The organism is Rhodoplanes sp. SY1, from assembly GCF_046000175.1.
In the GTDB taxonomy this organism is placed as follows: domain Bacteria; phylum Pseudomonadota; class Alphaproteobacteria; order Rhizobiales; family Xanthobacteraceae; genus Rhodoplanes.
In genome coordinates, this window is the sequence record NZ_JBEOMB010000044.1 from 1 (window position 1) to 56,143 (window position 56,143).

At 69.9% G+C, this 56,143-nt stretch carries 53 protein-coding genes and 1 pseudogene (1 of these 54 cut by a window edge); 39 read left to right on the forward strand and 15 right to left on the reverse strand.

What is annotated here, in order from left to right; all coding sequences use genetic code 11:
• The first annotated feature begins 128 nt into the window (after positions 1–128).
• The 15 genes from nifE (at position 129) to ABTU92_RS12450 (ending at position 12,787) form a co-directional block, all read left to right on the forward strand.
• Positions 129–1,715, forward strand: a complete 1,587-nt coding sequence (gene nifE / locus ABTU92_RS12380; RefSeq protein WP_408091007.1) for a nitrogenase iron-molybdenum cofactor biosynthesis protein NifE — start codon at positions 129–131, stop codon at positions 1,713–1,715.
• Between the two features lie 3 nt (positions 1,716–1,718).
• Positions 1,719–3,110 carry a nitrogenase iron-molybdenum cofactor biosynthesis protein NifN gene (nifN, locus tag ABTU92_RS12385; RefSeq protein ID WP_408091009.1) on the forward strand — a complete coding sequence of 464 codons (1,392 nt, stop codon included), beginning with the start codon at positions 1,719–1,721 and terminating at the stop codon, positions 3,108–3,110.
• The gene (gene nifX / locus ABTU92_RS12390) at positions 3,079–3,570 is read left to right on the forward strand and encodes a nitrogen fixation protein NifX (protein WP_408091011.1); all 492 of its coding nucleotides are present in this window, start codon (positions 3,079–3,081) and stop codon (positions 3,568–3,570) included. Before nifN ends, nifX begins: the two co-directional genes overlap by 32 nt.
• A gap of 16 nt (positions 3,571–3,586) precedes the next feature.
• Positions 3,587–4,069, forward strand: coding sequence for a NifX-associated nitrogen fixation protein (locus ABTU92_RS12395; protein ID WP_170145828.1), 483 nt, complete (start codon positions 3,587–3,589; stop codon positions 4,067–4,069).
• Positions 4,070–4,114: 45 nt separating this feature from the next.
• Positions 4,115–4,420 (forward strand): ferredoxin III, nif-specific, encoded by a 306-nt coding sequence (gene fdxB / locus ABTU92_RS12400; protein ID WP_408091013.1) that lies wholly within the window; start codon positions 4,115–4,117, stop codon positions 4,418–4,420.
• A 4-nt stretch (positions 4,421–4,424) separates the two neighbouring features.
• Positions 4,425–5,120: a nitrogen fixation protein NifQ gene (locus ABTU92_RS12405; RefSeq protein ID WP_408091015.1), complete on the forward strand. Its 696-nt coding sequence runs from the start codon at positions 4,425–4,427 to the stop codon at positions 5,118–5,120.
• A 490-nt stretch (positions 5,121–5,610) separates the two neighbouring features.
• Positions 5,611–5,931 carry a HesB/IscA family protein gene (locus ABTU92_RS12410; protein ID WP_378477182.1) on the forward strand — a complete coding sequence of 107 codons (321 nt, stop codon included), beginning with the start codon at positions 5,611–5,613 and terminating at the stop codon, positions 5,929–5,931.
• A gap of 13 nt (positions 5,932–5,944) precedes the next feature.
• A complete protein-coding gene (locus ABTU92_RS12415) occupies positions 5,945–6,238 on the forward strand; it encodes a NifU family protein (RefSeq protein ID WP_408091017.1) in 294 nt (97 codons plus the stop codon).
• Positions 6,239–6,260: 22 nt separating this feature from the next.
• Complete coding sequence (locus ABTU92_RS12420; RefSeq protein WP_408091019.1) at positions 6,261–7,445, forward strand: aminotransferase class V-fold PLP-dependent enzyme; 1,185 nt, start codon at positions 6,261–6,263, stop codon at positions 7,443–7,445.
• Positions 7,446–7,456: 11 nt separating this feature from the next.
• The gene (gene nifV / locus ABTU92_RS12425; protein ID WP_408091021.1) at positions 7,457–8,647 is read left to right on the forward strand and encodes a homocitrate synthase; all 1,191 of its coding nucleotides are present in this window, start codon (positions 7,457–7,459) and stop codon (positions 8,645–8,647) included.
• 2 nt (positions 8,648–8,649) lie between these two features.
• Positions 8,650–8,994: a nitrogenase stabilizing/protective protein NifW gene (gene nifW, locus ABTU92_RS12430; protein WP_408091102.1), complete on the forward strand. Its 345-nt coding sequence runs from the start codon at positions 8,650–8,652 to the stop codon at positions 8,992–8,994.
• Positions 8,995–9,097: 103 nt separating this feature from the next.
• Positions 9,098–9,979 (forward strand): electron transfer flavoprotein subunit beta/FixA family protein, encoded by an 882-nt coding sequence (locus tag ABTU92_RS12435; protein ID WP_408091104.1) that lies wholly within the window; start codon positions 9,098–9,100, stop codon positions 9,977–9,979.
• 34 nt (positions 9,980–10,013) lie between these two features.
• Positions 10,014–11,117, forward strand: coding sequence for an electron transfer flavoprotein subunit alpha/FixB family protein (locus ABTU92_RS12440; protein ID WP_408091023.1), 1,104 nt, complete (start codon positions 10,014–10,016; stop codon positions 11,115–11,117).
• Positions 11,118–11,130: 13 nt separating this feature from the next.
• Complete coding sequence (locus tag ABTU92_RS12445; RefSeq protein ID WP_408091025.1) at positions 11,131–12,435, forward strand: FAD-dependent oxidoreductase; 1,305 nt, start codon at positions 11,131–11,133, stop codon at positions 12,433–12,435.
• A 55-nt stretch (positions 12,436–12,490) separates the two neighbouring features.
• Entirely contained in the window at positions 12,491–12,787 is a 297-nt protein-coding gene (locus ABTU92_RS12450; RefSeq protein WP_408091027.1) for a ferredoxin family protein, read from the forward strand.
• A 163-nt stretch (positions 12,788–12,950) separates the two neighbouring features.
• Here the strand turns inward: ABTU92_RS12450 and draG are convergent, their stop codons facing one another.
• Together draG and ABTU92_RS12460 are read right to left on the reverse strand one after the other, a co-directional pair.
• Entirely contained in the window at positions 12,951–13,925 is a 975-nt protein-coding gene (draG, locus tag ABTU92_RS12455; RefSeq protein WP_408091029.1) for an ADP-ribosyl-[dinitrogen reductase] hydrolase, read from the reverse strand.
• A gap of 8 nt (positions 13,926–13,933) precedes the next feature.
• Complete coding sequence (locus ABTU92_RS12460; RefSeq protein ID WP_408091031.1) at positions 13,934–14,755, reverse strand: NAD(+)--dinitrogen-reductase ADP-D-ribosyltransferase; 822 nt, start codon at positions 14,753–14,755, stop codon at positions 13,934–13,936.
• A gap of 646 nt (positions 14,756–15,401) precedes the next feature.
• On the opposite strand from ABTU92_RS12460, the gene ABTU92_RS12465 reads away from it, so the two are divergent.
• Complete coding sequence (locus ABTU92_RS12465) at positions 15,402–15,611, forward strand: cold-shock protein (protein WP_111357322.1); 210 nt, start codon at positions 15,402–15,404, stop codon at positions 15,609–15,611.
• Positions 15,612–15,906: 295 nt separating this feature from the next.
• Here ABTU92_RS12465 and ABTU92_RS12470 read toward each other — a convergent pair whose 3' ends face one another.
• The 5 genes from ABTU92_RS12470 to ABTU92_RS12490 all read right to left on the reverse strand — a co-directional run bounded on the left by ABTU92_RS12470 (position 15,907) and on the right by ABTU92_RS12490 (position 21,539).
• A complete protein-coding gene (locus tag ABTU92_RS12470) occupies positions 15,907–16,290 on the reverse strand; it encodes a hypothetical protein (protein WP_408091033.1) in 384 nt (127 codons plus the stop codon).
• Between the two features lie 94 nt (positions 16,291–16,384).
• Positions 16,385–16,666, reverse strand: a complete 282-nt coding sequence (infA, locus tag ABTU92_RS12475; protein ID WP_111360226.1) for a translation initiation factor IF-1 — start codon at positions 16,664–16,666, stop codon at positions 16,385–16,387.
• 19 nt (positions 16,667–16,685) lie between these two features.
• Complete coding sequence (locus ABTU92_RS12480) at positions 16,686–18,404, reverse strand: DEAD/DEAH box helicase (RefSeq protein ID WP_408091035.1); 1,719 nt, start codon at positions 18,402–18,404, stop codon at positions 16,686–16,688.
• Positions 18,405–18,879: 475 nt separating this feature from the next.
• On the reverse strand, positions 18,880–20,247 hold the full coding sequence (locus ABTU92_RS12485; protein ID WP_408091037.1) for a TrpB-like pyridoxal phosphate-dependent enzyme: 1,368 nt from the start codon (positions 20,245–20,247) through the stop codon (positions 18,880–18,882).
• A 224-nt stretch (positions 20,248–20,471) separates the two neighbouring features.
• Positions 20,472–21,539, reverse strand: a complete 1,068-nt coding sequence (locus ABTU92_RS12490; protein WP_408091039.1) for a nitrilase-related carbon-nitrogen hydrolase — start codon at positions 21,537–21,539, stop codon at positions 20,472–20,474.
• A 260-nt stretch (positions 21,540–21,799) separates the two neighbouring features.
• On the opposite strand from ABTU92_RS12490, the gene ABTU92_RS12495 reads away from it, so the two are divergent.
• From ABTU92_RS12495 to ABTU92_RS12590, 20 genes and pseudogenes are all read left to right on the forward strand, one after another.
• The gene (locus ABTU92_RS12495; protein WP_408091041.1) at positions 21,800–22,987 is read left to right on the forward strand and encodes an ABC transporter substrate-binding protein; all 1,188 of its coding nucleotides are present in this window, start codon (positions 21,800–21,802) and stop codon (positions 22,985–22,987) included.
• Between the two features lie 168 nt (positions 22,988–23,155).
• Positions 23,156–24,079, forward strand: a complete 924-nt coding sequence (locus ABTU92_RS12500) for a branched-chain amino acid ABC transporter permease (RefSeq protein ID WP_408091043.1) — start codon at positions 23,156–23,158, stop codon at positions 24,077–24,079.
• Position 24,080: 1 nt separating this feature from the next.
• Positions 24,081–25,088, forward strand: a complete 1,008-nt coding sequence (locus ABTU92_RS12505) for a branched-chain amino acid ABC transporter permease (protein ID WP_408091045.1) — start codon at positions 24,081–24,083, stop codon at positions 25,086–25,088.
• Positions 25,081–25,842, forward strand: a complete 762-nt coding sequence (locus ABTU92_RS12510) for an ABC transporter ATP-binding protein (protein WP_408091047.1) — start codon at positions 25,081–25,083, stop codon at positions 25,840–25,842. The genes ABTU92_RS12505 and ABTU92_RS12510 overlap by 8 nt, the downstream gene beginning before the upstream one ends.
• 127 nt (positions 25,843–25,969) lie before the next feature.
• A complete protein-coding gene (locus ABTU92_RS12515) occupies positions 25,970–26,665 on the forward strand; it encodes an ABC transporter ATP-binding protein (RefSeq protein ID WP_408091106.1) in 696 nt (231 codons plus the stop codon).
• Between the two features lie 132 nt (positions 26,666–26,797).
• Entirely contained in the window at positions 26,798–27,451 is a 654-nt protein-coding gene (locus tag ABTU92_RS12520) for a TetR/AcrR family transcriptional regulator (RefSeq protein ID WP_408091108.1), read from the forward strand.
• Positions 27,452–27,726: 275 nt separating this feature from the next.
• The gene (locus ABTU92_RS12525; protein ID WP_408091110.1) at positions 27,727–28,854 is read left to right on the forward strand and encodes a Gfo/Idh/MocA family protein; all 1,128 of its coding nucleotides are present in this window, start codon (positions 27,727–27,729) and stop codon (positions 28,852–28,854) included.
• Positions 28,855–29,286: 432 nt separating this feature from the next.
• Positions 29,287–30,795, forward strand: coding sequence for an enolase C-terminal domain-like protein (locus ABTU92_RS12530; protein ID WP_408091049.1), 1,509 nt, complete (start codon positions 29,287–29,289; stop codon positions 30,793–30,795).
• 162 nt (positions 30,796–30,957) lie between these two features.
• Entirely contained in the window at positions 30,958–31,962 is a 1,005-nt protein-coding gene (locus ABTU92_RS12535) for a Bug family tripartite tricarboxylate transporter substrate binding protein (protein ID WP_408091051.1), read from the forward strand.
• Between the two features lie 75 nt (positions 31,963–32,037).
• Entirely contained in the window at positions 32,038–32,553 is a 516-nt protein-coding gene (locus ABTU92_RS12540) for a tripartite tricarboxylate transporter TctB family protein (protein ID WP_408091053.1), read from the forward strand.
• Between the two features lie 12 nt (positions 32,554–32,565).
• On the forward strand, positions 32,566–34,074 hold the full coding sequence (locus ABTU92_RS12545) for a tripartite tricarboxylate transporter permease (protein WP_408091055.1): 1,509 nt from the start codon (positions 32,566–32,568) through the stop codon (positions 34,072–34,074).
• On the forward strand, positions 34,074–34,901 hold the full coding sequence (locus ABTU92_RS12550) for a sugar phosphate isomerase/epimerase family protein (RefSeq protein ID WP_408091056.1): 828 nt from the start codon (positions 34,074–34,076) through the stop codon (positions 34,899–34,901). The genes ABTU92_RS12545 and ABTU92_RS12550 overlap by 1 nt, the downstream gene beginning before the upstream one ends.
• A 72-nt stretch (positions 34,902–34,973) precedes the next feature.
• On the forward strand, positions 34,974–35,798 hold the full coding sequence (locus ABTU92_RS12555) for a sugar phosphate isomerase/epimerase family protein (protein ID WP_408091058.1): 825 nt from the start codon (positions 34,974–34,976) through the stop codon (positions 35,796–35,798).
• Positions 35,799–36,133: 335 nt separating this feature from the next.
• Complete coding sequence (locus ABTU92_RS12560) at positions 36,134–36,772, forward strand: (2Fe-2S)-binding protein (RefSeq protein WP_408091060.1); 639 nt, start codon at positions 36,134–36,136, stop codon at positions 36,770–36,772.
• 2 nt (positions 36,773–36,774) lie between these two features.
• Positions 36,775–37,792: pseudogene (locus ABTU92_RS12565) on the forward strand (FAD binding domain-containing protein).
• A 12-nt stretch (positions 37,793–37,804) separates the two neighbouring features.
• Positions 37,805–40,072, forward strand: coding sequence for a xanthine dehydrogenase family protein molybdopterin-binding subunit (locus tag ABTU92_RS12570; protein ID WP_408091062.1), 2,268 nt, complete (start codon positions 37,805–37,807; stop codon positions 40,070–40,072).
• 193 nt (positions 40,073–40,265) lie between these two features.
• Complete coding sequence (locus ABTU92_RS12575; protein WP_408091064.1) at positions 40,266–40,832, forward strand: type 1 glutamine amidotransferase domain-containing protein; 567 nt, start codon at positions 40,266–40,268, stop codon at positions 40,830–40,832.
• Positions 40,833–41,134: 302 nt separating this feature from the next.
• The gene (locus ABTU92_RS12580) at positions 41,135–42,298 is read left to right on the forward strand and encodes an FUSC family protein (RefSeq protein ID WP_408091066.1); all 1,164 of its coding nucleotides are present in this window, start codon (positions 41,135–41,137) and stop codon (positions 42,296–42,298) included.
• Positions 42,299–42,450: 152 nt separating this feature from the next.
• Positions 42,451–43,149, forward strand: a complete 699-nt coding sequence (locus ABTU92_RS12585) for a hypothetical protein (protein ID WP_408091068.1) — start codon at positions 42,451–42,453, stop codon at positions 43,147–43,149.
• Position 43,150: 1 nt separating this feature from the next.
• Entirely contained in the window at positions 43,151–43,540 is a 390-nt protein-coding gene (locus ABTU92_RS12590) for a hypothetical protein (RefSeq protein ID WP_408091070.1), read from the forward strand.
• Positions 43,541–43,691: 151 nt separating this feature from the next.
• Here ABTU92_RS12590 and ABTU92_RS12595 read toward each other — a convergent pair whose 3' ends face one another.
• The 8 genes from ABTU92_RS12595 to ABTU92_RS12630 all read right to left on the reverse strand — a co-directional run bounded on the left by ABTU92_RS12595 (position 43,692) and on the right by ABTU92_RS12630 (position 53,177).
• Positions 43,692–44,246, reverse strand: a complete 555-nt coding sequence (locus ABTU92_RS12595; RefSeq protein ID WP_408091072.1) for a 2-oxoacid:acceptor oxidoreductase family protein — start codon at positions 44,244–44,246, stop codon at positions 43,692–43,694.
• Positions 44,243–45,088, reverse strand: a complete 846-nt coding sequence (locus tag ABTU92_RS12600; RefSeq protein ID WP_408091074.1) for a thiamine pyrophosphate-dependent enzyme — start codon at positions 45,086–45,088, stop codon at positions 44,243–44,245. The genes ABTU92_RS12595 and ABTU92_RS12600 overlap by 4 nt, the downstream gene beginning before the upstream one ends.
• Positions 45,081–46,250, reverse strand: a complete 1,170-nt coding sequence (locus ABTU92_RS12605) for a 2-oxoacid:acceptor oxidoreductase subunit alpha (protein ID WP_408091076.1) — start codon at positions 46,248–46,250, stop codon at positions 45,081–45,083. The genes ABTU92_RS12600 and ABTU92_RS12605 overlap by 8 nt, the downstream gene beginning before the upstream one ends.
• Positions 46,247–47,149 (reverse strand): 2-oxoacid:acceptor oxidoreductase family protein, encoded by a 903-nt coding sequence (locus tag ABTU92_RS12610; RefSeq protein ID WP_408091078.1) that lies wholly within the window; start codon positions 47,147–47,149, stop codon positions 46,247–46,249. Before ABTU92_RS12610 ends, ABTU92_RS12605 begins: the two co-directional genes overlap by 4 nt.
• Complete coding sequence (gene iorA / locus ABTU92_RS12615) at positions 47,149–48,984, reverse strand: indolepyruvate ferredoxin oxidoreductase subunit alpha (RefSeq protein WP_408091080.1); 1,836 nt, start codon at positions 48,982–48,984, stop codon at positions 47,149–47,151. Before iorA ends, ABTU92_RS12610 begins: the two co-directional genes overlap by 1 nt.
• 324 nt (positions 48,985–49,308) lie before the next feature.
• The gene (locus tag ABTU92_RS12620) at positions 49,309–50,646 is read right to left on the reverse strand and encodes a phenylacetate--CoA ligase family protein (RefSeq protein WP_408091082.1); all 1,338 of its coding nucleotides are present in this window, start codon (positions 50,644–50,646) and stop codon (positions 49,309–49,311) included.
• A gap of 370 nt (positions 50,647–51,016) precedes the next feature.
• The gene (locus ABTU92_RS12625) at positions 51,017–52,234 is read right to left on the reverse strand and encodes a hydantoinase/carbamoylase family amidase (protein ID WP_408091084.1); all 1,218 of its coding nucleotides are present in this window, start codon (positions 52,232–52,234) and stop codon (positions 51,017–51,019) included.
• Between the two features lie 82 nt (positions 52,235–52,316).
• A complete protein-coding gene (locus ABTU92_RS12630; protein ID WP_408091086.1) occupies positions 52,317–53,177 on the reverse strand; it encodes a DUF2189 domain-containing protein in 861 nt (286 codons plus the stop codon).
• Between the two features lie 542 nt (positions 53,178–53,719).
• Here ABTU92_RS12630 and ABTU92_RS12635 point away from each other — a divergent pair.
• The 3 genes from ABTU92_RS12635 to ABTU92_RS12645 all read left to right on the forward strand — a co-directional run.
• The gene (locus ABTU92_RS12635) at positions 53,720–54,451 is read left to right on the forward strand and encodes a 50S ribosomal protein L11 methyltransferase (RefSeq protein WP_408091088.1); all 732 of its coding nucleotides are present in this window, start codon (positions 53,720–53,722) and stop codon (positions 54,449–54,451) included.
• 110 nt (positions 54,452–54,561) lie between these two features.
• Positions 54,562–55,185 (forward strand): dTDP-4-dehydrorhamnose 3,5-epimerase, encoded by a 624-nt coding sequence (gene rfbC, locus ABTU92_RS12640; protein WP_408091090.1) that lies wholly within the window; start codon positions 54,562–54,564, stop codon positions 55,183–55,185.
• A gap of 444 nt (positions 55,186–55,629) precedes the next feature.
• Positions 55,630–56,143, forward strand: the 5' portion of a protein-coding gene (locus ABTU92_RS12645) for a L,D-transpeptidase (RefSeq protein WP_408091092.1). Its footprint extends 752 nt past the window's final position; 514 of the gene's 1,266 nt are visible here — the first part of the coding sequence; its start codon is at positions 55,630–55,632; its stop codon lies off the right edge, out of view.

Below are 56,143 nucleotides of genomic sequence, written 5' to 3' on the forward strand. Positions count from 1 at the left end.
CGTGGATACGGAGGCGCCCCCTCACCCGCCCGAGCTTCGCTCGGTCGACCTCTCCCCGCGTGCGGGGAGAGGTGAAACTCCTCCGCGGCGCTCCTAACCGCGGCGGCTCACTCCGGGAGGTGAGACGGATGCTGAAGGACAAGGTCAAGGCGCTGTTCGAGGAGCCGGCCTGCGGAAAGAACCAGGCCAAGTCCGAGAAGGACCGCAAGGCGGGCTGCTCCAAGCCGCTCACGCCCGGGGCCGCCGCCGGCGGCTGCGCCTTCGACGGGGCGAAGATCGCGCTCCAGCCGGTCACCGACGCGGCGCATCTGATCCACGGCCCGCTCGCCTGCGAAGGCAACTCCTGGGACAATCGCGGCTCCGGCTCGTCCGGTTCGGACCTGTGGCGCCGCTCCTTCACCACCGACCTGACCGAGCTCGATATCGTCACCGGCACGGGCGAGAAGAAGCTCTACAAGGCGATCCGCGAGATCAAGCAGCGCTTCGAGCCCGCCGCCGTGTTCGTCTACGCGACCTGCGTCACGGCGCTGATCGGCGACGACATCGACGCGGTGTGCAAGGCGGCGGCCGCCAAGTACGGCGTGCCGGTCATCCCGGTGCAGAGCGCCGGCTTCGTCGGCTCCAAGAACCTCGGCAACAAGATCGCCGGCCAGGCGCTGCTAGACCACGTGATCGGCACGGTCGAACCGGACGACGTCGGCCCGACCGACGTCGTGATCCTGGGCGAGTTCAATCTCGCCGGCGAGTTCTGGCAGGTGAAGCCGCTACTCGACCGGCTCGGCATCAAGGTGCGCGCCTGCGTGCCGGGCGACGCCCGCTATGCCGAGATCGCAGCGGCCCACACGGCGCGCGCCACCATGGTGGTGTGCTCGACCGCGCTGGTCGGCCTCGCCCGCCAGATGCAGGAGCGCTGGGGCATCCCGTATTTCGAGGGCTCGTTCTACGGCGTGCTCGACACCTCCGAGTCGCTGCGCCAGATGGCGAAGCTCCTGGTCGCGCGCGGCGCGCCGGCCGATCTGATCGAGCGCACCGAGGCGCTGGTGACCGAGGAGGAGGCGCGCGCCTTCGCGCGGCTCGAGCCCTACAAGGCGCGACTCGCCGGCAAGCGCGTGCTGCTCAACACCGGCGGCGTCAAGTCGTGGTCGGTGGTCGCCGCGCTGATGGAAGTCGGCATGGATATCGTCGGCACCTCGGTGAAGAAGTCCACGACCGAGGACCGCGAGCGCATAAAAATCCTGATGCGGGAAGACCCGCACATGTTCGAGTCGATGGCTCCGCGCGACCTCTACAAGATGCTGGCCGACGACGAAGCCGACATCATGCTGTCGGGCGGCCGCACCCAGTTCATCGCGCTGAAGGCCAAGACGCCCTGGCTCGACATCAACCAGGAGCGCGTCCATCCCTACGGCGGCTACGACGGCATGGTCGAGCTGGTGAAGCAGATCGACATCGCCCTCCGGAATCCGATTTGGGAGCAGGTGCGCACCCCCGCGCCGTGGGACGCCGACGGCAACCTGATCGAGGCCGTGGTGAGATTCCCCGCGACGGGCACCTCTTCACCTCTCCCCGGCATGGTCGAGCCCGACGACTCCTTCGCGGCCCGGCACCGGAAGAAGTTCGCCGAGAGCCGGGTCGACGGCACCGATACGGCCTATCTCGCCCATCATCGGAAGAAGTTCGTCGGCCGCGAAGCCGACGACATCGGGGACGACTGAGCCATGGCCACGGTGACGACCCATCAGAAGGCCGCCAGCGTCAACCCGCTGAAGTCGTCGCAGCCGCTCGGCGCGGCGCTTGCGTTCCTCGGCGTCGCCGAGGCGATGCCGCTGTTCCACGGCAGCCAGGGCTGCACGTCGTTCGCACTCGTCTTGTTCGTGCGCCACTTCAAGGAGACGATCCCGCTCCAGACCACCGCCATGGACGAGGTGGCGACGATCCTGGGCGGCGCGGATCACCTCGAGGAGGCGCTGCTCAACCTGAAGAACCGCACCAAGCCGAAGCTGATCGGCGTGTGCACGACGGCGCTGGTCGAGACCCGCGGCGAGGACTTTTGGGGCGACATCAAGCAGATCAAGCAGAAGCGGGCCGAGGAGCTCGCCGGTACCGACGTGCTGCTGGTCCACACGCCGGACTTCGATGGCTCGATCGAGGAGGGCTACGGCAAGGCCGTGGCGGCGCTGATCGACGGCCTCGTCCAGCCGGTCGCGGCCGAGACGGCGCGCTCCGCCACCAAGGTCGCGATCCTTCCGGGCTGGCACCACACCGTGGCCGACATCGACCACATCCGTGACACGGTGGAGAGCTTCGGGCTCGAGCCCGTGATCGTGCCGGACATCTCCGGCTCGCTCGACGGCACCGTGCCGGGGCGCTGGATCCCGACCACCTATGGCGGCACGACCGTCGAGGCGATCCGCGGCGTCGGCGACGCCGCTCACTGCATCGCGATCGGCCGCCACGTGCGCCGCGCGGCGGAGCGGCTGTCGGCGATCGGCGGCGTGCCGTTCACGGTGCTGGACACGCTCGGCGCGCTGGAGGCGAGCGACCGCTTCGTCGCGCTCCTGTCGAAAATCTCCGGCCGGCCCGTGCCGGCGAAGCTGCGCCGCGCCCGCAGCCGTCTGCAGGACGCGATGCTCGACGGCCACTTCCACTTCGGCGGCAAGCGCGTCGCCGTCGCGGCCGAGCCCGATCATCTCTATCAGCTCGCCACCTTCTTCGGCGGGATGGGGGCCGAGATCGTCACCGCCGTCACCACCACGGGGCATTCGTCGATCCTCGAGCACGTGCCGGCCGAGACCGTCACGGTCGGCGATCTCGACGACTTCGAGCAGCTCGCCGGGGCTGCGGGCTGCGACCTTCTCGTCACCCACAGCCACGGCCGCCAGGCCGAGGAGCGGCTCGGCGTGCCGCTGATGCGGGTCGGCTTCCCGATCTTCGATCGGCTCGGCAGCCAGCATCGCCGCACCGTTCTCTACGACGGCGTTCGCGACCAGATCATCGAGGCCGCGAACATCTTCCAGGCGCACCAGCGCATCAACACCCCCGAGAGTCTCGACCCGTTCCGGGATCGTGGAGAGACCCATGTCGGCCATTCGCAAGTTGCGCATCATTGATCAGGACGAAACCGCACCGGCCGGATCGGCCGGCGCCGTGCGGGTGGCGATCGCCACCCAGGACCGGAAGGGGCTGAACGCCCATTTCGGCTCGGCCCGCTGCTTCACGGTCTACGACGTGACGGCGCAGGGCTGGACTCACGTCGAGACCATCACGTGCGACGACGTGTCGGACGAGCAGGGCAAGCACCAGACCGACGGCGAGGATCGCATCACCCCGAAGGTCGATGCGCTGAAGGGCTGTCACCTGCTGTTCTGCGTCGCCATCGGCGGGCCGTCCGCGGCAAAGGTGGTGGCGGCCAAGATCCATCCCATCAAAATGCCGGCGCAGCCGATCGACGCGGTGCTGGAGCGCACCCGCGTGATGCTGGAGGGCGCACCGCCCCCATGGCTGCGCAAGGTGCTGGCGAATGCCGGCCTCGCCGGCGACAAGCCGTCCTTCGTCGACGACGACGAGTGAGCCCGGAGCCCGCACGATGACCGACACCACCACGGCCCGCGACCCGGCCGTCGCCGACCTCGAGGCGCTGGCGACGCCGTTCCTGCAGAGCCTGGTCCGGCTGATCCGGGCGCAGGACTCCTACGGCGCCTGGGACGGCAAGTCCGACGCGCAGATTCTCGCCGCCTACATCGTCACCAAGGAGCAGCGTCGCGCCATGCCGATCATGGGCGACCCCGATCCCGACGTGCTGTGGCGCATCGAGCAGTTCTACGGCGCCATCGGGCTGGCCATCGAGCAGGGCACCGGACTCGTCGCCAGCCCGATGATGAAAATGCATCACGAGGGCTTCGGCCGGATGATCCTCACCACCGGCCGGCTCGTGGTGCTCACCAAGCATCTGCGTGACGTGCATCGCTTCGGCTTCGACAGCCTGGCGGCGCTCGCCGCCGAGGGCACCAAGCAGGTCGCCGCCTGCACGGCCATCATCGAGAAATTTCCCGAGGTCGCGCGCGCCTGAGGCGCCGCGTCGTCAGCGCGGCGCCGCCGCGAAGGAGACAGCGACATGTTCACGACCCGCGACGGCAGCCCCTGGGAGCCCGCCTACATCACCGCCATCGACGGCAACAAGTGCATCGGCTGCGGCCGCTGCTTCAAGGTGTGCTCGCGCGACGTGATGAACCTGATGGGGGTCAACGACGACGACGAGCTGGTCGCCTGCTCGGGCGACGACGATGACGACGAGGAGTTCGTCCGCAAGGTGATGGTGCTGCACCAGGCCGGCAATTGCATCGGCTGCGGTGCCTGTGCCCGGGTCTGCCCCAAGAACTGCCAGACCCACGTTCCGGCCGGCGCGCTCGCGGCGGCCTGACGCCATGGCACCCGCGGCCTCGCCCGTCCACGCTGGCCCGGTCCCGCCCGGCTTCTGCCGCGACGCGGCCTGCGGGGCCCGCAGCGCCGCCGCCATCTATCGCGGGCTCACCGGCTGGTGGCCGGCCGAGGTCAGCATCCACGACGACGACGACTTCGACGCGCACGTGTTCGCGTCGCTGATCGCCGTCGCGGCGTCGGAGGGCGGCGCCGTGCATCTGCGGCTCGGCCTCTCGGCGGCCGAGCTGAAGCGCCTGGTCGGGCGCCGCTTTCCCGGCGCCACCATCCTGCTGCGTCCCGACGACGGCGAGACGGTGCCGCACGACGACGAGGTCGCGATGGTGCACGACCTCCTGCGCGCCTATGCGAGCCGCGACGACGAGGACGCCCGCTGGCTCGCCGCCATGGTGGCCCGCCGCGCCGTCGAGCCCAATCATCTGTGGGAGGATCTGGGCCTGCGCGACCGCGGCGAGCTGACCCGGCTGCTGCAGCGGCATTTTGGCGCGCTCGCCGCGAAGAACACCCGCAACATGCGCTGGAAGCGGTTCTTCTATCGCACCATGTGCGAGACCGACGGCTTCGTGATGTGTGCGACGCCGGTGTGCTCGCACTGCGCCGATTTCGAGGCCTGCTTCGGCGAGGAGACCGGCGAGAGCCGCCTCGCCCGCGCCCGCCGCGACGCGCCGCCGCCGCTGTCGTGAGGCGCGTGCTCTCGTAGCCCGCTCTCTCGTAGCCCGCATGAAGCGCAGCGGAATGCGGAGGCCGGGCCACGAGGCCACCCCGGACTGCGCTTCGCTCCATCCGGGCGACGGCTCTTCCCCTCATGGTGAGGAGCGCGATGCAGTCGCGCGTCTCGAACCATGTGGCCAGCGAACAGCTTGGCCACCCGTCATCCGGTCTCCGTCATGCCCGCGCTCGTCGCGGGCATCCACGTCCTTTCTGACATGCGCCGCGCAGGACGTGGATGGCCGGGACGCGCCCGGCCATGACGAGGACGGCGCTTGCGACAAACCCGACATGCGTCGTCCGCAGGGCGTGTCGGCTTTGCGACGGCGGGCCGACGCGGGCGCCGCCGCGGGTCCAGCGCGATCGCAGAAACCGTTGAGTTGTCGGCATATCTCGAGCGTCCGCGGCGCTGGCACGGCAGTTGCTGATCGGTCCTCCAGCCGGAGCTGGAAGGAGCCCCCCGAGATGATCACCTTGTCGACCGAAGCCGCCGCCGCCGTGAAGACCGCGATGTCGCGCGCCGGCAAGCCCGACGCGGGCTTGCGGGTGATGATCGAGACGGGCGGTTGCGCCGGCAACAAGTACATGATCGGCCTCGACGCCGCGCCGCGCCCCGACGATGCCGTGATCGAGTCGGGCGGCGTGAAGCTGTTCGTCGATCCGCAGTCGCAGCCGCTCGTCGCGGGCCTCACCATCGGCTTCACCGAGACGCTCGCCGGCAAGGGCTTCACGTTCGAGAACCCGAACGCGGCGTCGAGCTGCTCCTGCGGCAAGTCGTTCGGCTGAGGAGCGCGGTCCCATGCACGGAACGCTTCCCGCCTCCGAGATCCCGGCTGCGCCGCCCGTCCTCGATCCGGCCGCGGCCGCGGCGCTGCGTGAAAAGCTCATCGCCGACGCGGTCGCCGAGCTGCGTCCCAACATCCAGAAGCACGGCGGCGACTGCGAGCTCGTGAAGATCGAGGGCACCACCGTCCATGTGAAGCTGACCGGCAACTGCGTCGGCTGCGTCCTCGCCTCGGTGACGATCCAGGGCGTGCAGGGCCGGCTGATGGCGAAGCTCGGCTTCCCGATCCGCGTCGTCCCGGCCGCTTAGACCAGAGAGAGCAGGGCGCCCGATGACCCCCGTCTACCTCGACAACAACGCCACCACGCGGGTCGATCCCTGCGTGCTCGAGGCGATGCTGCCGATGTTTTCCGAGGTCTTCGGCAATCCGTCCTCGGCGCATTCCTTCGGCGCATCCGCCAAGACGGCCGTGACGACGGCTCGCGAGCAGGTGCGGGCGCTGGTCGGCGCCGTGCATGCGGACGAGATCGTGTTCACGTCGGGCGGCACCGAGAGCGACTCGCTCGCGATCCTGGGCGCGCTCGCCGCGACCGCCGGGGCAGGGGGCGCGACGACCGGTCGCAGCGAGGTCGTGATCAGCGCGGTCGAGCACCCGGCCGTCAAGACGCTCTGCGCGTCGCTGACGAAGACCCGCGGCCTCGTCGTGCACGAGATTCCGGTCGACGGCCGTGGCCGCATCGACCGCGACGCCTACGCGGCGGCGCTGTCGATGCGCACTGCGCTTGCTTCGATCATGTGGGCCAACAACGAGACCGGCACGATCTTTCCGGTCGCCGATCTGGCCGCGCAGGCCAAGGCCGCCGGCGCGCTCTTTCACACCGACGCCGTCCAGGCGGTCGGTCGGCTGCCGCTGGGGGTCGCCGAAAGGATGATTGATCTTCTTTCGCTCTCCGGACACAAGCTCGGCGCGCCGAAGGGTGTCGGTGCGCTCTATGTCCGTCGTGGCGTGAGGCTCGGCGCCCAGACGATCGGCGGAGCACAGGAACGGGGTCGGCGCGCCGGCACCGAGAACGTGCCCGGCATCGTCGCGCTCGGCGCCGCCTGTGCGCTGGCGGCCGAGCGGCTCCCGTCCGACACCCCCCGGATCGCGGCGTTGCGAGACTCTCTGGAGGCCGGGCTTTTCGCCCGGATCGCCGAGGCAAGAGTGCTCGGCGATCCAGACTCTCGCGTCGCCAACACGACCAGCATCGCTTTCGCCGAGGTCGAGAGCGAGGCGGTCGTGCGCCTGCTCGATCGCCGCGGCATCGCCGTGTCGTCGGGCTCCGCCTGTGCGGCCGGCTCGGTCGAGCCCTCGCACGTGGTGCGGGTCATGGGCGTGCCGGAACGGTTCGCCCGCGGCGTCGTGCGCTTCTCGCTGTCGCGCGACACCACGGCGGACGACATCGCACGCACCGTCGATTGCGTGAGCGACGTGATTGCCGAACTGCGGGCCGACGCCCTCGATCCCGCGGCCTGAGGAGTGAACCGATGACCCGATCCGTCGCCGCCCCGACGACGCCCGACAGTCGTGCGCCCCGTGTCGTCCTCAACGACACGACGCTGCGCGACGGCGAGCAGGCGCCGGGCGTCGCCTTCACGGCCGACGAGAAGGTGGCGATCGCCTGTGCGCTCGCCGCGGCCGGCGTCCCCGAGGTCGAGGCCGGCACGCCGGCGATGGGCCCGCAGGAGATCGCGGCGATCCGTGCCGTCGTCGAGGCGAAGCTGCCGCTCACCGCCATCGCCTGGTGCCGCATGCGCCGCGAGGACGTCGACGCGGCGCTCGCCGCCGGCGTCTCGATGGTCAACGTGTCGCTGCCCGTGTCGGACGTGCAGATCGCCGCCAAGATCAAGGGCGGCCGCGAGGCCGGCCTCGCCATGCTGGCCGACGTGGTCGGCTACGCCCGCGCGCATGGTCTCGAGGTCGCGGTCGGCGGCGAGGATTCGTCCCGCGCCGACGTGACGTTCCTGGCGCAGGTGGTGGCGGCCGCGAAGGCCGCCGGCGCCCGGCGCTTCCGCATCGCCGACACGCTCAGCGTCCTCGATCCCTTCACCACCCGCGCGCTGGTCTCGGCCGTGCGTGCCGCGACCGACCTCGAGATCGAGTTCCACGGCCACGACGACCTCGGGCTCGCCACCGCCAACACGCTCGCCGCCGTGCAGGCCGGCGCGACGCATGCCTCCGTCACCGTGATGGGGCTGGGCGAGCGCGCCGGCAACGCGCCGCTGGAGGAGGTCGCGGTGGCGCTCAAGCAGCTTTATGGGCGGGATACGGGGGCCGTGTTCGAGAAGCTCGCCGACGTCGCCGCCGTGGTGGCGGCCGCCGCGGCGCGGCCGATCCCGGTCGACAAGGCGATCGTCGGCGACCACATCTTCACCCACGAGTCCGGCATCCATGTCGACGGGCTCCTGAAGGATCACCGCACCTACCAGGCGCTCGATCCCGGCCTGCTCGGCCGCGCCCATCGCATCACCATCGGCAAGCATTCGGGGCTGGCGGCGATCGCCATGTCGCTCGCCGAACTGCGCCTGCCGGCCGAGGAGCACGAGCTGCCGGCCATCCTGGCGCGGGTGCGAGAGCGGGCCGTCGCTGTCAAGGGGCCGGTGGGCGAGGACGCGCTGCGCGCCATCTGGCGCGAGGTCAAGACCCCGATCCGGCGTGTCGAGGAGGCGCTGCAATGAGCATGTGTGGAAACCACGGCGTCGTCGTGCCGGACGCGATGGCGAAGCTGCGGAAGGCCGAGTCGGCGGAAGAGTTCTTCCAGATCCTCGGCGTCGCCTACGACCCTCAGGTCGTCAACGTCGCGCGCCTGCACATCCTCAAGCGGATGGGCGAGTACCTTTCGGGCGACGAGCTCGACGGCATCCCCGACATGATCGCGCTCGCCCGCTGCAAGAGCGTGCTGGAGCGCGCCTACGAGGAGTTCGCCGCCTCCTCGCCGCTGGAGAAGCGCGTGTTCAAGGTGCTGAAGGAGGCGGTCGAGCCGAAGGCGCCGAAGAACTTTGTTCCTCTCGACGATCTGAAGTGAGCCGCGCCGCGGCGCGACGCGCCGAGCCGTGGCGAGACCAAGCGAGCCGGGCCGGGCTGGACATGATCACACCGGCCCCGACCCACACGTGAGCGAGACCGCCATGCACATCGTCGTCTGCATCAAGCAGGTCCCGGACTCGGCGCAGATCCGCGTCCATCCGGTCACCAACACCATCATGCGGCAGGGCGTGCCGACCATCATCAACCCCTACGACCTGTTCGCGGTCGAGGAGGCGCTTCGCCTGCGCGACCAGCACGGCGGCACCGTGACGATCCTCACCATGGGCCCGCCCATGGCCGAGGAGAGCCTGCGCAAGGCGCTGACCTTCGGGGCCGACCGCGCCGTGCTGCTCACCGACCGGTTCTTCGCCGGCTCCGACACGCTGGCGACCTCGTTCGCGCTCGCCACCGCGATCAAGAAGATCGGCGAGACCTACGAGCCCGTCGACATTGTCTTCACCGGCAAGCAGACGATCGACGGCGACACCGCCCAGGTCGGCCCCGGCATCGCCAAGCGGCTCGGGCTCAACCAGCTCACCTACGTGTCGAAGGTCTCGGCCCTCGACCTCGCCGGCCGCAGCATCGACGTCGAGCGCCGCGCCGAGGGGGGCGTCCAGGCGCTCAAGACCGCGCTGCCCTGCCTGATCACCATGCTGGAAGGCACCAACGAGATCCGCCGCGGCTCGCTGCCCGACGCGCTGCGCGCCGCCCGCGCCGAGATCGTCACCTGGAGCGCCAAGGACGCCGGCATCGAGGACGTGACGCGCTGCGGCCTGCGCGGCTCGCCGACCGTGGTGAAGCGCGTGTTCGCGCCGACGCCGCGCTCCGAGAAGGCCAAGATCATCGAGGTGTCGCAGGCCCAGCTCAAGGCGACCCCGAAGGAGCAGCACAAGACGCTGCTGCCCGAGACGCTGATCGACGCGCTGTTCGCGCATCGCCCGACGCTCGAGGAAGAGCTGACCACGCTCGCCCGCGGCTACTGACCAGCGGCACCCTCAACCCGATCCGGAGACCACGATGGCCGAGCAGAAACCCGCCCCCGCCGCCGGTGGCCGCGCTTCGATGAAGAAGGAGCTGCCGGAGCGGTTCCGGAATCACAAGCACGTCTGGGTGTTCATCGAGCAGGAGCGCGGGCACGTCCACCCGGTCTCCTGGGAGCTGATGGGCGCCGGCCGCATCCTCGCCGACAAGCTCAAGGTCGAGCTCGCCGGCGTGATAATCGGGCCGCCCGGCGAGGCGACGCTCGCGGCCGCCCAGGAGGCCGCCTGCTACGGCGCCGATCTCGTCTACACGGTGACCAACCCGGTCTTCGCCGACTACCGCAACGATCCCTACACCAAGGCGCTCACCGAGGCGGTCGAGACCTTCAAGCCGGAGATCCTGTTGCTCGGTGCGACGACGCTCGGCCGCGACCTCGCCGGCTCGGTGGCGACCACGCTGGCAACGGGCCTCACCGCCGACTGCACGGCCCTCGACGTCGACCCCGACGGCTCGCTCGCCGCGACCCGCCCGACCTTCGGCGGCTCGCTCCTGTGCACCATCTACACGCTCAACTTCCGGCCCCAGATGGCGACCATCCGGCCGCGCGTGATGCCGATGCCGGAGCGCGTCGAGCGCCCGCTCGGCCGCCTCGTCGAGCATCCGCTCGCGATGGCCGAGGAGGACATCGTCACCAAGGTGCTGAAGTTCATCCCGGACCGCGACCAGGCGAAGTCGAACCTCGCCTATGCGGACGTGGTGGTGGCCGGTGGCCTCGGCCTCGGCTCGCCGGAGAACTTCCAGCTCGTCACCCAGCTCGCCTCCGTGCTCGGCGCCGAGTACGGCTGCTCGCGCCCGCTGGTGCAGAAGGGCTGGCAGCCGGCCGAGCGGCAGATCGGCCAGACCGGCAAGACCATCCGGCCGAAGCTCTACATCGCGGCCGGCATCTCGGGCGCGATCCAGCATCGGGTCGGCGTCGAGGGGGCCGACCTGATCGTCGCCATCAACACCGACAAGAACGCGCCGATCTTCGACTTCGCCCATATCGGCGTCGTCACCGACGCGCTGCATCTCTTGCCGCAGCTCACCGAGGCGTTCCGTCACCGCCTGTCGGCCCATATCCGCGATCGCATCGCGAGCTGAGGGAAACCGCGCCATGACCGAGAAGTTCGACGCGATCGTCGTGGGGGCCGGCATGGCCGGCAACGCCGCGGCCTACACGATGGCCAAGCGCGGCCTGAAGGTGCTGCAGCTCGAGCGCGGCGAGTATGCCGGCTCGAAGAACGTGCAGGGCGCCATCCTCTACGCGGCCCAGGTGGAGAAGCTGATCCCCGAATTCCGCGAGGACGCGCCGCTCGAGCGCCATCTGATCGAGCAGCGCTTCTGGATGATGAGCGAGACGTCACACACCGGGCTGCATCACCGCAACGACGAGTTCAACGAGGAGCGGCCGAACCGCTACACCATCATCCGCTCGCAGTTCGACCGCTGGTTCTCGCGCCACGTCCGCGACGCCGGCGCCGTCGTGCTCACCGAGACGACCGCGCTCGAGCTGCTGAAGGACGCGAAGGGCAAGGTGGTCGGCGTGCGCACCGACCGGCGCGACGGCGAGGTCTTCGCCGACGTCGTGGTGCTGGCCGAGGGCGTCAACGGCCTGCTCGGCACCCGCGCCGGCCTGCGCGAGCGGCCGAAGCGTGAGAACGTCGCGCTCGCCGTCAAGGAGATGCACTTCCTGCCGCGCGAGACCATCGAGGCGCGTTTCAACCTGAAGGGCGACGAGGGCGTCGTCATCGAGGCGGCCGGCACCATCTCCAAGGGCATGGCCGGGATGGGCTTCATCTACACCAACCGCGAGAGCATCTCGATCGGCATCGGCTGCCTGGTGTCGGACTTCGCCAAGAACAACTACGCGCCCTACGAGCTGCTGGAGAACTTCAAGAAGCATCCCTCCGTGGCGCCGCTGATCGAGGGTTCCGAGGTGAAGGAGTATGCCGGCCATCTGATCCCGGAGGGCGGCTACCGGGCCGTGCCGGAGCTCGCCGGCGACGGCTGGGTGGTGTGCGGCGACGCGGCCCAGCTCAACAACGCGGTGCATCGTGAGGGCTCGAACCTCGCGCTCGCCTCCGGCCAGATGGCGGGCGAGGCGATCGCCGACCTGAAGCAGCAGGGGGCCGAGCCGACCAAGCGCAACCTGGCGCTCTACCGGACCCGCCTGACCGAGTCGTTCGTGATGAAGGACCTGAAGAAGTACAAGGACCTTCCCGGGCTCCTCCACCACAACACCCAGAACTTCTTCCTGACCTACCCGCAGCTCGTCGCCAAGGCGATGGAGAACTTCGTGCGGGTCGACGGCACGCCCAAGATCGAGGCCGAGAAGCGGACCTTCAAGTCCGTGCTCGCGGCGCGCTCGCTCACCGGACTGGTGGGCGACGTCGTCAAGATCGCGCGGGCGTGGCGATGAGTTCGATCACCGACGCGACCACCTTCGTACCCCCACTCGCACCCGGAGGCGCCCGATGACGACCGAGCCCGAAGTCAAGGTGGAAGACAAGCTCTACCAGAACCGCTACCGGGTCGATTCCGGCAACCCGCACATCACCATCAAGCCGCACGAGACGCCGTCGCCCGAGCTGCTGGCGCTGGTGAAGGTCTGCCCGGCGCACTGCTACACGCAGAACGACAAGGGCCAGGTCGAGGTGGCGCACGACGGCTGCATGGAATGCGGCACCTGCCGGGTGCTGGCCGAAGACAATGGCGACATCACCTGGACCTATCCGCGCGGCGGCTACGGCGTGCTGTTCAAGTTCGGCTGAGGCGCGGACGCGGTTCTCACAAGCTGGAGCCTGGTAGGGTGGGCAAAGCCGCGGCACGCGGCGGGCCCACGCCGTCTCGCGCCGACGCTTCGAGCTGATCACATCGACTGCATGGGCACGGCGCTGCCGCGCCTTTGCCCATCCTACGGCCCGAGTCCTGTGGCTAAGGCCGCGGCTTGTTCGCCGGCGCGAACGGCAGCGGCGTCGGCAGCTCCGGCGCGGCGGGCTCGCGCGGCGGATGAGCCGCCCTGGCCCGCAGCGTCGCGGCGATGCCGAGGAGCCGCGGCGCCTGGTTGCGGATCTCGACCGCGACCTCGCGGTCGAGCCGCTTGAGCCAGCTCGCGGGAATCGCGTCGACCCCGTAGGTGGCGCCGGCCAGCATGCCGACGATGGCGCCTGTCGTGTCGGCGTCGCCGCCCTGGTTCACGGTCTTCACCACCGCCTCCTGGAACGTCGTCGTGGTGAAGTAGAAGTGCAGCACGGTGCGTAGCGTGTCGACCACATAGGCGCTCGATTGTCCCGGCGAGACCTCGTAGCGGAAGCCGCGATGCTGGGCGACGAGCGCGTCGGCGATGTCGCGAACCTCGTCGCGCCGGGCGCCGGCGAGGAGCCGGTGCAGCATCGTCAGCAGCGTCAGCGAGGCGGCGTCCGACAACGGGTGGTGATGCGTGGTGCGGCCCTGCGCGACGCACCACTCGGCGCCGATCTCCGGACATCCGAGCGTGGCGAGCGCGACCGGCAAGAGCCGCATCGCCGCGCCGTTGCCGGCGTCGCCGTCGAAGAACGGCCCCTGCACCGAGCCCTCGGTGAGGAAGCGGCGGATGCCGCGCCGGCAGGTGTTGCCGACGTCGATCGGCCCGGAGCGCAGCCAGCGGGCGAACTCCTCGCACAGATCCTGGAGGTCGAGCGTCTCCTTGCGGATCAGCGAGCGGCCGAGCGCCAGCGCCATCTCGGTGTCGTCGGTGACCTGGCCGGCGGCCAACCGCAGCCAGCCGCCGCCGACGATGCGATCGTGCACGCCGTAGCGCGTGGCGATCTCACCCTTGGTCATGAACTCCACGGTGCCGCCGAGCGCGTCGGCCACGGCGAGACCCAGGAAGGCGCCGAGCGCCCGGTCGTCCAGGGTCGGTGCCAGCATGCCTGATCCTAAACGTAGCTCGCCTTCACGCGATAATCACCGCCGATCACCAGATACTCGCCCTCGCCTTTGAGCGGATGGCGGGCGAGCAGCGTGTTGAAGAAGGCGATCTTGGCCACCGGCACCTGCGCGGTCAGGATGATGTCGCCGAAGCAGTCGGCGACGTCGCGCTCCGACGTGAACGAGGCCAGGTTGTTCATGCGCACCACGGCGTTGCGCTTGTCGGCGCGCTCGACGATCTGATGCTCGTCGAAATCGTTGACGCCGCGATAGAGCGTCACGTGGCTCTTGCCCGGCGCCACCATGGTGGCGAGCGCCCACTGGCAGAACTCGTAGACGAGGTCGAGCTGGGTGAAGATCGCGTTGTTGTGGAATCGGCTCGACATCTTCTCTTCGACATAGGTCGTCCAGCCGTCGCCCGTGGTGCGGTCGATGATCTGCTTGTGGAAGGTCGGGAAGATGCCGAAGCGGCTCTCCACCCAGCCTTTCATCACGGCGCCCTCCGGGCTGTTCGAATCGTAGCCCCAGCCCTTGATCAGGCGCAGGAACGACGAGCGGTAGCGGCGCGGCCCGCGCGGCCGGCCGTCCGGCTCGGGCTCCTGCTGCTCCGGGTCGAGACCGAACATCGCCATCATGTAGCTGGCGAAGGCGATCCCGGCGTCGGGCAGGTCCGGGGCGTGCGACAGCATCTCGAACAGGCTCCGGTTCATCTCCCGCACCCCCGAGATCCGCAACGGAACCGGGTGCTCGTTGAAGGCGCAGCTCGCGACGAGATCGGTCGGCAGGCCGACCAGATTGGTCGAGTGTCCGAGAAAGCTGCGCCCCGGCATTCGCCTTCGTCCTTGCAAGTGTCGGGCCGCGGATACCGCTGTCGCGGGACGGCCGGTGCGGGGGGTGGGTCGAGATGCGATCGGGTACGTGTCGGCAGCGGACGGTCGCGGGGGTGCGAGCCGCCGGGTTTCGCCTCATGAGCCATGGCGTCGGGCGCGCGCCCTGATCTCGGTCAAGATCCGCATTGGCCCTCATCCGCGCGGCGTGATGCGGGTCGCGACGCGAGCCGCGACTCGAGCCGCGACACGGCCGCGACGGAGACGATCGGGAGCGGTGAATAATGTAACGACAGGGCGTGACGGAGGTGCTTCCATGGGAACCGATCAATCGAAAACCATACGCTTTCGGTGATCTGTCATTGCTTGGCGAAATGGGATTGCCCCTGCGCGGCCGAGCCCAATTCGGCGGCATGCCTAAACAGGGGGCGTCGCGAAAAAAATTTGCCGAACCGGCGGGCGACGGATTGTGCCCGTTTCAAGTCATGATAATCAGATTGGATCGAAGTTTCGGCCGAACGACTTGGCCATGTATGCGGGCCCCGTTCCTGCGACTGACCGACGAGATCTGACTGAACACTCGAGAAACCCGCCGCGGGCGGCTCGCTGTCCGCGGACCTAGACCTGCTCGTCAGTCGAAAGGACGTCCATGAGCACTGGCACCGTGAAGTGGTTCAACGCGCAGAAGGGTTACGGCTTCATCCAGCCGGACGATGGCGGGAAGGACGTGTTCGTTCATATCAGCGCCGTCGAGCGCGCTGGCATGACCAATCTGCGTGAAGGCCAGAAGCTGTCCTACGAGCTCACCCAGGACCGTCGTACGGGCAAGAGCTCGGCCGACCAGCTTCGGGCCGTCTGAGCCTGCACTGCCCGAAAGCCCGCCTCGGCGGGCTTTCTCGTAAGTCGGCCCGAATTCTCTTCGAGGGCTTTGTCGGCGCCAGCTTGCGCGACGCTCTCGTGCCTCGTCGCGGCGCTGCCATTCGGCTGCGCCGTTTTTTTTGGGGGGGGGGGCCGATCCGGGCCGCTGCCCGGCTCGCCCGACCGGTTTCACTGTAAGCAACGCGCCGAGATGTCGCGCCGCGGGACGTCGCGTCGACGGTGATGCCGTCGACGTTCGACCGTGCGGTGCGGACGCGGCGTCGCCCCGAACGCCGTCAGGCTTTCACGGCTGCCGGCTTGCGCGCGGCGGCCGGCTTGGCCGGCGCCTTCTTGGTCGTGACCGCGCTCGCCGCCGGCTTGGAGACAGTCGTCTTGGCGGCGGCCGGCTTTGCCGCGGGGGCTTTGGCGCCCGGCTTGGCGGCCGTCTTGGCGGCGCTCGCCGCCTCGGTCGGCTTCATCCGAAAGAGCTGGTAGCCGGCCGAGGCGATCGCTTTCTCGATCGCGGTCCGCGACAGCTTGTGCGGCGGATCGCGGTCCGGCCGCACGACCCCGGTCGAGAGCCACGGGCCGAGCCGCTCGGGGAGCTTGCTGCCGGAGGAGTCGCCCGCGAAGGCCCGCAGGTCGCTCGCGGTCTCCGACTCGAACATGAACAGTCGCATGGTCTTGCCTTTCTCCCCCTCCCGGACGCCGCGGCGGAACGGCACGCGGCCGCCCCGTGGCGGTCAGGGCCGCCGGGAGACCGGCGGCGACGGATCAGCGACGGCGGAACTGCTGACGCTGCGGCGGTCGGCGGGCGCCACCGGGGCCGGAGTTGGCCTCCTTGTGACGGAAGATGATCCGGCCCTTCTCGAGGTCGTAGGGCGACATCTCGACGATCACGCGGTCGCCCGCGAGCGTCTTGATGCGGTTCTTCTTCATCTTGCCGGCCGTGTAGGCGATGATTTCGTGGCCCGTATCCAGCGTCACCCGGTAGCGCGTGTCCGGCAGGATTTCGGTGACCAGTCCCTCGAATTCGATCAGCTCTTCTTTCGCCATCGCTGTGCTCCGATGAATTTCAGCGCTCGACGCTGTGTCCGGTGTCGCGGCGGCCCGGCGTGCCCCGACGCAGGAACGCCACCTGATCGAGCGCGGCCTCCACGGCGGGTCCGCTGGTCCGCTGGGCCGGACGCTCGGCGAGCGGCGCCCCGACGCGCACCGGGGCCGGGTGGTGACCGCCGTTGCGATGCGGCCGGCCGCCCTTGTCCTGGCCGTTCGGGCGCTGCTGGCCCTGCACGGCCGGTCGCTCGGCGCGCGGATCGTACGAACGGGTGCGCTGCGGCTGCGCCTGGTGGTCGCGATTCGGCTGCGCCTGCTGGCCGCGGTGCCGGTTCTCCGGCTGGCGATCCGACCGGCGGCCCGCCTCGCGGGGCTCGCGGTGCGGATGCTGCGGCGCCGCGCGGGTCGCCTCGTCACGCTCCCGCCGCGGCTGCTCGCCACGGCTCCGGTCGCGATCCGGCATGCGGCCACGGCCGCCGTCGCGGCGTGTCTCGCCGCTCGCGCGGCGCGGCTCCCCGTCGGGCCGGGACTCGCCGCCCCTGCGGGACCCACCGCCGTTGCGGCCGCGCGCCTCCTGCTGGCCGGACCGCGAGGCCGGCAGCGGACGGCCGCCGGTGCGGCGGTCGGTCGCCGGGATGGCGAAGCGAATCAGCTTCTCGATGTCGCGCAGGAACGGCAGCTCCTCGCTGTCGCAGAACGAGATCGCGATGCCCTCGGCGCCGGCCCGTGCGGTGCGGCCGATGCGGTGGACGTAGCTCTCGGGGATGTTCGGCAGGTCGTAGTTGACGACGTGCGACACGCCCTCGACGTCGATGCCGCGGGCCGCGATGTCGGTGGCGATCAGGATCCGCACCTCGCCGGTGCGGAACGCCGCCAGCACGCGCTCGCGCTGGTTCTGCGACTTGTTGCCGTGGATGGCGGCGGCCGCGATCCCGGCCTTGTCGAGGCCGCGGACGACCTTGTCGGCGCCGTGCTTGGTGCGGGTGAAGACGAGGCAGCGGTCGATCGGCTCGCTCGCGAGCACCTCGGCGAGGATCTGCGGCTTCGCCGCCTTGTCGACATGGACGATGCGCTGGTCGATGCGCTCGGCCGTGGAGGCGGCCGGGGTCACCGACACGCGGGCCGGGTCGCGCAGCATTTGGGCGGCGAGCTCGGCGATCTGCTGCGGCATGGTGGCCGAGAAGAACAGCGTCTGCCGATCCTTCGGGAGCTTCGACACGATCTTCCGAATGTCGTGGATGAAGCCCATGTCGAGCATGCGGTCGGCCTCGTCCAGCACCAGCACCTCGACGGCATTGAGCCGCAGGGCGTTGCTGTTCACGAGGTCGAGGAGGCGGCCCGGGGTGGCGACCATCACGTCGAGGCCGGGCAGCACGGCGCGCACTTGGCGGCCCATCGAGACACCGCCGATGGCGAGGTCGGAAGCGACCTTCATGTGGCGGCCATAGGCCCGGAAGCTGTCGAGGATCTGGCCCGAGAGCTCGCGGGTCGGGCTGAGCACCAGGACGCGGCAGCTCTTGCGGATGGTCGGCTTCGGGTCGGTGTGCAGGCGGTCGAGGATCGGCAGCGCGAAGGCGGCGGTCTTGCCGGTGCCGGTCTGGGCGATCCCGATCACGTCACGCCCTTGGAGGGCGAGGGGGATCGTCTGGGCCTGGATGGGAGTGGGGGTGACGTAGTTCTCGTCGACGAGGGCGCGAGCGATCGGCTCGGCCAGTCCAAATCCCTGGAAGGAAGTCAAAGGGTGCTTTCTGTTCTGCGATAGGGCCCGGGCGCAGCTCTGGCGCGCCGCGTGCAGCGGATGAACGGGACATCCCGCGTGGTCTGGGCTGCCTTCGGGTGGCGGATCGGGCCGAAACCGTTGATTGTTTCGTTCACGCGGCCCATGGGGGACCAACCGGAGGTCGGTCAATCCGCTCTGCCGTCTATATGATCCATTTCGTCGCGGAATTCAAGCTTGGTCGGCGGTAAAATGAGAGGGGCGCGCAGCTTGCGGTTGTTAGGTGCGTCCGAAGATTGCAGGGCGTACTCGTCTTAACCTCTCCCCGCGTGCGGGGAGAGGTCGGATTTCGCGCCGTCGGGCGTGAAATCCGGGTGAGGGGGCGTTTCCGCGAGTCACTGCCCTGCTGCAAAGCCCCCTCATCCCGACCTTCTGCCCGCGCGCGGGGAGAAGGAGCGCGGGCGCCGTGCCATGTTTTACAGCGCCGCTCCTCGTCCTACTCCGCCGCCACCTTCGGCAGGGCGTCGAGCGAGGCCTCGAGAGCTGCGGCGTCGTAGTCGCGGTCCTCCAGCTTGCCCGACAGGTAGTCCGTGTAGGCCTGCATGTCGAAATGGCCGTGGCCGGACAGGTTGAACAGGATGGTGCGCGGCTTGCCCTCGGCCTTGGCGGCGAGCGCCTCGTCGACGGCGGCGCGGACCGCATGCGTCGATTCAGGCGCCGGCACGATGCCCTCGCTGCGGGCGAACAACAGGCCGGCCTCGAAGCACGGGTTCTGGTGCACGGCCTTCGCCTCGATCAGGCCGAGCTCCTTGGCGTGGCTCACCAGCGGCGCCATGCCGTGATAGCGCAGGCCGCCGGCGTGGAAGCCGGGCGGCATGAAGCTGGAGCCCAGCGTGTGCATCTTCATCAGCGGGGTGAGATGCGCGGTGTCGCCGAAGTCGTAGGCGTAGGTCCCGCGAGTCAGCGTCGGGCACGCCGCCGGCTCCACCGCGACGACCCGCACGTCCTTGCCCTCGCGCAGCTTCTTGCCGAGGAACGGGAACGCGATGCCGGCGAAGTTCGAGCCGCCGCCGGCGCAGCCGATGACGACATCGGGCCAGAAGCCGGCCATCTCCATCTGCTCGATCGCCTCGAGGCCGATGACGGTCTGATGCAGGGCGACGTGGTTGAGAACGCTGCCGAGCGCGTAATTGGTATCGGGGTTCTGGGCTGCGACCTCGACCGCCTCGGAGATGGCGATGCCGAGGCTGCCGTTCGAGTCCGGGTTCTGCGCCAGCACGGCGCGGCCGGCCGCCGTCTCCATCGAGGGGCTCGGGATGCAGGTCGCCCCGTAGGTCTCCATCAGGGCCCGCCGATAGGGCTTCTGATTGTAGGAGACCTTGACCATGTAGACCTTCACCTCGAGGCCGAAGATCGACCCGGCGAAGGCGAGCGAGGAGCCCCACTGGCCGGCGCCCGTCTCGGTCGCGAGCTTCCGGATGCCGGCCTCGCGATTGTAGAAGGCCTGCGCCACCGCGGTGTTCGGCTTGTGGCTGCCGGCCGGCGAGACGCCCTCGTACTTGTAGAAGATGCGGGCCGGCGTATCGAGCGCGCGCTCGAGCCGCACCGCGCGATGCAGCGGCGCCGGCCGCCACAGCTTGTAGATCTCGCGCACCGGCTCCGGGATCTCGATCTCGCGCTCGGTCGCGACCTCCTGCCTGATCAGCTCCATCGGGAAGATGGCGGCGAGATCGTCGGGGCCGATCGGCTTGCCCGTGCCCGGATGCAGCACCGGCGGCGGCGGCGCCGGCAGGTCGGCCGCGATGTTGTACCACGCCCGCGGGATGCGGTTCTCGGGCAGCAGGAACTTGTAGGTGTCGGTCATGCGTTCGGGTCTTTCGGGGTTGATGGTCGGGCCGGCTGTCCGAAGTGAGAGCCTGCCGGTTCGCTCCGTCACCCTCTCCCGTGGGGAGAGGGTCGGGCGCGAGCGTCAGCTCGCGACCGGGGTGAGGGGCGTAGGCGTCGATGGAGGGCTCGGCACCCCCTCACCCGCCGCGCTTCGCGCGTCGACCTCTCCCCGCCGGGGAGAGGTGAAGCGTGCCGCCCCGCTCACCGCGACGGCTTCTTCCAGATGTCGCGCTCCTGCATCAGGGCGACCTGCTTGTCGATCACGTCGCGTTTGTAGTCGGCGTGCTTGGCCGGAATCTTGTCCATGTACATGTTCTTCGGATAGACCGGCTTCTCGTAGATGATCTGGGCCAGCTCGGTGCGCACGTCCTTGAGCCAGTTGGTCACCTGGGCGCTCTCGCGGTGGTGGCGCAGCGCCTCGATGTTGATGACGCCGGACACGAAGGTCGATCCGTTGGTGTCGCGCTGCTTGCCGACGAGCTGGCCGCGATAGTCGACGATCATCGACTGGCCGCCGCCGGCGTCGATGCCGACCTTGCCCTCCGGATAGAGGTGATAGCTGCCGATGTTGGGCGCGACGATATACATGTTGTTCTCGAGCGCGCGGCAGCGATTGGTGATCTCGAAGAAGTCGTTCTCGGTGAACGGGGCCGGCAGCGAGGCGCGGTAGACCACCTCGGCGCCGTTCATGGCGAGCCCGCGGCCGTTCTCCGGATACGAGCCCTCCATCGCCATCATGATGCCGAGCCGGCCGATCTTGGTGTCGGCGACGGGCCAGAAGGCGTCCAGCGTCCGGCCGTACTTCTCGATCCACCAGTCGTAGATGTCGTGCGGCGACACCGAGCGCTCGACCGGCAGCAGCGCGCCGAGCTTGTAGTGCTTGAGGATGATCTCGCCGTCCGGATCGACGATGAAGCCGACGTTGAAGAAGCGGTCCTTCCAGTCCGGATGGCGGGCCTTCGCCTGCGCCATGATGAAGACGTTCCACTCCCGCGCCAGCGCCCCGACCCAGTCGGTCTCCGGGCCCGGGATGTCGATCGCGCAGGTGTTGGCGAACTCGGCGTGGTCGACGTCCAGGACCTCGTCGTTGAAGCCCATCAGGCCGCCCTCGGGAATGGCGAGGAGGCGGACCGGGATGTCGAGATTGGACAACCAGAAGGCCGCCTTGGTCAGGCTCTTCAAATGCTCGATGTTGTGCTTGATGTCCTCGCGGCGGCGAATGCCCCAGAAGGTCGGAATGAGGCCGACCGCGTTGTAAGGCTCGATCATGCGATGCTCCCCCTCCGGCCCCGCGCGGACCGGGAACGGCCCCGAACGGGCCGGGACGGTGCGTCCGGGCGGGAAATTGCGCTTTTCGCCCCAGTCGCGCAAGCCGAGGGCAGGATGGGAGCGTGGGGGGACACGATACTGCGTCCCGGCCTGCACTTTTCGCTTGAACGCCGTGCGGCCGACCGGCTTATCTCGGCGGCCGGCGCTTTCGTCTCCCTTTCCGCCCCCGTGCCGATCCCGTTTCCGGAGGACCAGTTGCGATGACCAGAACCGTTTCGTGGCTCGCCGCCGTCGCGGCCTGCGCCCTTGTCGGGCCTCTGCCGGCCCAAGCCCAGGCCCAGGCGCCGGAGAAGCTCAAGGTCGGCGTGATCGCCACCCTGTCGGGCCCGCCCGCCGTGCTCGGCCAGCAGATCCGCAACGGCTTCCAGCTCGCCGTCAAGGAGCTGGGCGGCAAGCTCGGCGGCCGCGAGGTCGAGGTGCTGGTGCAGGACGACGAGCTCAAGCCGGACGTCGCGGTCGGCAAGGTCAAGGCCCTGGTCGAGCGCGACAAGGTCGACTTCGTGGTCGGCCCGGTGTTCTCCAACATCCTGCAGGCGATCGTGAAGCCGGCCACCGAAGGCGGCGCCATCCTGATCAGCCCGAACGCCGGCACGTCGAACTATGCCGGGCGCGACTGCAACCCGAACCTGTTCGTCACGTCCTACCAGAACGACCAGATGCACGAGGTCTCGGGCAAGTACGCCCAGGACAAGGGCATGAAGACCGCCTTCATCATGGCGCCCAACTACCAGGCCGGCAAGGATTCGCTCGCCGGCTTCAAGCGCTGGTTCAAGGGCGACGTCGTCGACGAGGTCTATGTGCCGCTCAACCAGCTCGACTACTCGGCCGAGCTGTCGAAGATCGCCGCGGCGAAGCCCTCCGTCGTCTTCGTGTTCCTGCCCGGCGGCATGGGCGTCAACTTCGTCAAGCAGTACCGCCAGGCCGGGCTCGCCGAGACGATCCCGGTGCTCTCCACCTTCACGGTGGACGAGTCGACGCTGCCGGCCCAGCAGGACGCCGCGCTCGGCTTCTTCGCCGGGTCGAACTGGGCCCCGAACCTCGACAACCCGAAGAACAAGGCGTTCGTCGAAGCCTACGAGAAGGAGTTCGGCGCCGTGCCGGCGACCTATGCGTTCCAGGCCTATGACACGGCGATGCTGATCGACGGTGCCCTGAAGGCCACCAAGGGCGACACCAAGGATCGCGACGCCCTGCGGGCGGCGCTGCGGAAGGCCGACTTCACCTCGCTGCGCGGCGACTTCAAGTTCAACACCAACAACTATCCCGTCCAGGACTTCTACCTGACCAAGGTCGCCAAGCGCCCCGACGGCAAGTTCCAGACCGAGATCGTCTCGAAGGTCTTCGACGACTACGCCGACTCCTATGTCGGCAGCTGCAAAATGAAGTGAGGCGGCGGCCGCCGGACACGACGCCGTAGGGTGGGCAAAGGCGCGCGAGCGCCGTGCCCACGCCGCGGGACCGCCGTGGTCCGGCATGACATCAACGGCGTGGGCACGCTTCGCTTTGCCCACCCTACACCTCCAGGGGGAGGTGAAACGAGCGCATCCGACCTGTTCATGTCCACCACGCTCCTCGTCGTCCAAGTCCTCAACGGCCTGCAACTCGGGGTGCTGCTGTTCCTGATCGCGGCCGGGCTGACGCTCGTGTTCGGCGTGATGGACTTCATCAACCTCGCGCACGGCGTGCAGTACATGCTGGGCGCGTATCTCGCCGTGATGTTCTACGGGCTGACCGGCAGCTTCGTCGCCGCCCTCGTGCTGGCGCTCGCCGCCGCCCTGGTGTTCGGGCTGCTGCTCGAGGCCGTGGTGTTCCGCCATCTCTACGGGCGCGACCACCTCGACCACGTGATCGCGACCTTCGGCATCATCCTGTTCCTCAACAGCGCCGTGAAATACGTCTGGGGCGCCGCGCCCCTGTCGCTGCCGGTGCCCGAGGTGCTGACCGGCTCTGTCGCGCTCGCCCCCGGCCTTCTCTACCCGGTCTGGCGGCTGGTCATCATCGGCTCCGGCATCGCGGTCGCGGTGCTGCTGTGGGGGCTCGTGTCGTTCACCCGGGTCGGGATGCTGGTGCGGGCGGGTGCCACCAACCCCGAGATGGTCTCGGCGCTCGGCGTCGACATCCGCCGCCTGTTCACGCTGGTGTTCGGCTTCGGCGCCATGCTGGCCGGCTTCGCCGGCATCATGATCGCCCCGATTCTCTCGGTCGAGCCCGGGATGGGCGACACGATCCTCATTCTCGCTTTCGTCGTGATCGTCATCGGCGGCATCGGCTCGATCCGCGGCGCCTTCGTCGCCGCGCTGCTGATCGGCCTCGTCGACACGCTCGGCCGCTCCTTCGCGGTCGACATCCTGCGGCTGTTCCTGTCGTCCTCGACGGCCCGCACGGTCGGCCCGGCGCTCGCCTCGATGCTGATCTATCTCCTGATGGCCGTGGTGCTGTATGTCCGGCCGACCGGGCTGTTCCCGGCGAAGGGCCGTTGAGATGACGCTGGCCGCGGTTTCGGACGAGACGGCTGCGCCGGCACGGCGGCCGCGCCGCGGTGTCGTCCTGCCGCTGGTCCTCTTCGCGCTGCTCGCGCTGCTGCCCGCCGGCGCGCTCGCGCTTTCGGCCGGATATCTGCTCGATCTGTTCGTGCGGGTGATGATCTTCGCCATCGCGGCGCTGTCGGTCGAGCTGCTGATCGGGCACGCGGCGCTGGTGACGTTCGGGCAGGCGGCCTTCGTCGGCATCGGCGCCTATGCGGTCGGCATCCTCGATGCGCACGAGACCAACGACCTCGTGGTCGCGCTGCCGGCCGCGCTGCTCGCCTCCGGCCTGTTCGCCTTCGTCACCGGGCTCGTCTGCCTGCGCACCAAGGGCGTCTACTTCATCATGATCACGCTGGCCTTCGGCCAGATGGCGTTCTTCACGGCCTCGTCGCTCGCGCCCTATGGCGGCGACGACGGGCTCACCATTCACGACCGCACGACGCTGTTCGGTCTCGCCGTGCTAGACCGGCCGGTCGCCTTCTACTACGTCGTGCTCGCCGTGCTGATCGCCGTCTACCTGTTCTGCCGCGCCCTCGTCGCCTCGCGCTTCGGCCGCGTCCTGCGCGGCGCCAAGGACAACGCGCTGCGGATGACGACGCTCGGCTACCGGGTCTACCGCTTCCAACTCGCGGCCTATGTGATCGCCGGCATGATCGGCGGGCTCGCCGGGTTCCTGCTCGCCAACGCGACCGAGTTCGTCAGCCCGGCCTACATGTCGTGGCAGCGCTCCGGCGAGCTGATCATCATGGTGCTGCTGGGCGGGCTCGGCACACTGCACGGCGCCATCGTCGGGGCCGCCGCGTTCCTGCTGTTGGAGGAATGGCTCGCCGGCCTGACCGAGCACTGGAAGATGATTTTTGGGCCGCTCCTGGTGCTGGTCGTGGTGTTCGTGCGCGGCGGCCTCATCGGCATCGGGACGGCGCTCTCCGCCGCCGTGAGTCGGAGGCTGCGCCGTGGCTGAGCCGATCCTCGCGCTGAGGGGCTTGCGCAAGCAGTTCGGTGGCCTGGTCGTCACCGACTCGGTCGACCTCGCCGTCGCGCCCGGCGAGCTGCACGCCGTCATCGGCCCGAACGGCGCCGGCAAGACGACGCTGATCAACCAGATCTCCGGCGTGCTGCCGTCCGATTCCGGCCAGATCCTGTTCGCCGGCCACGACGTCACCCGGCTCGCCCCGCACGAGCGGGCGCGGCGCGGGCTCGCCCGCACGTTCCAGATCACCTCGGTGCTGCCGAACTTCTCGGCGCTGGAGAACGTCGCCATCGCCGTGCAGGCGCGCGCCGGCTCGAGCTTCCGTCTGTTCGGCGACGCCGCCGTCGAGCCGGCGCTCAACACGCCCGCGATGGCCGCGCTCGCCGAGGTCGGCCTCGCCGAGCGTGCCGACGTGCCGGCCGGCCATCTCTCGCACGGCGAGAAGCGGGCGCTCGAGCTCGCCATGGCGATCGTCACCGAGCCGAAGCTCCTGTTGCTCGACGAGCCGATGGCCGGCACCGGCCGCGAGGAGACGGCGCGCCTGATCACGGTGCTGCGCCGGCTGAAAGGTCGCTTCGCCATGATGCTGGTCGAGCACGACATGACCGCCGTGTTCGCGCTCGCCGACCACATCTCGGTGCTGATCTACGGCCGCATCCTGCTCGGCGGCCGCCCCGACGAGGTGCGCGAGGACCCCCAGGTCGTCGCAGCGTATCTCGGCGACGAGATCGAGTTCGAGCGATGAGCGGTGTTTCGCTCCATCCTCCGTCATGGCCGGGCTTGTCCCGGCCATCCACGCCTTGGCGCGACGCAAAGACGTGGATGCCCGGCACAAGGCCGGGCATGACGACGTCGGAATGCCGGGGCGCCCCATGCTGACGGTGGAAAACCTCCAGGCCGGGTATGGCGAGACGCCGGTGCTGTTCGACGTCGGCTTCACGGTCGCGGCCGGCGAGGTGGTGACGCTGCTCGGCCGCAACGGCATGGGCAAGACGACGACCATCCGGGCCCTCATGGGCCTGATACGGCCGACCGGCGGCACGGTCTCGCTCGACGGCCGTCCGGTCGCCGGCCTGCCGCCGTATCGCATCGCCCAGCTCGGGCTCGGCCTCGTGCCCGAAGGACGGCAGGTGTTCCCGACTCTCACGGTCCGGGAAAATCTCGTCGCGACCGCCGCGGCGCGCTTCGGCGACCGCTGGACGCTCGACCGTGTCTACGACTTCTTCCCGCGACTCGCCGAGCGGCGCGGCCATCTCGGCAGCCAGCTCTCGGGCGGCGAGCAGCAGATGCTGGCAATCGGCCGCGCCTTGATGACCAATCCGCGCCTGCTGATCCTCGACGAGGCGACCGAAGGTCTCGCCCCGCTGATCCGGGCCGAGATCTGGCGCGGTCTCGGGCGGCTCAAGCAGGACGGGCAGGCGATCCTGCTGGTCGACAAGCATCTCGACGCCATGACGCGGCTCGCCGACCGGCACGTCGTGCTGGAGAAGGGCCACGTCGTGTGGACCGGGTCGTCGGCGGCACTCGCCGCCGACCAGACGGTGCGCCAGCGCTGGCTGCAGGTGTGATCTGCGCAGGTGTGATCTGCAGGTGTGATCCCGCGCGAGCGAGTGCCGCAGAGGAGAACAATGCTGTATGGTGCGCCCGGGCGGCAGCGCGACTCCGCCGCAGGCGAGGCCATGGACGCGACTTCTTCCGAGATGGATCCCCCGAAAGCCGTCCCCCCGAAACGGCCGACCGGCCCGCGCGATCCTGTCCGCACCCGCGCCGCAATCCTGGAAGCGGCGACGCACGAGTTCCGCGCCAAGGGCCTCACCGGCGCCCGCGTCGACACCATCGCCAAGCGGTCCGGCGTCAACAAGCGGATGATCTACCACTATTTCGGTGGCAAGGAGGGGCTCTACGTCGCGGTCCTGGAGGCGACCTATTCGGCGATCCGCCATGCCGAGGGCGACCTGCATCTCGGCGACCGCGAGCCGCTCGACGCGATCTGCGAGCTGGTCCGCTTCACCTGGCGCTACTTCATCGATCATCCGGAGTTTCTCAGCCTGCTCGGCACCGAGAATCTCCATCGCGCGCGATTTCTCAAGCAGTCGTCCCGCATCCGCGACCTCCACTCGCCGCTCGTCGCCACCCTGTCGCATCAGCTCGCGCGCGGGGCGGAGAAGGGCGTGATCCGGCCCGGCATCGATCCGGTGCAGCTCTACATCTCGATCGCGTCGCTCGGCTTCTTCTACCTCTCCAACCGTTACACGCTCGCCACCATCTTCGGCCGCAGCATGGACGATCCGACCAGCCTCGACGCTCGCGGGAAGCACATCGAGGACGTGGTGCTCGCCTATCTGCGGCCGTGAGCAGCGCGCCGAGCCGGTCGCCGTAACCTGCAGTCTCTGATCATCGATCTCGATAGGTTATGTTGCAGCGCAGCGAAGTCGGCGCGTCCGATAGCCATGCCGAGGCGCGACGCCGGGCTGCATTTTTGAATGTGACAAGGCGCTTGACGGTCTCCCGGCATCGTGGTGATTTGTAACCAGGCGGTTACTTACGGCGCCTGCCGGCGAGGACCGTCATCGCGTTTTTTCACATTAGGCGAGGCATGCAAGTGGCCACCAAGAAGCTCGGCATCATCATGCACGGCGTCACCGGGCGCATGGGTCTCAACCAGCATCTGGTGCGCTCCATCGTCGCCATCCGGGCGCAGGGCGGCGTCGTGCTCCCCAACGGCGATCGCGTGATGCCGGATCCGATCCTGGTCGGCCGCAACGCCGAGAAGGTCGCGGCGCTCGGCCGCCAGTACGGCATCGAGCGCACCACCTCGGACCTCGCCGCGGCGCTGAAGAATCCCGACGACACCATCTTCTTCGACGCCGCGACCACGCAGGCGCGCGCCGATCTGATCACCCAGGCGATCGCGGCCGGCAAGCACATCTATTGTGAGAAGCCGATCGCCGACACGGTCGACAAGGCGCTGGCGATCGCCAAGCTCGCCAAGGAGCGCGGCATCAAGCACGGCGTCGTGCAGGACAAGCTGTTCCTGCCTGGCTTGCGAAAAATCGCCAAGCTGAAGGAGGCCGGCTTCTTCGGCCGGATGTTCTCGGTGCGTGGCGAGTTCGGCTACTGGGTGTTCGAGGGCGACTGGGGCCAGCCGGCGCAGCGGCCGAGCTGGAACTACAAGCTCGCCGAAGGCGGCGGCATCATCCTCGACATGCTATGCCACTGGCGCTACGTGCTCGACAATCTGTTCGGCGAGGTAAAGGCGGTGAGCTGCCTCGGCGCCACCCACATCCCGAGCCGCGTCGACGAGAACGGCAAGACCTACGTGGCCGACGCCGACGACGCCGCCTACGCGACCTTCGAGCTCGAGGGCGGCGTGATCGCGCACATGAACTCGTCCTGGTGCGTGCGCGTGCGGCGTGACGACCTCGTCACCTTCCAGGTCGACGGCACGCACGGCTCGGCCGTCGCCGGGCTCTCGAAGTGCTGGACCCAGCACCGGGTCAACACGCCGCGCCCGATCTGGAATCCGGACGTTCCGCAGACCATGAACTTCTACGACCAGTGGGAGGAGGTCCCGGACAATTTCGAGTACGACAACGGCTTCAAGATCCAGTGGGAGAACTTCATCCGCTACGTCGTCGCCGACGGGCCGTGGGCTCACGGCCTCCTCGAAGGCGCCAAGGGCGTTCAGCTCGCCGAGCTTGGCCTGAAGAGCTGGCAGGAGCGCCGCTGGCTCGACGTGCCGAAGCTGACGGTGTGAGTCGGCTTCTGCTCGATCAGCTCGCTGTCGTTCCGGGTTCGCGCTTTCAGCGCGCCCCGGAAGGACGACGGAGTTGACCACCACCAAGCCGAGATCGTGATGGCCGGGCTCGTCCCGGCCATCGTCGTCTTTGCGGTCGGTCCCGTTGTGCTTCGCAGAACTACGGATGGTAGGATTCCACAGGCGCTTCGCAGCGCAGCACATCTCCGCGCCGCGTCGGGACTTTGTGACGCGTCGCCTGCGATGTCCGCATGGCGGATCTTGTCGGGCGGGGCGGCTTCGGGCCTTGCGACACTCTCGGTCCAGATGTAACCAGTTGGTTATTAGATGAGAGGAGCTGCCCGTGCTCGGGTCTTGTCGGCGGCGCATCTATGGACCTCGTGACACGGCCGCGCCCGGCGCGGCGGCGCGCCGCGCGGGCGGGAGCCGGCGATGAGCAAGGCGAGCACCGATGCGCCGCGCCTGCGCCTCCTTGCGGCAGACTTCCTCGAACGCCCGGTCACGCTGCGGCTGCCGTTCCGGTTCGGCGTGGTGACGCTGCGCGAGGCGCCGCAGGTCTTCACCAGGGTGCGCATCCGGCTCGCCGACGGGCGCGAGGGCGACGGCATCGCCGCCCAGCTGATGGTGCCGAAATGGTTCGACAAGGCGCCCACCCTCACCAACGAGCAGAACTTCGACCAGCTCCGCGCGTCGCTCGCGATCGCGCGCGAGCAGTTTCTCGACGCCGGTGAAGGCACGGCCTTCGGCCTGTCGGCGGCGATCGAGCCGGCGCATCGCGCGGCCTGCGCGGCGGCCGGGCTGAACGGGCTCGTCGCCTCGTTCGGCATCGCCGAGATCGAGCGCGCGATTCTCGATGCGCTCGCCCGCATCGAGGACGTCCCGGCCTTCGCCCTGGTGGCGGCGAACCGCGTCGGCCTCACGGCGCAGGGCGCGCCCGATCTCGCCGGCTTCGATCTGGACGCGTTTCTCGCCGGGCTGAAGCCCGCGCCGTCGATCTTCGTGCGCCACACGGTCGGCATGGTCGATGCGCTCACCCGCGCCGAGACGGCCGGCCACAGGCTCGACGACGGTCTGCCCGAGAGTCTCGAGGAGGTCGTCGCCGCCTACGGCCACCGCCACTTCAAGCTGAAGGTGTCGGGCGACATCGCCGCCGATATCGCGCGGCTCGAAGGCATCGCCGCCGTGATCGACGCGATCGCGGACCCTTACGTCGTCACGCTCGACGGCAACGAGCAGTACGACGCGGTCGATGCCGTGGTGGCGCTGTGGCGCCGCATGGGCGAGACGCCGCGGCTCGCCCGCATGGTGGCCTCGACCCGGCACATCGAGCAGCCGATCGGCCGCGCCCGTGCGCTCGCCGAGCCGGTGCATGCCCTCGCCGCGCTGGTGCCCGTCGAGGTCGACGAATCGGACAGCGATCTCGACGTCTTCCCGCGCGCCCGCGAACTCGGCTACCGTGGAATCTCCGCGAAGTCGTGCAAGGGGTTTTACCGCGCCTTGATCAATCGCGCCCGCGTCGACCATTGGAACGCCGGCGAAGGCGCGACGGGGGTTGCGCGCGCCTTCATGTCGGCCGAGGATCTCACCACGCAGGCCGGCGTCGCAGTGCAGCAGGATCTCGCGCTCGCGACCCTCGTGGGCATGACCCATGTGGAGCGCAACGGGCATCACTATGTCGACGGCTTGGCCGGCGCCTCGGACGAGGAGCAGGGCCGGTTCCTCGTCGCCCACTCGGATCTGTATGCCCGGACGAACGGCCGCGCGCGCCTCGCCATCCGGGACGGCGCCGTGTCGCTCGGCTCGATCGCGAGCGCCCCGGGCCTCGCGGTCGGCGCCATGCCGGATCTCGCCGCGATGCGGCCGATGGTGGTGCCTGCCGGGCTGCCGACGGCCGTGTCGGGGCGCGCCGAAACACCCGCGCAGAAACCAGTGTCGGTGTGACGTTCGAAGAGAGGATGTCCACCGTGCGATCGAATTCCCTGCCGCCGGCCGCCCCCGGGCCGCTCGTCACGATGCCGGCGTAAAGGAGCCCCCGAAGCGCGCCGGCAGAAGCGCGTCACCTCGACCACGTCCCCACCAACGACACAAAGGGAGAGACCTCGAATGAAACGAACCCTGCTCGCGGCCGCCGCGGCGGTCCTCGCCCTCACGGGCGTCGCCGACGCCCAGACCTATCCGTGGAAGCCCACCAAGCCGATCACCGTCGTGGTGCCGTGGGGCGCCGGCGGCTCGACCGACCAGGTCGTGCGGCTCCTCGGCAAGGAGATCGAGGCGGCGATCGGCCAGACGGTCGTCATCGTCAACCAGCCGGGCGCGTCCGGCTCGATCGGCACCAAGTCGGTGCTCGAGGCCCCGAAGGACGGCTACATGTTCGCCTCCGGCGCGGCCAAGGACCTCGGCACCTATCCGGTGACCGGGCTCCTGAACACCAAGCTCGACGACTGGCACCTGTTCCTCGGCGTGATCAACGCGTCGGTGATGGGCGTCAACGCCGCGACCCCGTTCAAGACGCTCGACGACATCGTCAAGGCCATGAAGGAGAAGCCGAACGGCGTCACGGTCGCGACCGCCGGCATCAACTCCTCGGGCGGCGCCGCGCTCGGGGCCTTCGCCCAGGCCGCCGGCGTGCAGCCCCGCCAGGTGACCTATGACGGCGGCAACCCGGCCGTCATCGCCACCGCGGGCGGCGAGACCCAGGCGACCACGCAGCTCGCCGTCGAGCAGGCCGAGATGCTCCGCGCCAAGCGCCTGCGCGCGCTCGGCGTGTTCAGCACCAAGCCGCTCGAGCTCGAAGGTGTCGGCACCATTCCGACCATCTCGTCGCAGCTCCCGGCCTACAAGGCGACCGACAACTACTTCGGCATCTTCGTGCCGAAGGGCACGCCGGCCGAGGTCGTCACGACGCTCGAGATGATCTGGAAGGACAAGATCGGCAAGTCCGAGGCGCTGAAGAAGTACGCCACCCAGCGCGGCGCCATCGTCGCGGCCCTCTACGGCGAGGAGGCCAAGAAGGCCGTCATGCCGGCCATCCAGGAATTCGCCTGGGGCCTGTGGGAGCGCAAGGAAGCCAAGGTCGATCCCGCGACCGTCGGCATTCCGAAGCCCTGATCGGACCCGATCGATCACGCGGCGGGGCGGGCCCGGCCCGCCCCGCATCACGCCCAGCCTGTCTCGCGAGGATCCATGCACACCCGACCTCTCGCCCGCGCCGACCTGATCACTGGGGTGATCCTGGTCGTGTTCGGCGTCGCGGCCTTCGCCGAATCGTGGGGAATGCCGCGGCTCGAGGAGCGCAACATCAATCCGTGGACGGCGCCCGGTCTGGTGCCCGGCCTGCTCGGAGCCGTCATCGCGCTGCTCGGCCTGGTGCTGGCGCTGCGCTCGGCCTTCGCCGGCGCGTTCGGCCCGCAGATTCGGCTCGACGACGAGACGCCGGAGGAGCGCCGCGCCGCCTGGCGCCGCCTGACGCTGTGCTCGGTGCTGTGCTTCGTCTACGCGGTCGTGCTGGTCGGCCACACGCCGTTCTGGTTCGCCACCGGCCTGTTCGTGTTCGTGTTCATCGTCGCCTTCGAATGGGAGCGGAACGAGGCCTGGGCCTCGCGCGGCCGCAAGCTCGCCATCGCGGCCCTGATCGCGGTGCTGGCGGCGGGCCTCATCCCTTACATGTTCGAGACGCTGTTCCTCGTCCGGCTTCCTTAAAGGTTATCGATCATGTTCGAGGGACTGGGGCATCTGTTCGCCGCGTTCGAGACGTTCGCGAACTTCACCACGCTGTTCAACGTCTGCTGGGCTACGCTGGTCGGGATCACGATCGGGGCGCTGCCCGGCCTGACCGCCACCATGGGCGTCGCGCTGCTGACGACGCTGACCTACAAGATGGCACCCGAGCAGGCGATCCTGGTGCTGATCTCCTGTTATGTCGGCGCCATCTACGGCGGCTCGCGCTCCGCCATCCTGCTCAACATCCCGGGCACGCCGGCCAACGCCGCGACGACGCTCGACGGTTTCCCGCTCGCCAAGGCCGGCCGCGCCGGCGAGGCGATGGGCCTCGCCACCACCTCGTCGATGATCGGCACCTTCATCGGCGTGCTGTTCCTCGCCATCATCGCCCCGGCGCTGGCCGAGATCGCGCTCGATTTCCAGTCCTACGAGTATTTCTGGCTCGCCATCTTCGGCGTCGTCATCGCCGGCCAGATGTGCTCGTTCGACGACGCGCTGAAGGGCTGGATCGCCGGCTTCCTCGGCTTGTTCGTCGCGATGATCGGCCAGGAGGGCATCCATGCCGAGGAGCGCTTCGTCTTCGGTTGGTCTGAGCTGTCCGGCGGCATCGCGCTCATCCCCGCGCTAGTCGGCACCTTCGGGGTCGCCGAGATCCTCACCGTGATGCGCAACCGCGCCGCCGAGATGGCGACGAGCGTGGTCGATCACGTGGTGCCGCGCTGGAAGGACCTCTGGCACTATCGACGCACCGTGGTGCGCTCCGGCTTGATCGGAACGGCGGTCGGCATCATCCCCGGCGTCGGCGAGGACATCGGCGCCTGGATCTCCTACGCGGCGGCGCGCCGCGCCAGCAAGGAGAAGGACCAGTTCGGCAAGGGCTCGAAGGAGGGCCTGTGCGCCGCCGAGACCGGCAACAACGCCGCCATCCCGGGCGCCATCATCCCGGCCCTCACGCTCGCCGTGCCGGGCTCGGCGCCGGCCGCCGTGCTGCTCGCCGCCATGCTGATCCACGGCATGCGGCCGGGCCCGATGATCATGATCGAGAGCCCGGACTTCGTCTTCCAGGTTGTCTGGATGGTGGTGCTGGCGACCCTCGCGATGGGCATCTTCGGCATCCTCCTCACCCGGCCGCTCCTGAAGATCCTCAAGGTGCCGCGCGAGCGGCTGATGCCGGTCGTGTTCGTGCTGTGCGTCATCGGCCCATACGCCATCACGCTGCGGCTGTTCGACATCTATGTCACGCTGTTCTTCGGCATCCTCGGCTTCATCCTGCGCGAGATGAAGTACCCGATGGCCCCGCTGGTGCTCGGCGTGATCCTCGGCGACATCCTGGACAAGAGCCTGCGGCGCGCCCTGGTGCTCGCCGACGGCGACATGACGCCGTTCTTCACCCGGCCGATCTCGGCGGTGCTGTGGATCACCACGGCGCTGGTGATCCTCGGCGCCATCCCGGCGGTGCAGCGCGGCGTGGCGCGGCTGTTCGGCTGGAACAAGGCCTGATGCGCATCGCGCTGTGCAACGAGGTGATCGCCGCGCTGCCGTTCGATCGGCAGTGCGGCTTCGCCGCCGCGGTCGGCTACGACGGGCTGGAGATCGCCCCGTTCACGCTCTCCGACGCGCCGCACCTGATGCCGGCGGCCAAGCGCGCCACGCTGCGCCGCGCCGCCGCGGACGCCGGGATCGCGATCACGGGTCTGCACTATCTGATGCGGGCGCCGGCCGGCCTGTCGATCACGACGACCGACGCGAGTGTCCGCGACAAGAGCATCGAGGTGATGCGGCGCCTGTGCGAGCTGGCGCACGATCTCGGCGCCGGCGTGCTGATCCACGGCTCGCCGGACCAGCGCAGGCTCGATCCGGGCGCCGAGGCCGAGGGGCGCGAGCGTGCCGCCGACGCCTTCGCGGCGGTGGCACCTGCTGCTGCGGCCGCCGGCGTCGTCTACTGCATCGAGCCCTTGTCGAGGCGCCAGACGAATTGCATCAACACGGTCGCGGAGGCTGCTGCGATCGTGACCGCGGTCGGCAGTCCGGCGCTGAAGACCATGATCGACTGCTCGTCCTCGGCCGTCACCGAGGTGGAGCCGATCCCGGACCTGATCCGCCGGTGGATCCCGACCGGCCTGATCGGCCACGTCCACTTCAACGACCCGAACCGTCGCGGCCCCGGCGAGGGCGATCTGGCGTTCGCGCCCATCGTCGCGGCGCTGCGCGAGGTCGGCTGGCGCGACGTGATCGGGGTCGAGCCCTTCGTCTACGAGCCGGACGGCCCCGCCTGCGCGGCGCGTGCCGCCGGTTATGTCCGCGCCCTTCTCGAAGCCATCCCCTGACCCGTTCCAGGCGCTCGCGCGCACTCGTCGCGTATCGCGCCACCTCCCGAACAAATCACCTCAGGTTCAGCCATGTCCAACAAAGGCCTGTCGATCAATCTCGCCACCGTGCGCCAGCAGTGGAACCTCGGCGAGGCCGTCGCGGCCTGCGCCCGTCACGGCATCAAGGCCGTCGACCCGTGGCGTGATCAGGTCGCCGCGTTCGGGCTGCAGGAGTCCGCGAAGGTGATCAAGGACCACGGCATGGACGTCACCGGCTACTGCCGCGGCGGCATGTTCCCGGCGCCGGACGCGGCCGGCCGGCAGGCGGCGATCGACGACAACCGCCGGGCCATCGACGAGGCGGCCACGATCGGGGCCGAGTGCCTGGTGCTGGTGGTCGGCGGCCTGCCCAAGGGCTCGCGCGACATCGCCGGCGCCCGCGAGATGGTGGCCGACGGCATGGCCGCGATCCTGCCGCACGCCCGCGCCGCCAAGATGCCGCTCGCCATCGAACCGCTGCACCCGATGTATGCGGGCGACCGCGCCTGTGTGAACACGCTGGGCCAAGCTCTGGATCTGTGCGAAAGGCTCGGGCCGGACGTCGGCGTCGCGATCGATGCCTATCACGTCTGGTGGGACCCGGATCTCGCAAATCAGATCGCCCGTGCCGGCCGCGAGAAGCGCATCTTCGCCTATCACATCTGCGACTGGCTGGTGCCGACCAGGGACATGCTGCTCGACCGCGGCATGATGGGCGACGGCGTGATCGATCTGCCGGCGATCGCCAAGATGATCGAGGATGCCGGCTTCGCCGGCTACCACGAAGTCGAGATCTTCTCCTCGGAAGACTGGTGGAAGAAGCCCGGCGACGAGGTCTTGGAGACCTGCCTGAAGCGCTTTGCCAGCGCGTGCTGAGCAAACCGATCTCTCGTTCCGTCCCTGTTCGGCGTCGCTCCAACCGCGACGTGCTTGTCCACCCTCACCCTGAAAAGCCCGCGCAGCGGGCGTCTCGAAGGGCGAGGGTGGCCCATTCACGAGCCGGATACCTTCGTGCAGACCGTGCCGGAGCCACATGGTTCGAGACGCGGCCTGCGGCCGCTCCTCACCATGAGGGGTGTGTGAAAGTCTGTACTGAACGCCCGGTCGTGATGACGCCGGCAGGCCAGCCGAACCTTGTGAGCTTCGAGACGTTCTAGACGACGAGTGCCGGCCGGGACCGGCGCGAGCTTCAAGAACGCGACGGAGTTCCCATGACCCCCGATCCTTCCGGGCGACCCGAGGCGCGCGCCTCCGCGCGCCCGGCCGGCCTCGATTGCCGCAGCTTCCTCGGCGCCTCGGCGAGCGGTGCGATGGTCCCGCTGCTCGGCGGCGCGCCGGTGCGCGCCGAGGCCGCCGCGCCGGGCACGGACCTGCGCCGGCCGCTCGACGTCAACCTGACGATCAACGGGCAGGGCCATCGCGTGGCGCTGGATGTCCGCACGACGCTCCTCGATGCATTGCGCGAACACATCGGGCTCACCGGGACCAAGAAGGGCTGTGATCAGGGCCAGTGCGGCGCCTGCACGGTGCTGCTCGACGGCACCCGGGTGCTCTCCTGCCTGACGCTCGCCGCGATGGCGCAGGGGCGCGAGATCACGACGATCGAGGGCCTCGCCGGTCCCGACGGCAAGCTGCATCCGATGCAGCAGGCCTTCGTCGATCACGACGCCTTCCAGTGCGGCTACTGCACGCCGGGCCAGATCCTCTCCGCGGTCGCCTGCGTGAAGGAGGGTCACGCGACGGACGACGCGCAGATCCGCGAGTTCATGAGCGGCAATCTGTGCCGCTGTGCCGCCTATCCCAACATCGTCGCCGCGATCCGGCAGGCGAAGACCGAGATGGGGGCCTGACCATGCAGCCCTTCCATTACCAGCGTGCCGAGAGCCTCGAGGCGGCGGCGCAGGCGGCGGCACACGCGAGTTCATCCGGGCGCAGTCACGTCGAGGCGCCCGTGCAGTTCGTCGCCGGCGGCACCACGCTGCTCGACCTGATGAAGATCGAGGTGATGCGGCCCGCCACCGTGATTGACATCAATCCGCTCGCCGATCGCCACGGCGGCGTCGGGCGACGGCCTGCGGCTCGGCGCGCTCGCCCGCATGGCGCAGGTCGCCGATCACCCGGCGGTACGCCGCGACTATCCGGTGATCGCTCAGGCACTCGAGCTCGCGGCGAGCCAGCAGCTGCGCAACATGGCGACGCTCGGCGGCAATCTCCTCCAGCGCACCCGCTGCCCTTATTTCCGCGATGTGAGCTGGTCGGCCTGCAACAAGCGCGAGCCGGGCTCCGGCTGCGCCGCGATGGAGGGCGTCAACCGCAAGCACGCCGTGCTCGGCACCAGCGACGCCTGCATCGCGACGTATCCGGGCGACTTCGCCCAGGCCCTGGTGGCGCTCGACGCGATGCTGGAGATCACCGGCCCGCAGGGCCGGCGCACGCTGAGCCTCGCCGAGCTGCACACGCCGCCGGGCTCCGACCCGAACATCGAGACCCGGCTCGCGCCCGGCGAGCTGATCACGTCGATCGTGGTGCCGTCGGGCGCGTGGACACGGCGCTCGCTCTATCTGAAGGTTCGCGATCGCGAGTCCTACGACTTCGCGCTCGCCTCGGCGGCCGTCGCGCTCGACCTCACCGACGACGGCACGGTCCGCGAGGCCCGCATCGCCCTCGGCGGCGTCGCCACGGTGCCGTGGCGGACCCGCGCGGCCGAGGAGGCACTGAAGGGCAGGCGCCTCGACGAGACCACGGCCGAGGCCGCCGCAGAGGCCGCCTTCGCCGGCGCGCAGACTCGCGAGCACAACGCCTACAAGGTGCCGCTCGGCCGCGCGACGCTGGTGCGTGCGCTGCTCGACGCCGTCCGCCTGAACGCCTGACCGGAGCCGATCATGAGCACCGCCGCTCCCGAACCGAAAGCCAACATGGGCCGGCCCGCGCCGCGCCTCGACGCCCGTCTGAAGGTGACGGGCGAGGCCCGCTATCCGTCCGACATGCCGTTCGGAAATCTCGCCCATGCCGTGCTGGTGACCAGCACCATTGCACGCGGTCGCCTCACCGGTATCGAAACCGGGGTGGCGCGTGCCGTGCCGGGCGTCCTCGAGATCTTCACGGCCGAGAGCACGACGTCGCTGAAGCATCTCGATTACGTGCCGGGTGGCGGTGGACCGTCGACTTCCGTGCAGGAGCTGGGCCCGCAGATCGCGCATGACGGTCAGATCATCGCCATGGTGGTGGCGGAGACGCTCGAAGCCGCGCGCGAGGCGGCGCACGCCGTGCGTCCGAGCTATGCGCGCGAAAACCCGAGCGCCACCTTCGGGTCGGATGGCGTGACGGAAGAACCGGCCGGCAAGGAGTTCCCGAAAGCGGGCGACGCCGAGGCGGCGCTCGCGTCGGCGGACGTGACGATAGAAGCCGAGTACGGCACGCCGACCCAGCACCACAACGCCATCGAGCTGTTCACCACGACTTGCCTGTGGGACGGCGACAGACTCACCATCCACGAGCCGAGCCAGTTCGTCTACGGCCTCAAGAACGCCGTCGCCAAGCGGCTCGACATGGACCCGGCCAAGGTGCGTGTCGTCAGCCCGTTCGTCGGCGGCGCCTTCGGCGCCAAGGCGCAGATGACGCCGCGCACCGCACTCGTCGCGTTCGCGGCGAAGGCGCTCGGACGCCCCGTGAAGCTCGTCGCGAGCCGCGACCAGGGCTTCACCATCGCGACCTACCGGGCCGAGACGCGGCATCGCATCAAGCTCGGCGCGCGGCGTGACGGCAAGATCGTCGCCTACACGCACGAGGGCCGCGAGGTCACGTCGCGGCCGGACGCCTACAAGGTCGCCGGCGTCGCCGACACGGTGCGGCTCTACGACTTCGGCACGGTGGCGACCAAGGTGAGCGTCGTCCATGCCGACCGCAACACCCCCGGCTTCATGCGCTCGCCGCCCGTGGTGCCCTATGTCTACGCGCTCGAGAGTGCCGTCGACGAGCTGGCCGTCAAGCTCGGCATGGATCCCGTCGAGCTGCGGCGCATCAACGACGTGACCAAGGACACGGTCAGCGGCAAGGCGTGGTCGTCGCGCTCGCTGATGACGTGTTACGACGAGGCGGCGGCCGCCTTCGGCTGGTCGAAGCGAAGTCCGGCGCCGGGTTCCATGCGCGACGGCGACTGGCTGATCGGCTGGGGCTGCGCCACCGCGTGTTATCCGACGCATCTCGGCGCGACGGCGGCGCGCGTGCGCCTGCTGCCGAGCGGCGAGGTGCGGGTGCAGGTCGCGGCGCACGACATCGGCACCGGCGCCTACACGGTGATCGGCCAGCAGGCGGCGGAGCGGCTCGGCGTGCCGCTCGCGGCCGTCTCGGTCGATCTCGGCGATTCCGAGCTGCCGCCCGGCCCGGTCGCCGGCGGATCCAACACGACGGCGAGCGTCTGCTCGGCCGTGATCATGGCCTGCGACGCGATCCGCGAGAAGCTTCTCCGTGCTGCCTCCACCGCCAACGACGGGCCGCTCGCCGGCCGCGCGCCCGGCGAGCTGTCCTTCACGGACGGCCGTGCGGTCGCGTCCGACGGTGCCGCGGAGAGCGTCACCGACGTGATGAAGCGGCTCGGCACCGCGGCGCTGGAGGAGTATGCCGAGTATCTGCCGCCCGGCGTGCCGCGAGACAGCATGCGCCAAGTCTACGGCGGCAAGGCGGTGCTCACCGGCGGTCCGCACGGCGACAAGATCATGTATGCGCTCGGCGCCGAGTTCGTCGAGGTGCGGATCCACGCGCGCACCCGCGAGGTGCGGGTGCCGCGCGCCGTCGGCGCCTTCGCGGGCGGCCGCATCATGAATCCGCGCACCGCGCACAGTCAGTTGATGGGCGGGATGATCTGGGGCATCGGCTCGGCCCTGCACGAGGCGACCGAGATCGATCCGCGCGAGGCGCGCTACATCAACGACGACATCGCCGAGTATCTGATCCCGGTGAATGCCGACGTGCCGTCGATCGAGGTGATCATGGTGCCCGAGGAGGACGCCGAGGTGAACCCGGCCGGCGTCAAGGGACTCGGCGAGCTCGCCAATGTCGGCACCGCGGCGGCGATCGCCAACGCCGTTTATCACGCGACGGGCAAACGCATTCGCGATCTGCCGATCAGGATCGAGGATCTGCTGGCCTAGGCCAACTCCGTAGGGTGGGCAAAGCGCAAGCGTGACCACGCGGCCGGTGATTTGAACAAGCAGGGCGGTGCGGTGAACAGTCTGTGTGGGCACGTCGCGCCTTCGGCGCGCCTTTGCCCACCCTACGAAATCAGGATGAGGACGGAGACGGCGATCGAGAGGGGGAGACAAATCAGGAACCAGGAGAGACGACATGGCACGTGATCTGAAAGGCTGCAAGGTGGCCGTTCTGGCGACCGACGGCGTCGAGCAGGTGGAGCTGACCGAGCCCGTGAAGGCGCTGCGCGAGCAGGGCGCCGACGTCTCGGTCGTGGCGCCGAAGTCCGGAAAAATCCAGGGCTTCGATCATCACGACAAGAAGGACCAGATCCCGGTCGATCGCACCCTCGATCAGGCGCGCCCGGACGAGTTCGAGGCGCTGCTGCTGCCCGGCGGCGTGATCAACCCGGACGCGCTGCGGCTGGAGCCGAAGGCGATCGCCTTCGTGAAGCACTTCGTCACCACCGGCAAGCCGATCGCCGCGATCTGTCACGGCCCGTGGACGCTGATCGACGCCGGCGGCGTGAAGGGCCGCAAGGTCACGTCATGGCCGTCGCTGCAGACGGATTTGCGCAACGCCGGCGCCGAATGGGTCGATCAGGAGGTGGTCACCGATCAGGGGCTCGTCACCTCGCGGAATCCGCAGGACATCCCGGCCTTCAACCGCAAGATGATCGAGGAGTTTTCGGAGGGCCGGCACGCCAGCCGCGCCGCCGAGTAGGCTCGCCGGCAGGCGCCGCCGAAGCGCAGGGCAGGGGGCCGGAGCCGACCGGGGCGCCGGTCCATAATCCTGCCCCGATCGCCTGATAAGAGGGACGCAACATCCGATCACGACGATGATCTGGCGCGGCCCGGCTTCGGGCCGCGTTCATTGTCGCCCTTTGACGTCGCCTCCCACGCATCGCAGGGTGGACGCGCCTGGTCTCGACCGGGCAGCGTCCGCGTCCCCGCGATGCCGCGTCCCAACGAGTCATGGTTACCGAGTTGTCACCGCCCGCTCCCCGTCGTTCCTCCGAAGTCGTCGTGCCGTTGCGGCCGGCGCCGGGCCACACGCGTCGCCGCCTCTTCACCCGCACGCTGGTTCGCGCGCTGCGCGCCACGCGCGATCTCTCGCGCCGCGCGATCCGCGACTTCTCCTGGCAATCCGCGCGCGATCTGTCCCGGCGCGCCGTGCCGGACTCGGCCGGCCTGCGGCGCTCGTGGCTGTTCCTCCTCACCATCGGGATTCCGTTCGCGGCCGGCACGCTGATGCAGGCGCCCGGCGGCGCGCTGCTCGGCGCGCTCATCGGCATGATGGCGTGCTTCGCCGACGAGGACGAGCGCGGCCTCGGATCGCGGCTCCTCGCGCTCGTGCAGATCGGCGTCGGCATGGCGGGCGGCGTCGCGCTCGGCACCGCGCTGCACGGCTACGAGTATCCGTTCTGGCCGCTGTTCTGCGCCGCGCTGTTCGCGGCCGGCTGGCTGACGCGCATCGGCAAGGGGCCGCATCTCGGCGCCCGCTTCGGCGCCATCTCGTTCGGGCTGGCCGCCGGCATGCCGGCCTTCGCGCCGGGCGACTATTGGTTCGCCGGCCTCGCCTTCGCGGTCGCCGCGATCGTGCGGACCGTCGATCATCTGCGCTTCGGTCCGATGCCTGTGCCGGTCGGCCTCGTGGTGCCGCGGCTCGAGCGTCATTCCGAATGGTTGCGCTATGCGTTCGCCTACGCGGCGGTCGCGGCGCTCGGCCTGTGGATCGGCGTCGCGCTCGGCATGACGCGGGCGATCTGGATCACGGTGGCGCCGCTGGTCGTCATGCAGCCGGGGGCGGAGGCGACCTATCGGCGCATCGTCGAGTTCATGTTCGGCACCACGGTCGGCGTCGTCGTCGCCTGGGTGCTGATCCACACCATCGCGACGCCGCTCGTCTCGATCGTGCTGGTGCTCGCCATCGCGCCGCTGATCCCGCTGCAGATGCCCAAGCGGTTCTGGCTGCAGACCGCGCTGATCGCCGTGATGCTGCTGATCGCCTTCCGTCTCGCGCTGCCCGATCCGCGCTCCGTGTCGGCCCTGATCATCGAGCGGCTGGAGGACATCCTGATCGGCTGCGGGCTCGCGCTGGTCGGCGCCGTGCTGGCCTTCTGGCGGCCGGGCGGCGCCGAGGCGCCCGAGCGGACGCCGCCGCGGCAGCTTCCGGCGCGCTGCCGCTGAGCACCGGCGGGGCGGCCGCACGGCTGCGGCGCGGCGCGACGATTGGGCTTGCAGGCGCCAAGAATCCGCCCCAAGTGTAGGGGCCTAGTGCGTGACCGATCCATTGCCGCCGCCGGCCGCTTCGGCCGTCGGCCCGCCGCGAGGCCCGCGCCATGCTCCGATCTCTCGTCGCTCCGCGCCCGGCCGCATCGGGCTTTTCTTCGCGCGTCGCGCTGCTGTTCGCGCTTCTTCTGCTCGTCTCGGCTCTGACGTTCGGAGTGGCGCCGGCCGGCGCCCAGTCGGCGGGGGCCGGATCGGGCTCCGGCGGCGACGCCGTCACGCCGGTGGAGGAGTACGCCAAGCAGGTCGAGGAGCTGAAGAAGAGCTACCCGGATCTCTCCAAGCGGATCGAGGACACGACGCGCACCATCGACGAGCTGTCCGATGTCGGCAAGGCGCGCTCCGAGATCGAGGAGCTGCGCGGCATGGTCGCCGGCCTGCTCGGCGCCGTCTCCGACAACGGCACCGTCTCCCAGCTCGGCGCCAAGGCGCTGGCGCACGGGCGGGCGAAGCTGAAGGCGATCGAGCAGGACGCCCGCTTCCGTCCCGAGGAGAAGGAGTTCCTGCTCGACCAGTGGCGCAAGCTCGTCACCGAGACGGAGCGCGCCAGCGAGGATCTGGAGAGCGCGCGAAAGGAGTTCGCCGATCTCCTGCGCACCCTGCAGACCCGCGAGGACTTCATCGACGAACTGATGCAGGTACGCCGCGCCTCCGAGGCGCTCGCCGTGATCCGCAATCTCACGCGCGAGATCCGCGACGCCTCGACCAAGCTGAAGTCGCTGATCGGTGGGCTCAAGCCGCCCGGAGTGTGAGATGCGTTTCTCTCGCGCGGCGGGGTTCGCCGCGACCTCCGTGATCGTGGCCTTGGGCGCCATCGGCCTGTCCGCCTGCAAGCTCGAGAAGTCGACCGGCTATATCGAGATCCGCACCGTGCCGGCGAACCCGCCTCCGCACCTGAAGCTCTTCCTCGATTCCGAGGCGCTCGAGCCCTTGAAGAAGGGCGCCGCTGTGCTGCGCCAGCAGGTCGGCACCCACAAGCTCGCCGTCGCCGGCTCGGGCGACCCGCTGCCGCTGTGCGAGCTGGTCGTGAAGAAGGACCGCATCACCACCGTCACGGTGTCGCTGCTCGACCGCCCGCCACGTTGCCAATGCCGCGCCGCCACCGGCACGGACGCCGCCTCCAACAAGAAATGCGAGGGGTAGGGGGGCATACGTGCCTCTCCTCACCGTCATGGCCGGGCTCGTCCCGGCCATCCACGATCTTGTCTGCTTTTCCGCTGCAAAGACGTGGATGGCCGCGACAAGCGCGGCCATGACGAAGTCTGTGCCTGTCGCGATTTCGCGTCGTCTCGCCCTACGCGGCCAGCCGTTCCCCCAGCGCCAAGCCGACGCGGGCGGCCATGAGGTTGAGCTCGGAGAACTTCTCCGGCGTCTCGCGGCGGATCGCCTCTTCCAGCGAGGCGGCGCGCACGAGGCCCGACAGCGCGACGAACGCCCCGAGCGCCACCATGTTGGCGATGCGGGCGTTGCCGGTCGCCACGGCCCGTTCGGCGAGCGGCAGCCGGTGCAGCCGGCGGCCCTGCGCCGCCGTGGTGTCGATGCGCAGGTCGGCAATCACCAGCGCGTCGTGCTTGGCGAGCGCGATCGAGCGGTCGAAGCCGACCTGATCGAGCGCGATCAGCGCGTCGAGCCCGGTGACCAGCGGGAAGTCTGAGAGGTCCTCGCTCACCACCACGTCGGAGTGGCAGAAGCCGCCGCGCGAGGTCGGCTCGTAGCTCTGCGACTGCGAGGCGCGGCGGCCCTCCACGGCGAAGGCCTCGAACAGAATCCGGGCGCCGAGGATCAGGCCCTGGCCGCCCGATCCGGCGAGGCGGATCTCGCGGCGATGCGTCGACGGCGTCATCGTCATGGCGTCACCTCTCCGCGCAGCGCGGCGGCGTGGGCGCGCAGCCGCGCGCCGTATTCGGGCAGGTCGCGCTCGACGAACACGCCGGTCGGCAGCGCGTTCGGCCGGAACGGCTGGTCGGGTGCGTCGCGATGCGCCTCGGGCCGCATGTCGGCCTTCTGGCTGAGGATCATCTCGGGCGCCTCGCCGAGATCGTTCTTGCGGCCGTAGATCTCGGTGCAGTCGGACATCACCTCGACGAAGGAGAAGCCCTTGTGGCGCAGCGCCCGGCCGATCAGCGTCTTGAGCGCCGGCGCCTGCCGCGTCACCTCGCGGCCGACGAAGCCGGCGCCCGCCGCGGCGGCGAGCGCGCAGGCGTCGAAGGTCGGCTCGATGGCGCCGGACTGCGTCGTCGACGTGAAGCGGCTCGGCGCCGTGGTCGGCGAGGCCTGACCGCCGGTCATGCCGTAGACCTCGTTGTTGAGCATCAGGCAGGTGATGTCGAGATTGCGCCGCGCCGCGTGGATCAGGTGGTTGCCGCCGATGGCGAGGCAGTCGCCGTCGCCGGTGACGACCACCACGGTGAGGTCGGGCCGCGCCAGCTTCAGGCCGGTCGCAAACGCAAGAGGACGGCCGTGCGTGGTGTGCACCGTGTTGGCGTCGATGTAGCCACCGACCCGGCCCGAGCAGCCGATGCCGCAGACCACCGCGAGGTCGTCCTTGGCGATGCCGCAGTCGTGCACGGCGGCGAGCAACGCGCGCAGCGCAATGCCGTGGCCGCAGCCCGGGCACATGAAATGCGGCATGTAGGCGAGCCGCAGCCACTCCTTGGGATCGAACGGCGTGTGGGGCGCGGGGTCAAGCATGGACGGCGAGCTCCCTGACGGCGGCCGCGATCGCGTCGGGCGTGATCGGCTCGCCGTCGATGCGGCCGAGCGCGCGCACCGGCGGCGCGTGGCCGAGAATGCGCTGAATCTCCAGCACCAGCTGGCCGGCATTCATCTCCGGCACCAGCACGGCGTGGGCGCGGCCGGCAATCTTCTGCAATGCCGCCTCGGGGAAGGGCCACAGCGTGACCGGCCGGAACAGCCCGGCCCTGATGCCGGCCTCGCGCAGCACCGTGACGGCGCGGCGCGCCGCGCGGGCCGTGATGCCGTAGGCGACGATCAGCACCTCGGCGTCGTCGGTCGCGAGTGTCTCGTATTTTTCCAGCAGCGCCGCGTGGATGTCGATCTTGCCGAGCAGGCGGCGCATCATGCGGTCGACGACGGGCGGCGCCTGGGTCGGAAAGCCGCTCTCCGAGTGAGTCAGCCCGGTGGTGTGGACGCGATGCCCGTCGCCGGGCCGCGCCATCGCCGGGATGCCGTCGTCGTCCGCCGCATAGGGCTCGAACGGCTTGCCGGCGCCGTTCGCCCATTTCCGCTCGCGCACGTGAATCGTCGAGGGCGCCGGCACCGCGACGCTCTCGAGAAGTTGCGCGATCACCTGATCGTACAGCACCGTGACGGGCGTGCGCAGCCGCTCGGCGAGGTCGAAGGCGCGGATCGTCTCGGTGTAGATCTCCTGCACGGAGGCGGGCGCGAGGGCGACCACGGGCCGGTCGCCGTGGCTGCCGAAGCGCGCCTGCATCACGTCGCCCTGCGCCGGCCGCGTCGGCATGCCGGTCGATGGGCCGCCCCGCATCACGTCGATGATCACGCAGGGCGTCTCGGTCATCGCGGCGTAGCCGATGTTCTCCTGCATCAGCGAGAAGCCGGGGCCGGACGTCGCCGTCATGGCGCGCAGCCCGCCGAGCGAGGCGCCGATCACGGCGGCGATCGAGGCGATCTCGTCCTCCATCTGCACGAAGGTGCCGCCGACCTTGGGCATCTCGTGCGACAGGTGCTCGGCGATCTCGCTCGACGGCGTGATCGGGTAGCCGGCGAAGAAGCGGCAGCCGGCCGCCACCGCGGCGAGCGCGCAGGCGTGGTTGCCGTGCAGGGCGGTGAGCCGCGTCGTGCCGAGCCCCGTCGTGCCGAGCGTGCTCATGCCGGAACTCCCTCGTTACGCACCGTGACGGCGAAGTCCGGGCACAGCCATTCGCACACCCGGCAGCCAGTGCAGGCCGTCGGCGTCTTCACGATCGCGGTCGGACCGTCCATGGCGAGGCACCGCTCCGGGCACAGCTTCACGCAGATGCCGCAGCCCTTGCACCACGCCGCGTCGATGGTGACGCCGATGTGCAGATCGGGCGCCGGCGCGGCGGTCGCGAGGGCCGTCGCCTCGCTCTCGTCGGGATCGGGCGCCGTCCAGGCGCGGCCGGCGTCGAAGGCCGCGCGGTTGATCTCGCGCGTGCCTTTCGGAACGATCGCGGCGATCACCTCGTGCCAGTCGGCGACCGGATAGTCGAGCCAGGCGGAGAGGCGACCGAGCAGCACCGTGTTGGCGGCGCGTGAATCGCCGAGCGCCGTCGCGATGCCGGTGGCGTCGAGCGCGCAGCCTTCGGCGTGGCGGCCGACCACGTCGGCGGGCGTCTCGCGCGCGTAGGCCGAGGGGGCGCCCGGCTTGCGGCTGCGGCAGGCGAAGGGCGGCACGATCCGCCGGGTGTCGGCGATGAAGATGCCGCGCCCCGGCCGCAGATGATCGAGCCAGCGCAGCGCCTCGGCCCATTCGAGCGCGACCAGCACGTCGGCCTCGCCGCGCGCGATGGTCGGCGACCACACCTGCTCGGCGAAGCGGACGTGACTGAACACGATGCCGCCGCGCTTCGCCATGCCGTGCACCTCGCTCTGCTTCACGGCGAAGCCGCGACGCTGCGCCAGGAGCGCGAGGGCCTTGGAGATCATCAGCACGCCCTGGCCGCCGACGCCGACCACCAGGATGTTGAGGCCGGCGGTCGCGGGGCGTGGCGCCGGCGCGGAGTCGTCTTCGTGCGGCAGCGGACGCATCAGTTGGGGGCTCCCCTCGTCACCGGCTGGATGCAGTCGGTCGGGCAGACCTGGGCGCAGATCGTGCAGCCGATGCAGGTCGTGGCGTCGATCGTCACCTTGTGGCGGCCCTCGAACAGCTCGCCCGACCAGGTGATCGAGGGACAGCCGAGATTCATGCAGGACTGGCAGGCGATGCAGGCGCTGGCGCGCACTGCCACGGGCGCGCCCTTGATCTTCACCGGGTCGAGCACACAGGGGCGCGACGCGATGATCACCGAGACGCCGCGATGCGTCGTCGCCTCGCGCAGCGTCTGCAACAAGCGTCCGACCTCGTAGGGGTCGACGACCCGCACCCAGTCGATGCCGATCGCCCGGCACAGCGCCGCGTAGTCGACGCGCGGCGCCGCCTCGCCGCGCAGATCCCGGCCGGTGCCGGGATGGTCCTGGCCGCCCGTCATCGCGGTGATGTGGTTGTCGAGGATCAGCACCGTCAGATCGGCCTTGTTGTAGACGGCATCGATCAGCGGCGGGATGCCGGAATGCAGGAAAGTCGAGTCGCCGATGGTGGCGACAACCGGCTTCTCGGTGCCGGCCTTGGCCATGCCGACGGCGTTGCCGATGCTGGCGCCCATGCAGACGCAGGTGTCCATCGAGCGCAGCGGGTCGATGGCGGCGAGCGTGTAGCAGCCGATGTCGCCGGCGACATGCGCCCCGATGCTGCGCAGCGCGTAGAAGCTCGCGGTGTGCGGGCAGCCGGAGCAGAGGACCGGCGGGCGTGCCATCGGCGTGATGTCGATCGGCACGAGCGGCACCGGCGTGTCGACGAGGCCCGCCTTGGCGAGGCCCTCGCGCAAAAGCTCGACCGACAGCTCGCCGAGCCGCGGGAACAGGCTCTTGCCCTCGGCCGGGATGCCCATGGCGCGGATCGCCTCCTCGAGCACCGGCTCCAGCTCCTCGACCACGATCACGCGCTCGACCGTCGCGGCGAAGTCGCGGATCGCGTCGGCGGCGAGCGGGTAGGAGCCGGCGAGCTTGAGCACCGGGAACTGCGGCGCCGCCTCCTTCACGTAGAGATAGGCGAGGCCGCTGGTCACGATGCCGCAGCGCCGGTCGGAGCCGTCGTCGCGCCTGGTCAGCGGCGACGTCACCATCCACTGCGACAGCGCCGCCTCGCGGGCGATCACCTTCGGATGCAGCCGGCGCGCATTGGCCGGGATCGTCACGGTGCGGGTGTGGTCGCCGATGAAGCCGCGCGACGCCACCTCGGTGCGGGCGCCGACCGTCACGACGCTGCGCGTGTGCGAGAGGCGCGTGGTGCCGCGCAGGATCACGGGCGTGTCGAACTGCTCGCTCAGGTCGACCGCCGCCTTGACGTAGTCGAGCGCCTCCTGGGCGTCGGCCGGCTCGAGCACCGGCACGCCGGCGAGGCGGGCGAACAGCCGGGTGTCCTGCTCGTTCTGCGAGGAGTGGATGCCGGGATCGTCGCAGACGACCAGCACGAGGCCGCCATGGGCGCCAATGTAAGAGAAGCTCATCAGCGAGTCGGCGGCGACGTTGAGGCCGACATGCTTCATCGCCGCGAGCGTGCGGACGCCCGCGAAGGACGCGCCGATCGCGGTATCGAGCGCCACCTTCTCGTTGACCGACCACTGCGCCGTGACGTCGGCGGGATCGTACGTGGCGAGGCTCTCGAGGATCTCGGTCGACGGCGTGCCCGGATAGGCGGCCGCCACCTTGACGCCGGCCTCCCAGGCGCCGCGTGCGATCGCCTCGTTGCCGGTCAGCGGCAGCGCCTCGGCGCTCCGCCGGCGCGTCTCGGGTCGTTGGTCCTGCGCCAGCGCGTCGATGCTCACGTCGTGCTCCCTGTCGATCCGGCCGCGTGCCGTCGTATGCGCGGACGACCTCAGTTTGGAATCACTCTGGTCCGTCTCGTCGGATCGGGGGTTGAGAAAGGTCAAAGGGGAGGTGAGGCAGCCAGGTCCGCGGCGCCTCCAGCGTCACCTCTCCCCGTGTGCGGGGAGAGGTCGACGTTCGCGCGTCCAGCGCGGACGTCGGGTGAGGGGGCGTTTCCGCGAGTCTGAGCCGTGCCGAAGCGCCCCCTCATCCGACTCGCCGCTGCGCGGCGAGCCACCTTCTCCCCGCGCGCGGGGAGAAGGGATATCGGCCGTTGCTCCGCATCATTCCGAAACGTGCCGCTGGTCCTTCACGCGCACCGCCTTGCCCTGCGAGCGGGGGACCTCGCCGGGGCGCTTGGCGACGATCTCGCAGGTGATGCCGATCGTCGACTTGATGCGGTGCTGCACCTCGTGGCCGATGCGCGCCAGCGTCGCGTCGTCCTGCGCGACGTCGGGGGCGACCTCGACCTCCACGGCCATGTGGTCGAGCGCGTTGCGGCGGGTCAGCACGATCTGATAATGCGGCGCGATGCCGGGCAGGCCGACCAGCACGGCCTCGACCTGCGACGGGTACACGTTGACGCCGCGGATGATCATCATGTCGTCGTCGCGGCCGGTGACCCGCATGATCCGCACATGGCTGCGGCCGCAGGCGCAGGGCTCGTCGACCAGGCGCGTGATGTCGCGGGTGCGGTAGCGCACCATCGGCAGCGCCTGCTTGGTCAGCGTGGTGATGACCAGCTCGCCGGTGGCGCCCATCGGCAGCGGCTCGAGCGTCTTCGGGTCGACGATCTCGAACAGGAAGTGATCCTCCCAGCCGTGCAGGCCGGCCTGCGCCGTGCACTCGCAGGCGACGCCGGGGCCGAGGATCTCCGACAGGCCGTAGATGTCGATCGCCTGCAGGCCGAGCCGGGTCTCCAGCTCGCTGCGCATCTGCTCGCTCCACGGCTCGGCCCCGAACACGCCGGTCCGCAGCTTCAGCGCGTCGCGCCGGATGCCGCTTTGCTCCGCGACTTCTGCGATGTTGAGCGCGTAGGACGGCGTGCAGCACAGCACGTTGGCGCCGAAGTCGCGCATCAGCGTGACCTGCCGCTCGGTCATGCCGCCGGAGACCGGGACCACCATGGCGCCGAGCCGCTCGGCGCCGTAATGGGCGCCGAGCCCGCCCGTGAACAGGCCGTAGCCGTAGGCGACATGAACGATGTCGTGTCGCGTGGCGCCGGCCGCGGTCAGGCAGCGCGCCATCAGGTCGGCCCACAGCGCGATGTCGTCGGCCGTGTAGCCGACCACGGTCGGCTTGCCGGTCGTGCCGGACGAGGCGTGCACCCGCACCACGTCCTCGCGTGGCACCGCGAACATTCCGAACGGATAGTTGTCGCGCAGATCCGCCTTGCCGGTGAACGGGAAGTGGCGGATGTCGGCGAGCGTCTTCAGATCATCTGGCCCGACGCCGTGCTCGGCGAAGCGGCGGCGCATGTGCGGCACGTTCTCGTAGGCGCGCGTCAGCGTGGTCTTCAGGCGAGCGAGCTGGAGGGCGGCGAGCTCCGCCCGCGGCATCGTCTCGGCGGCGGGATCGAACAGGGCCGCCACGGGGGCGGGTCTCAGGGCCGGCCGGTTCATTCATCTCCCCTTCGGTCTAGGCGCGGCCACGGGGCCGGACGCCCTGTCGCCGCGACGCGGGTGAACGATGTCGGGGGTACCGGCCGCCGGTCGATCCGGGGCGTGCGAAGAATGTCTGACGCACGGCAACAAACGGAACACCGCGGTGGCTCGGAAGCGATCGCGTCGGGTCTAATAATGATGTGTCCATACGAGATGCGCCGGCGCAGCGCAATTGCGCAGAATGCCCGACGGACGACGCGGCATTGCGAGCTGATCAGATCGGGCACGGCGAGACGGCGGCAGGTGCCGCCGTCTCATATATTCAGAATGATGAAATATAGATGGTCGTTATGAGACGGGTGGTCCCGCGGCCGGGCCGGGCTGCGTATCAGCTCACCTCTTGCATTATGCGGGAAATTGCATCTGCCAGCACCTGACAGCCGAGCACGATGTCCGCGTCGTCCGTGTTCTCGGAGACATGGTGGCTGATGCCGCCGATGCTCGGCACGAACAGCATGCCGGCCGGCAGCACGCGGCCGACCTCCATGGCGTCGTGCCCGGCGCCGCTCGGCAGCAGGACCGGGGCGTGGCCGTGCGCCGCCGCCGCGGCCGCGAGGGCGGCGACGATCCCGGCGTCCATCGGGGTCGGGGCGACCACGGTCGGGCGCACCATGGCGACCGCCACGCCGTCGCGGCTCTCCGCCGTGACCCGCTCGGAAAGCGCCGCCTCCATCCGATCGAGCAGGGCGACGTCGAGGTCGCGGATCTCGACCGCCATCTCGGCCTCGCCCGGCACCACGTTGGCGGCGCCCGGGCGGAACGCCATGGCGCCGATGTTCCACACCGTCTCGGCGGCGGCGAAGCCCGGGAACGCCTCGCCGATCCAGGCGGCGATCCGGACGAGCGCGGCGCCGGCGTCGCGCCGCATCGCCATCGGCGTGGTGCCGGCGTGGTTGGCGGCGCCCGTCGCCGTCACCCGGAAGCGGCGGATGCCGGTGATGCCGGTGACGACGCCGATCTTCTTCGCCGACGCCTCGAGCCGCGGCCCCTGCTCGATATGGGCCTCCAGGAAGGCGACGTGGCGGGCCGGGTCGAGCCGGAACGGCGCCGGCGCGTCGGCGAGCGGCGCCAGCGCGGCCGTCAGCGTCGCGCCGTCCTCGGCGCGGGCGGCCGCGATCTCGCCGTCGCGGAGCGTCCCGCAGAACGAGCGGCTGCCGAGGAACGGCAGGTAGGTGCCTTCCTCGTCCTGGAACGAGGCGACGTCGATGCCGACCGAGCCGGACGCCCCGCTCTCGCGGAACGCGCGGGCGATCTCCAGCCCGTAGACGACGCCCATGGCGCCGTCGAGCCAGCCGCCGCGCGGCACCGTGTCGGTGTGCGAGCCGATCAGGATCGCCTTGCCGGCCGACGGGTCGCGGCCCAGCACGTTGCCGACCCGGTCGAGCCCAGCCTCGAGCCCGGCCGCCGCCAGCTTGTCGACAAGCCAGCGCCGCGCCGAAAGATCGGTCTCGGAGAAGGCGATCCGGTCCACCCCGGGGGAGAGGCCGCCGAAGCGGGCGAGGGCACGCAGGTCGTCGAGCAGGCGGTCGCCGCGAATGGCGATCATCGGGGGGCTCCGGAAAACGCGATGCGCCGCCGCGACCGGGGTCGCGGCGGGCGAAGCTCGGGACAGGGACTGCGAGCCGGGCTCAGGCCTTCGGCACGACGATGCGCCGATAGAGATGCCAGGTCGCGTGACCCAGCACTGGTAGCACGATGACGAGCCCGAGGAAGCCCGGAAGCGCGGCGACGATGAGGAGGAGCACGATCGTGGCCGCCCAGCCGATCATCGGCAGCGGGCTCGTCACCACGGCGCGCACGCTGGTGATCATCGCAGTGACGAAGTCGACGTCGCGGTCGAGCAGCAGCGGGAACGACACCACGGTGAGCGAGAACAGCACCAGCGACAACGCCGCCCCGACGACGTGGCCGATCAGCAGGAACAGCCAGCCCTCCGGCGTCGTCGTCACCACGGTCAGGAACTCCTGCATGGTCGAGAAGCTGCGCAGGCCCAGCATCAGGGCGAGCAGGAGGCGGATCTGGTACATCCAGATGATGAAGACGAACAGCGTCACGAACGCCATCCAGCCGAGCTCGCGGTGGCGCTGCTCGAAGATCGTGCCGAGCACGCCCGACCAGGAGAGCGGCACGCCGGCCTCGCGGCGGCGGCTGACCTCGTAGAGGCCGACCGCGACGAACGGGCCGAGCAGGGCGAAGCCGGCGGCGAGCGGGTAGGCGAGATAGCCGACGCCGGCCCAGAACGCGCAGGCGACGATCGCGAGCCCGCCGGCGGCGTAGAACGCCCCGAAGGCGAGGCCGTAGAGCGGCGCCGCCTGGAAATCGCGCAGACCGAGAATGACCGCCTCGGCGATGTCGCGCACCGTGACGGCGCGGACCTGCGGATCGGCGCGGCGAACGACCGGCGCGGCCTCGGCCGCCCGGGGTTCGGGCAAAGCAGTGGAGAGACCAGTGGACAGGCCGGTGGTGTGGGCGGCGTCCTGGTGGCTCATGGCGACCCCCTTGGCACGCTGACGTTTCCTCGGATCGGTAGAGTTGCGGAGACACCGGGGGGTGGCAAGGGGGTGTGGCGACGCACGCGATCACCATCGCGAGAGGGGCTTGCGCCATGGCATCGCCGCGTGCCCCGGCTCTGCGGCGCGTCGGGCCGCGGGCCTGACGCGCCGCAGAGCCGGGGCCCAGGGCGGCACGACGGGTCTCTCCGTCGGGACACGCCCGGCATGGCCGAAGGTCTGGGTCCCGGCTCGGGCTGCATCGCTTCCGCGCTGCAGCCCGTCCGGGACACGGACGTGGGAGGCGAGCCTCCGCGCCCTGCCGGCGTGCAGGAATGAACCTGCCGCCGGTTGTGGCGTTGGCCCATGCGGGCATCGGGGCCGGCACTCTCCTGGAAAGGGCTGCAGCGGGCGCGGCGCGATTTCGGTCGCGTGTCGACGCGCGGCGCTGCGGCGCGTCACGGGTCCCGACGGCAAGCGCGAGGGCGGCCGCGACGGCCGTCGGCTCCGGCCGCTCGGCCGGACGAGCGGGAGCAACCGGCTTGCACGACGTTCTCGACGACCCCTATCGGCTCGGTCATCCGCGCAAGGCCCCGCATCTCGGGCGACAGGCCTTCCGCTCGTTCGTCCACTTCTTCTCGTATCACCTGTTCCTGAAGCGGCGCAGCCGCCGCACCGTGGATGCGGCCGGCTTCCGGCTCGCCGTGCTGCCGACCGTGTTCGATCCGCGTCGCTTCCTCACCAGCGAGTTCTTCGCCGCGCATCTCGGCACCCTCGACCTCGGCGGCTTGCGGGTGGCCGATGTCGGCACCGGCTCCGGGATCCTGGCGCTGGCCGCGGCGCGCGCCGGGGCCGAGCGGGTGCTCGCTGTCGACATCAATCCGAATGCCGCCCGCGCCGCCGTCGAGAACGCCGCCGCCAACGGGCTCGCCGACCGGGTCGCCGGGATCGGCTCCAATCTCCTCTCGGCGGTCGCGCCGGAGCCGCTGTTCGACCTGATCCTGTCGAGCCCGCCGTCTTTTCCGGGCGAGCCGCGCGACGTTGCCGACCGCGCCTGGGTGGCGGGGCCGGACTATCGCGACATCGCCGGCCTGTTCGTCCAGGCGCGCGAGCGGCTGACGCCGGGCGGTCGGATGCTGGTGCTGTTCTCGTCGGATTCCGACCTGCATCGGCTCGGCGCGCTGATCAGCGAGGCCGGTTTCGCGGCCCGGCTGGTCGGCGAGCGCTCGATCGTGCTCGAGTCCTTCGTGCTCTACGAGCTGCGCCCGGTGTGACGCCGCCGTCGGGGCGGAGCCGCGGGCCGGGGGCGCGGTTTGCGGCGCAGCGGCCGATCGCCTAGGGTCCGGCCGCGGCGATCGGGCCGCGCTTTTCAGTCCTGTTCGTCATGACCACGCCCGCGTCTTCGGCCGCCGACCCGGCGTCCGCCTTTCCGCCGCCCTCGCATCCGCGCCTGATCGTGCCCCGCCGCTTCGCCGACCAGCGCGGCTGGTTCTGCGAGACCTGGAACGCCGCCCGCCTCGCCGGGCAGGGGCTCGACGTCGCCTTCGTCCAGGACAACCAGTCGTGGTCGGCGCGGCGCGGCACGGTGCGCGGCCTGCATTTCCAGGTGCCGCCGCACGCCCAGGGCAAGCTCGTCCGCGCGGTGCGTGGCCGCATCCTCGACGTCGCCGTCGACATCCGCCGCGGCTCGCCGACCTATGGCCGGTCCGTCGCCGTCGAGCTGACCGCGACGGGCGGCGAGCAGCTCTGGGTGCCGGTCGGCTACGCCCACGGCTTCTGCACGCTCGAGGACGACTGCGAGGTCGCCTACAAGGTGACGGACTTCTACGCCCCGGCGAGCGAGGGCGGCCTCGCCTTCGACGATCCGGCCCTCGCCATCCCGTGGCCGGTCGCGCCCGGCGAGGCCAGCCTGTCCGACAAGGATACGACGTACGGCGGGCTCGCCGGCTTCGACAGCCCGTTCGCCTATGACGGCGTGCCGCTGCAGCCGGAGTGCGTCGTCCCCTGACGGGGCCCTCCCGGCACCCTCCGGCGCGCCGTCCGCGTCCCGGCCGGAGCGAATCGCCGATCTGATCAGGCGCGATGGTCGGCGCGCCGCCACGCGGCGGCCGAGAAAGCTCGAATTCGATCGAACCGCCTAGCGTCGAACTAACTCTCAGCATCGAAAGCAGCCGGCGACCGGGTCGCCCACACCTCCGGGTGTGGCGCAAAAGCCATGTCTTTTAAGAATTGCTGGCGAGAATAATCGGAAAGGACGCCGGAACCTTGTTGGGGAGTCGGCGTTCTACTACCACGGCGCGATCGAGCTGCGACGCGCCGAGCAACACGGGGGGCTCTCGTGACCGACACGACGTGTGATGAAGTGCAGCGTGCGTGCCCGCGGACGATCACGGTTGGATCGTCGGCGCTCTACGGTCTCTCTGCGATCGCGCTGGGCGCGGCGCTGAGCGTTTTGTCTGTCGGTACGGCCGACGCCTCCTACTATTACTATTACGGCCAGCCCGGGATGCGGGCGGTGCCCGGCGGTTACGTCGTCCCGGCGCAGCCGCGGCCGGCCCGCAAGGCCAAGCGCACCAAGACGGAGGAGCCGAAGAAGGACACCGCCGCGGTGCGCCAGCCGCGCGGTCCGCTCGTCGTCTCGGTGTCGATCGGCGAGCAGCGCGTGCGCGTCTACGACGGCGTCGGCCAGATCGCCGAGGCGCCGATCTCGTCCGGCACCAAGGCGCATCCGACCCTCACCGGCGTGTTCAGCATCATCCAGAAGAACCGCCATCACTACTCGAACCTCTATGCCGGCGCGCCGATGCCCTACATGCAGCGGCTGACCTGGTCCGGCACCGCGATGCACACCGGCGTGCTGCCCGGCTATCCTGCGTCGCACGGCTGCATCCGGCTGCCCAACTCGTTCGCCTCGCAGCTCTGGGGCATGACCAAGCTCGGCACCCGCGTGGTCGTCGCCCGCTCGG

Bases quoted from the DNA above. Each gene is read 5' to 3' on its own strand.
- nifE (WP_408091007.1), top strand. From the start codon at position 129: ATGCTGAAGGACAAGGTCAAGGCGCTGTTCGAGGAGCCGGCCTGCGGA.
- nifN (WP_408091009.1), top strand. From the start codon at position 1,719: ATGGCCACGGTGACGACCCATCAGAAGGCCGCCAGCGTCAACCCGCTG.
- nifX (WP_408091011.1), top strand. From the start codon at position 3,079: ATGTCGGCCATTCGCAAGTTGCGCATCATTGATCAGGACGAAACCGCA.
- ABTU92_RS12395 (WP_170145828.1), top strand. From the start codon at position 3,587: ATGACCGACACCACCACGGCCCGCGACCCGGCCGTCGCCGACCTCGAG.
- fdxB (WP_408091013.1), top strand. From the start codon at position 4,115: ATGTTCACGACCCGCGACGGCAGCCCCTGGGAGCCCGCCTACATCACC.
- ABTU92_RS12405 (WP_408091015.1), top strand. From the start codon at position 4,425: ATGGCACCCGCGGCCTCGCCCGTCCACGCTGGCCCGGTCCCGCCCGGC.
- ABTU92_RS12410 (WP_378477182.1), top strand. From the start codon at position 5,611: ATGATCACCTTGTCGACCGAAGCCGCCGCCGCCGTGAAGACCGCGATG.
- ABTU92_RS12415 (WP_408091017.1), top strand. From the start codon at position 5,945: ATGCACGGAACGCTTCCCGCCTCCGAGATCCCGGCTGCGCCGCCCGTC.
- ABTU92_RS12420 (WP_408091019.1), top strand. From the start codon at position 6,261: ATGACCCCCGTCTACCTCGACAACAACGCCACCACGCGGGTCGATCCC.
- nifV (WP_408091021.1), top strand. From the start codon at position 7,457: ATGACCCGATCCGTCGCCGCCCCGACGACGCCCGACAGTCGTGCGCCC.
- nifW (WP_408091102.1), top strand. From the start codon at position 8,650: ATGTGTGGAAACCACGGCGTCGTCGTGCCGGACGCGATGGCGAAGCTG.
- ABTU92_RS12435 (WP_408091104.1), top strand. From the start codon at position 9,098: ATGCACATCGTCGTCTGCATCAAGCAGGTCCCGGACTCGGCGCAGATC.
- ABTU92_RS12440 (WP_408091023.1), top strand. From the start codon at position 10,014: ATGGCCGAGCAGAAACCCGCCCCCGCCGCCGGTGGCCGCGCTTCGATG.
- ABTU92_RS12445 (WP_408091025.1), top strand. From the start codon at position 11,131: ATGACCGAGAAGTTCGACGCGATCGTCGTGGGGGCCGGCATGGCCGGC.
- ABTU92_RS12450 (WP_408091027.1), top strand. From the start codon at position 12,491: ATGACGACCGAGCCCGAAGTCAAGGTGGAAGACAAGCTCTACCAGAAC.
- draG (WP_408091029.1), bottom strand. From the start codon at position 13,925: ATGCTGGCACCGACCCTGGACGACCGGGCGCTCGGCGCCTTCCTGGGT.
- ABTU92_RS12460 (WP_408091031.1), bottom strand. From the start codon at position 14,755: ATGCCGGGGCGCAGCTTTCTCGGACACTCGACCAATCTGGTCGGCCTG.
- ABTU92_RS12465 (WP_111357322.1), top strand. From the start codon at position 15,402: ATGAGCACTGGCACCGTGAAGTGGTTCAACGCGCAGAAGGGTTACGGC.
- ABTU92_RS12470 (WP_408091033.1), bottom strand. From the start codon at position 16,290: ATGCGACTGTTCATGTTCGAGTCGGAGACCGCGAGCGACCTGCGGGCC.
- infA (WP_111360226.1), bottom strand. From the start codon at position 16,666: ATGGCGAAAGAAGAGCTGATCGAATTCGAGGGACTGGTCACCGAAATC.
- ABTU92_RS12485 (WP_408091037.1), bottom strand. From the start codon at position 20,247: ATGACCGACACCTACAAGTTCCTGCTGCCCGAGAACCGCATCCCGCGG.
- ABTU92_RS12490 (WP_408091039.1), bottom strand. From the start codon at position 21,539: ATGATCGAGCCTTACAACGCGGTCGGCCTCATTCCGACCTTCTGGGGC.
- ABTU92_RS12495 (WP_408091041.1), top strand. From the start codon at position 21,800: ATGACCAGAACCGTTTCGTGGCTCGCCGCCGTCGCGGCCTGCGCCCTT.
- ABTU92_RS12500 (WP_408091043.1), top strand. From the start codon at position 23,156: ATGTCCACCACGCTCCTCGTCGTCCAAGTCCTCAACGGCCTGCAACTC.
- ABTU92_RS12505 (WP_408091045.1), top strand. From the start codon at position 24,081: ATGACGCTGGCCGCGGTTTCGGACGAGACGGCTGCGCCGGCACGGCGG.
- ABTU92_RS12515 (WP_408091106.1), top strand. From the start codon at position 25,970: ATGCTGACGGTGGAAAACCTCCAGGCCGGGTATGGCGAGACGCCGGTG.
- ABTU92_RS12520 (WP_408091108.1), top strand. From the start codon at position 26,798: ATGGATCCCCCGAAAGCCGTCCCCCCGAAACGGCCGACCGGCCCGCGC.
- ABTU92_RS12525 (WP_408091110.1), top strand. From the start codon at position 27,727: ATGCACGGCGTCACCGGGCGCATGGGTCTCAACCAGCATCTGGTGCGC.
- ABTU92_RS12530 (WP_408091049.1), top strand. From the start codon at position 29,287: ATGAGCAAGGCGAGCACCGATGCGCCGCGCCTGCGCCTCCTTGCGGCA.
- ABTU92_RS12535 (WP_408091051.1), top strand. From the start codon at position 30,958: ATGAAACGAACCCTGCTCGCGGCCGCCGCGGCGGTCCTCGCCCTCACG.
- ABTU92_RS12540 (WP_408091053.1), top strand. From the start codon at position 32,038: ATGCACACCCGACCTCTCGCCCGCGCCGACCTGATCACTGGGGTGATC.
- ABTU92_RS12545 (WP_408091055.1), top strand. From the start codon at position 32,566: ATGTTCGAGGGACTGGGGCATCTGTTCGCCGCGTTCGAGACGTTCGCG.
- ABTU92_RS12550 (WP_408091056.1), top strand. From the start codon at position 34,074: ATGCGCATCGCGCTGTGCAACGAGGTGATCGCCGCGCTGCCGTTCGAT.
- ABTU92_RS12555 (WP_408091058.1), top strand. From the start codon at position 34,974: ATGTCCAACAAAGGCCTGTCGATCAATCTCGCCACCGTGCGCCAGCAG.
- ABTU92_RS12560 (WP_408091060.1), top strand. From the start codon at position 36,134: ATGACCCCCGATCCTTCCGGGCGACCCGAGGCGCGCGCCTCCGCGCGC.
- ABTU92_RS12570 (WP_408091062.1), top strand. From the start codon at position 37,805: ATGAGCACCGCCGCTCCCGAACCGAAAGCCAACATGGGCCGGCCCGCG.
- ABTU92_RS12575 (WP_408091064.1), top strand. From the start codon at position 40,266: ATGGCACGTGATCTGAAAGGCTGCAAGGTGGCCGTTCTGGCGACCGAC.
- ABTU92_RS12585 (WP_408091068.1), top strand. From the start codon at position 42,451: ATGCTCCGATCTCTCGTCGCTCCGCGCCCGGCCGCATCGGGCTTTTCT.
- ABTU92_RS12590 (WP_408091070.1), top strand. From the start codon at position 43,151: ATGCGTTTCTCTCGCGCGGCGGGGTTCGCCGCGACCTCCGTGATCGTG.
- ABTU92_RS12595 (WP_408091072.1), bottom strand. From the start codon at position 44,246: ATGACGATGACGCCGTCGACGCATCGCCGCGAGATCCGCCTCGCCGGA.
- ABTU92_RS12600 (WP_408091074.1), bottom strand. From the start codon at position 45,088: ATGCTTGACCCCGCGCCCCACACGCCGTTCGATCCCAAGGAGTGGCTG.
- ABTU92_RS12605 (WP_408091076.1), bottom strand. From the start codon at position 46,250: ATGAGCACGCTCGGCACGACGGGGCTCGGCACGACGCGGCTCACCGCC.
- ABTU92_RS12610 (WP_408091078.1), bottom strand. From the start codon at position 47,149: ATGCGTCCGCTGCCGCACGAAGACGACTCCGCGCCGGCGCCACGCCCC.
- ABTU92_RS12620 (WP_408091082.1), bottom strand. From the start codon at position 50,646: ATGAACCGGCCGGCCCTGAGACCCGCCCCCGTGGCGGCCCTGTTCGAT.
- ABTU92_RS12625 (WP_408091084.1), bottom strand. From the start codon at position 52,234: ATGATCGCCATTCGCGGCGACCGCCTGCTCGACGACCTGCGTGCCCTC.
- ABTU92_RS12630 (WP_408091086.1), bottom strand. From the start codon at position 53,177: ATGAGCCACCAGGACGCCGCCCACACCACCGGCCTGTCCACTGGTCTC.
- rfbC (WP_408091090.1), top strand. From the start codon at position 54,562: ATGACCACGCCCGCGTCTTCGGCCGCCGACCCGGCGTCCGCCTTTCCG.